54 protein-coding genes and 2 pseudogenes (2 of these 56 only partly in view) are annotated in these 55,939 nt (G+C 67.9%); 31 read left to right on the top strand and 25 right to left on the bottom strand.

What is annotated here, in order from left to right:
* The 3 genes from ABE434_RS12665 to ABE434_RS12655 all read left to right on the top strand — a co-directional run.
* Positions 1-747 carry the 3' portion of a methyltransferase gene (locus ABE434_RS12665; protein WP_241696387.1) on the top strand. It extends 63 nt beyond the left edge of the window, so the window shows 747 of its 810 coding nt (coding positions 64-810); its start codon lies beyond the left edge, outside the window; the stop codon is at positions 745-747.
* Between the two features lie 70 nt (positions 748-817).
* Complete coding sequence (locus ABE434_RS12660; RefSeq protein ID WP_346479079.1) at positions 818-1,078, top strand: hypothetical protein; 261 nt, start codon at positions 818-820, stop codon at positions 1,076-1,078.
* Positions 1,079-1,147: 69 nt separating this feature from the next.
* Positions 1,148-1,690, top strand: coding sequence for a pseudouridine synthase (locus ABE434_RS12655; RefSeq protein WP_346479083.1), 543 nt, complete (start codon positions 1,148-1,150; stop codon positions 1,688-1,690).
* Between the two features lie 56 nt (positions 1,691-1,746).
* Here ABE434_RS12655 and ABE434_RS12650 read toward each other — a convergent pair whose 3' ends face one another.
* Both ABE434_RS12650 and hrpB read right to left on the bottom strand, forming a co-directional pair.
* On the bottom strand, positions 1,747-2,136 hold the full coding sequence (locus tag ABE434_RS12650) for a hypothetical protein (RefSeq protein WP_019185464.1): 390 nt from the start codon (positions 2,134-2,136) through the stop codon (positions 1,747-1,749).
* 184 nt (positions 2,137-2,320) lie between these two features.
* Positions 2,321-4,825: an ATP-dependent helicase HrpB gene (gene hrpB / locus ABE434_RS12645; protein WP_346479078.1), complete on the bottom strand. Its 2,505-nt coding sequence runs from the start codon at positions 4,823-4,825 to the stop codon at positions 2,321-2,323.
* Positions 4,826-4,927: 102 nt separating this feature from the next.
* Here hrpB and ABE434_RS12640 point away from each other — a divergent pair, with 102 nt between their 5' ends.
* On the top strand, positions 4,928-5,725 hold the full coding sequence (locus ABE434_RS12640) for a TatD family hydrolase (RefSeq protein ID WP_179459745.1): 798 nt from the start codon (positions 4,928-4,930) through the stop codon (positions 5,723-5,725).
* A 60-nt stretch (positions 5,726-5,785) separates the two neighbouring features.
* Here the strand turns inward: ABE434_RS12640 and ABE434_RS12635 are convergent, their stop codons facing one another.
* From ABE434_RS12635 to ABE434_RS12620, 4 genes are read right to left on the bottom strand one after another with little or no spacing between them, the layout of a single operon-like run.
* Entirely contained in the window at positions 5,786-6,673 is an 888-nt protein-coding gene (locus tag ABE434_RS12635) for an epimerase (RefSeq protein ID WP_346479077.1), read from the bottom strand.
* 2 nt (positions 6,674-6,675) lie between these two features.
* On the bottom strand, positions 6,676-7,614 hold the full coding sequence (gene panE / locus ABE434_RS12630; RefSeq protein WP_346479076.1) for a 2-dehydropantoate 2-reductase: 939 nt from the start codon (positions 7,612-7,614) through the stop codon (positions 6,676-6,678).
* Positions 7,614-8,414 (bottom strand): ABC transporter permease, encoded by an 801-nt coding sequence (locus tag ABE434_RS12625; protein ID WP_019185458.1) that lies wholly within the window; start codon positions 8,412-8,414, stop codon positions 7,614-7,616. Before ABE434_RS12625 ends, panE begins: the two co-directional genes overlap by 1 nt.
* Complete coding sequence (locus ABE434_RS12620; protein ID WP_176987856.1) at positions 8,411-9,370, bottom strand: ABC transporter ATP-binding protein; 960 nt, start codon at positions 9,368-9,370, stop codon at positions 8,411-8,413. The genes ABE434_RS12625 and ABE434_RS12620 overlap by 4 nt, the downstream gene beginning before the upstream one ends.
* A gap of 104 nt (positions 9,371-9,474) precedes the next feature.
* Between ABE434_RS12620 and ABE434_RS12615 the strand changes: the two genes are divergently transcribed.
* The 5 genes from ABE434_RS12615 to ABE434_RS12595 all read left to right on the top strand — a co-directional run bounded on the left by ABE434_RS12615 (position 9,475) and on the right by ABE434_RS12595 (position 15,061).
* Positions 9,475-10,224 carry a ferredoxin--NADP reductase gene (locus ABE434_RS12615; protein ID WP_346479075.1) on the top strand — a complete coding sequence of 250 codons (750 nt, stop codon included), beginning with the start codon at positions 9,475-9,477 and terminating at the stop codon, positions 10,222-10,224.
* Between the two features lie 27 nt (positions 10,225-10,251).
* On the top strand, positions 10,252-11,514 hold the full coding sequence (locus ABE434_RS12610) for a GGDEF domain-containing protein (RefSeq protein ID WP_346479074.1): 1,263 nt from the start codon (positions 10,252-10,254) through the stop codon (positions 11,512-11,514).
* Positions 11,515-11,581: 67 nt separating this feature from the next.
* A complete protein-coding gene (locus ABE434_RS12605; protein ID WP_346479073.1) occupies positions 11,582-13,099 on the top strand; it encodes an alpha/beta hydrolase in 1,518 nt (505 codons plus the stop codon).
* A 34-nt stretch (positions 13,100-13,133) separates the two neighbouring features.
* A complete protein-coding gene (locus tag ABE434_RS12600) occupies positions 13,134-13,880 on the top strand; it encodes an ATP-binding cassette domain-containing protein (RefSeq protein ID WP_179459750.1) in 747 nt (248 codons plus the stop codon).
* Complete coding sequence (locus tag ABE434_RS12595) at positions 13,877-15,061, top strand: ABC transporter permease (protein WP_346479072.1); 1,185 nt, start codon at positions 13,877-13,879, stop codon at positions 15,059-15,061. Before ABE434_RS12600 ends, ABE434_RS12595 begins: the two co-directional genes overlap by 4 nt.
* Before the next feature lie 140 nt (positions 15,062-15,201).
* Here the strand turns inward: ABE434_RS12595 and ABE434_RS12590 are convergent, their stop codons facing one another.
* The 3 genes from ABE434_RS12590 to ABE434_RS12580 all read right to left on the bottom strand — a co-directional run bounded on the left by ABE434_RS12590 (position 15,202) and on the right by ABE434_RS12580 (position 17,921).
* Positions 15,202-15,897, bottom strand: a complete 696-nt coding sequence (locus ABE434_RS12590) for a transposase (RefSeq protein ID WP_346479071.1) — start codon at positions 15,895-15,897, stop codon at positions 15,202-15,204.
* Between the two features lie 187 nt (positions 15,898-16,084).
* Positions 16,085-17,095: an energy transducer TonB gene (locus tag ABE434_RS12585; protein ID WP_346479070.1), complete on the bottom strand. Its 1,011-nt coding sequence runs from the start codon at positions 17,093-17,095 to the stop codon at positions 16,085-16,087.
* A 187-nt stretch (positions 17,096-17,282) separates the two neighbouring features.
* Entirely contained in the window at positions 17,283-17,921 is a 639-nt protein-coding gene (locus ABE434_RS12580) for a TIGR00645 family protein (protein ID WP_319207443.1), read from the bottom strand.
* Between the two features lie 108 nt (positions 17,922-18,029).
* Here ABE434_RS12580 and ABE434_RS12575 point away from each other — a divergent pair, with 108 nt between their 5' ends.
* The 10 genes and pseudogenes from ABE434_RS12575 to ABE434_RS12530 all read left to right on the top strand — a co-directional run bounded on the left by ABE434_RS12575 (position 18,030) and on the right by ABE434_RS12530 (position 27,864).
* The gene (locus ABE434_RS12575) at positions 18,030-18,719 is read left to right on the top strand and encodes a glutathione binding-like protein (protein WP_179459754.1); all 690 of its coding nucleotides are present in this window, start codon (positions 18,030-18,032) and stop codon (positions 18,717-18,719) included.
* Positions 18,720-18,890: 171 nt separating this feature from the next.
* Positions 18,891-21,119 carry a S9 family peptidase gene (locus tag ABE434_RS12570; RefSeq protein WP_346479069.1) on the top strand — a complete coding sequence of 743 codons (2,229 nt, stop codon included), beginning with the start codon at positions 18,891-18,893 and terminating at the stop codon, positions 21,117-21,119.
* Positions 21,120-21,158: 39 nt separating this feature from the next.
* The gene (locus ABE434_RS12565; RefSeq protein WP_346479068.1) at positions 21,159-21,671 is read left to right on the top strand and encodes a cytochrome c oxidase assembly factor Coa1 family protein; all 513 of its coding nucleotides are present in this window, start codon (positions 21,159-21,161) and stop codon (positions 21,669-21,671) included.
* A 396-nt stretch (positions 21,672-22,067) separates the two neighbouring features.
* Positions 22,068-22,829, top strand: a complete 762-nt coding sequence (locus ABE434_RS12560) for a hypothetical protein (RefSeq protein ID WP_346479084.1) — start codon at positions 22,068-22,070, stop codon at positions 22,827-22,829.
* The gene (locus ABE434_RS12555) at positions 22,721-23,332 is read left to right on the top strand and encodes a M12 family metallo-peptidase (protein ID WP_346479067.1); all 612 of its coding nucleotides are present in this window, start codon (positions 22,721-22,723) and stop codon (positions 23,330-23,332) included. Before ABE434_RS12560 ends, ABE434_RS12555 begins: the two co-directional genes overlap by 109 nt.
* Positions 23,333-23,347: 15 nt before the next feature.
* A pseudogene (locus ABE434_RS12550) lies at positions 23,348-23,545 on the top strand (hypothetical protein); the annotation flags it as partial.
* A gap of 65 nt (positions 23,546-23,610) precedes the next feature.
* Positions 23,611-24,060, top strand: coding sequence for a hypothetical protein (locus ABE434_RS12545; RefSeq protein WP_346479066.1), 450 nt, complete (start codon positions 23,611-23,613; stop codon positions 24,058-24,060).
* Between the two features lie 206 nt (positions 24,061-24,266).
* Complete coding sequence (locus ABE434_RS12540) at positions 24,267-25,175, top strand: hypothetical protein (RefSeq protein WP_346479065.1); 909 nt, start codon at positions 24,267-24,269, stop codon at positions 25,173-25,175.
* 597 nt (positions 25,176-25,772) lie between these two features.
* A pseudogene (locus ABE434_RS12535) lies at positions 25,773-25,963 on the top strand (transposase); the annotation flags it as partial.
* Positions 25,964-26,052: 89 nt separating this feature from the next.
* Complete coding sequence (locus ABE434_RS12530; protein ID WP_346479064.1) at positions 26,053-27,864, top strand: DUF885 domain-containing protein; 1,812 nt, start codon at positions 26,053-26,055, stop codon at positions 27,862-27,864.
* 134 nt (positions 27,865-27,998) lie between these two features.
* On the opposite strand, the gene ABE434_RS12525 is transcribed toward ABE434_RS12530, so the two are convergent.
* The gene (locus tag ABE434_RS12525; RefSeq protein WP_176987869.1) at positions 27,999-28,457 is read right to left on the bottom strand and encodes a hypothetical protein; all 459 of its coding nucleotides are present in this window, start codon (positions 28,455-28,457) and stop codon (positions 27,999-28,001) included.
* Positions 28,458-28,638: 181 nt separating this feature from the next.
* Here ABE434_RS12525 and ABE434_RS12520 point away from each other — a divergent pair, with 181 nt between their 5' ends.
* The 4 genes from ABE434_RS12520 to ABE434_RS12505 all read left to right on the top strand — a co-directional run bounded on the left by ABE434_RS12520 (position 28,639) and on the right by ABE434_RS12505 (position 31,275).
* A complete protein-coding gene (locus ABE434_RS12520; protein ID WP_179459760.1) occupies positions 28,639-28,887 on the top strand; it encodes a hypothetical protein in 249 nt (82 codons plus the stop codon).
* Between the two features lie 137 nt (positions 28,888-29,024).
* Positions 29,025-29,942, top strand: coding sequence for a bestrophin family ion channel (locus tag ABE434_RS12515; RefSeq protein ID WP_346479063.1), 918 nt, complete (start codon positions 29,025-29,027; stop codon positions 29,940-29,942).
* 39 nt (positions 29,943-29,981) lie between these two features.
* Positions 29,982-30,971, top strand: a complete 990-nt coding sequence (gene hemB, locus ABE434_RS12510) for a porphobilinogen synthase (RefSeq protein ID WP_346479062.1) — start codon at positions 29,982-29,984, stop codon at positions 30,969-30,971.
* A gap of 43 nt (positions 30,972-31,014) precedes the next feature.
* Complete coding sequence (locus tag ABE434_RS12505; protein ID WP_346479061.1) at positions 31,015-31,275, top strand: SHOCT domain-containing protein; 261 nt, start codon at positions 31,015-31,017, stop codon at positions 31,273-31,275.
* Positions 31,276-31,341: 66 nt separating this feature from the next.
* On the opposite strand, the gene ABE434_RS12500 is transcribed toward ABE434_RS12505, so the two are convergent.
* Complete coding sequence (locus tag ABE434_RS12500) at positions 31,342-32,217, bottom strand: TolB-like protein (RefSeq protein WP_346479060.1); 876 nt, start codon at positions 32,215-32,217, stop codon at positions 31,342-31,344.
* Between the two features lie 52 nt (positions 32,218-32,269).
* Here ABE434_RS12500 and aroE point away from each other — a divergent pair, with 52 nt between their 5' ends.
* The 3 genes from aroE (at position 32,270) to dinG (ending at position 35,732) form a co-directional block, all read left to right on the top strand.
* Positions 32,270-33,115 (top strand): shikimate dehydrogenase, encoded by an 846-nt coding sequence (gene aroE, locus ABE434_RS12495; protein WP_176987875.1) that lies wholly within the window; start codon positions 32,270-32,272, stop codon positions 33,113-33,115.
* A 10-nt stretch (positions 33,116-33,125) separates the two neighbouring features.
* A complete protein-coding gene (locus ABE434_RS12490) occupies positions 33,126-33,488 on the top strand; it encodes a hypothetical protein (protein ID WP_346479059.1) in 363 nt (120 codons plus the stop codon).
* A gap of 141 nt (positions 33,489-33,629) precedes the next feature.
* Positions 33,630-35,732, top strand: coding sequence for an ATP-dependent DNA helicase DinG (dinG, locus tag ABE434_RS12485; RefSeq protein ID WP_346479058.1), 2,103 nt, complete (start codon positions 33,630-33,632; stop codon positions 35,730-35,732).
* A gap of 122 nt (positions 35,733-35,854) precedes the next feature.
* On the opposite strand, the gene ilvD is transcribed toward dinG, so the two are convergent.
* Complete coding sequence (ilvD, locus tag ABE434_RS12480) at positions 35,855-37,693, bottom strand: dihydroxy-acid dehydratase (RefSeq protein WP_346479057.1); 1,839 nt, start codon at positions 37,691-37,693, stop codon at positions 35,855-35,857.
* A gap of 204 nt (positions 37,694-37,897) precedes the next feature.
* Here ilvD and ABE434_RS12475 point away from each other — a divergent pair, with 204 nt between their 5' ends.
* Genes ABE434_RS12475 through ABE434_RS12465 form a run of 3 tightly spaced genes read left to right on the top strand, consistent with a single transcriptional unit; the run spans position 37,898 to position 40,302 of the window.
* Positions 37,898-38,461 carry a DUF1190 domain-containing protein gene (locus ABE434_RS12475; protein WP_346479056.1) on the top strand — a complete coding sequence of 188 codons (564 nt, stop codon included), beginning with the start codon at positions 37,898-37,900 and terminating at the stop codon, positions 38,459-38,461.
* Between the two features lie 3 nt (positions 38,462-38,464).
* Positions 38,465-39,643: a glutathionylspermidine synthase family protein gene (locus tag ABE434_RS12470; RefSeq protein ID WP_346479055.1), complete on the top strand. Its 1,179-nt coding sequence runs from the start codon at positions 38,465-38,467 to the stop codon at positions 39,641-39,643.
* Entirely contained in the window at positions 39,643-40,302 is a 660-nt protein-coding gene (locus ABE434_RS12465; RefSeq protein WP_346479054.1) for a hypothetical protein, read from the top strand. Before ABE434_RS12470 ends, ABE434_RS12465 begins: the two co-directional genes overlap by 1 nt.
* 24 nt (positions 40,303-40,326) lie before the next feature.
* Here ABE434_RS12465 and ABE434_RS12460 read toward each other — a convergent pair whose 3' ends face one another.
* From ABE434_RS12460 to ABE434_RS12420, 9 genes are all read right to left on the bottom strand, one after another.
* Positions 40,327-41,625, bottom strand: coding sequence for a DUF58 domain-containing protein (locus tag ABE434_RS12460; protein ID WP_346479053.1), 1,299 nt, complete (start codon positions 41,623-41,625; stop codon positions 40,327-40,329).
* Between the two features lie 31 nt (positions 41,626-41,656).
* Entirely contained in the window at positions 41,657-42,670 is a 1,014-nt protein-coding gene (locus ABE434_RS12455) for a MoxR family ATPase (protein ID WP_241696355.1), read from the bottom strand.
* Positions 42,667-43,845, bottom strand: coding sequence for a DUF4350 domain-containing protein (locus ABE434_RS12450; RefSeq protein ID WP_346479052.1), 1,179 nt, complete (start codon positions 43,843-43,845; stop codon positions 42,667-42,669). The genes ABE434_RS12455 and ABE434_RS12450 overlap by 4 nt, the downstream gene beginning before the upstream one ends.
* Positions 43,842-45,533, bottom strand: coding sequence for a DUF4129 domain-containing protein (locus tag ABE434_RS12445; protein WP_346479051.1), 1,692 nt, complete (start codon positions 45,531-45,533; stop codon positions 43,842-43,844). Before ABE434_RS12445 ends, ABE434_RS12450 begins: the two co-directional genes overlap by 4 nt.
* The gene (locus ABE434_RS12440) at positions 45,523-46,515 is read right to left on the bottom strand and encodes a stage II sporulation protein M (RefSeq protein ID WP_346479050.1); all 993 of its coding nucleotides are present in this window, start codon (positions 46,513-46,515) and stop codon (positions 45,523-45,525) included. The genes ABE434_RS12445 and ABE434_RS12440 overlap by 11 nt, the downstream gene beginning before the upstream one ends.
* The gene (locus ABE434_RS12435) at positions 46,512-47,201 is read right to left on the bottom strand and encodes an RDD family protein (RefSeq protein WP_176987885.1); all 690 of its coding nucleotides are present in this window, start codon (positions 47,199-47,201) and stop codon (positions 46,512-46,514) included. Before ABE434_RS12435 ends, ABE434_RS12440 begins: the two co-directional genes overlap by 4 nt.
* A gap of 121 nt (positions 47,202-47,322) precedes the next feature.
* The gene (locus ABE434_RS12430) at positions 47,323-47,853 is read right to left on the bottom strand and encodes a gamma carbonic anhydrase family protein (protein WP_346479049.1); all 531 of its coding nucleotides are present in this window, start codon (positions 47,851-47,853) and stop codon (positions 47,323-47,325) included.
* Between the two features lie 60 nt (positions 47,854-47,913).
* Positions 47,914-49,803, bottom strand: a complete 1,890-nt coding sequence (gene mnmG, locus ABE434_RS12425) for a tRNA uridine-5-carboxymethylaminomethyl(34) synthesis enzyme MnmG (RefSeq protein ID WP_346479048.1) — start codon at positions 49,801-49,803, stop codon at positions 47,914-47,916.
* A 491-nt stretch (positions 49,804-50,294) separates the two neighbouring features.
* Positions 50,295-50,825 carry a hypothetical protein gene (locus ABE434_RS12420; protein WP_346479047.1) on the bottom strand — a complete coding sequence of 177 codons (531 nt, stop codon included), beginning with the start codon at positions 50,823-50,825 and terminating at the stop codon, positions 50,295-50,297.
* A 147-nt stretch (positions 50,826-50,972) separates the two neighbouring features.
* Between ABE434_RS12420 and ABE434_RS12415 the strand changes: the two genes are divergently transcribed.
* Positions 50,973-51,932 (top strand): pyridoxal-phosphate dependent enzyme, encoded by a 960-nt coding sequence (locus ABE434_RS12415; protein ID WP_346479046.1) that lies wholly within the window; start codon positions 50,973-50,975, stop codon positions 51,930-51,932.
* A complete protein-coding gene (locus ABE434_RS12410) occupies positions 51,917-52,531 on the top strand; it encodes an ElyC/SanA/YdcF family protein (RefSeq protein ID WP_176987890.1) in 615 nt (204 codons plus the stop codon). Before ABE434_RS12415 ends, ABE434_RS12410 begins: the two co-directional genes overlap by 16 nt.
* A gap of 52 nt (positions 52,532-52,583) precedes the next feature.
* On the opposite strand, the gene bioC is transcribed toward ABE434_RS12410, so the two are convergent.
* The 4 genes in view from bioC to bioF are tightly spaced (at most 59 nt apart) and all read right to left on the bottom strand, a layout consistent with a single transcriptional unit that may run on beyond the window.
* Positions 52,584-53,468, bottom strand: a complete 885-nt coding sequence (gene bioC / locus ABE434_RS12405; RefSeq protein WP_346479045.1) for a malonyl-ACP O-methyltransferase BioC — start codon at positions 53,466-53,468, stop codon at positions 52,584-52,586.
* A 37-nt stretch (positions 53,469-53,505) separates the two neighbouring features.
* Entirely contained in the window at positions 53,506-54,288 is a 783-nt protein-coding gene (locus ABE434_RS12400; protein WP_176987892.1) for an SDR family oxidoreductase, read from the bottom strand.
* A 59-nt stretch (positions 54,289-54,347) separates the two neighbouring features.
* Entirely contained in the window at positions 54,348-55,109 is a 762-nt protein-coding gene (gene bioH, locus ABE434_RS12395) for a pimeloyl-ACP methyl ester esterase BioH (protein WP_346479044.1), read from the bottom strand.
* A 16-nt stretch (positions 55,110-55,125) separates the two neighbouring features.
* A protein-coding gene (bioF, locus tag ABE434_RS12390; RefSeq protein WP_346479043.1) for an 8-amino-7-oxononanoate synthase crosses the window boundary here: on the bottom strand, positions 55,126-55,939 show its 3' portion. The gene runs 398 nt beyond the window's last position; the window shows 814 of its 1,212 coding nt (coding positions 399-1,212); its start codon lies beyond the right edge, outside the window; it ends in the stop codon at positions 55,126-55,128.

The raw sequence follows: 55,939 nt of genomic DNA, 5'->3' as shown, positions 1-55,939 counted from the left end.
CCGGCCGTGCAGAAGGCCGTGCAGGACAGCCGCCGCGATCCGGCCAACGTCAAGCGCGATGCGTACCGCCATCCGGCACAGACCCTGTCGTTCTTCGGCGTTGCGCCGGGCCAGACCGTCATCGAGATCACCCCGGGCAACGGTTGGTACTCGGAGATCCTGGCGCCGCTGCTGCATGAGAAGGGCCAGTACGTAGCCGCCGTGGTCGATCCGATGGCCGTGGCGGAAGGGCGTGGCCGCGATTACCAGCAGCGCAGCCGCGAGGGACTTGAAAAGAAGTTCGCCGGTGACGCCGCGGTGTTCGGCAAGAGCCGCGTAGTCGCCTATGACCCGAAGGCCCCGGTGTTCGGCCCGGCCAACTCGGCCGATGTGGTGCTGACCTTCCGCAACGTGCACAACTGGCGCAGCAGCGGCCAGGCCGAGGGCATGTTCAAAGGCTTCTTCTCGGTGCTCAAGCCGGGCGGCGTGCTCGGCGTGGTGGAACACCGTGCCAAGGCCGACGTGCCGGCCGACGACAAGACCGGTTACGTGGGCCAGCAGCAGGTGATCGCGATGGCCAAGGCTGCCGGTTTCGAACTGGCGGGCAGCAGCGAGATCAATACCAATCCGCGCGACACCAAGGATTACCCGAACGGTGTGTGGACGCTGCCGCCGACGAACCAGCATGACGCGGCCGACGAGGCCAAGTACCAGGCGATCGGCGAAAGCGACCGCATGACGCTGCGCTTCGTGAAGCCGGGCAAGTAAGAAACCCGCGCGTGAGACACGGCACGCGGGCCATTGCCCGCGCGCTCCAGGGACGGCAAGGAATGCACCATTGAAGAAGCTGCTGTTGGTCGGTCTTGCGGCGATGACGCTGATCAAGGTCGTTGATTTCGTGTTTTACGGGCAGCACGGCTACGACCTGATGGGGGCGGCCGGCTTCGGGCTGCTGTTCACGGGCGCTGCGCTGGATGGACGCAGCGCGTTCAACGCGCCCGCCACGGGGCGCTGGGCACGTGAAGCCCGCATCGCCAATGTCTGTGGCGTGGTGCTGGTGCTCATCTACTTCCTGCTCAAGATGAACGTCATCGGCTGACGATCGGGCGGATCGCGGCGGCGCCACGGGGATGGGACAATGGGCCATCCCACCGCCGCTGTTGCCTCGATGCTGATCGCCTTCAACAAACCGTTCAACGTGCTGTGCCAGTTCACCGACCGCAGCCAGCCGCCGCGCGCGACCCTGGCCGGCTTCGGGTTGCCGCCGGCGGTGTATGCGGCCGGTCGGCTGGACTACGACAGTGAAGGCCTGCTGCTGCTCACCGATGATGGCGGCCTGGCGCACCAGTTGACCGATCCGCGCCACAAGGCCGACAAGACCTATTGGGTGCAGGTGGAAGGCACGGTGACCGATGAACAGGTGCAGGCGCTGCGCCGTGGCGTGCTGCTCAACGATGGGCCTACCTTGCCGGCGGGTGTCGAACGGTTGGAATCGCCGCCCGGGCTGTGGCCGCGCACGCCGCCGGTCCGCTTCCGCAAGACGGTGCCCGATGCCTGGCTGGCCATCACCCTGCGCGAGGGCCGCAACCGGCAGGTACGCCGCATGACCGCCGCGGTCGGACTGCCGACGCTGCGGCTGGTACGTGTCTCGATGGGCGAGCATGCGATCGGCGACCTGCAACCCGGGCAGTGGCGGGAGATCGGACACTAAAAAACCGCCGGTGGACACCGGCGGTTTCGATACGCATGCGGTGATGCGTCAGCGGATCAGGCGTCGCTGCCGATATCGCTGGTCTCATCCACCACGGTGTCGTTGCGGCGGTTGCGGGCGCTGATGCGCTGCGCCTGGCCGTTCACCACGCCACCGTTGGCAAGCTTCTTCTTCTGCTGCTTGCGGTACAGCGCGTAGCCCAGCAGGCCCACGCCGACGGCCGCGGCTGCGATGGTCACGGCCGGATTGCGGCGCACCACCTTGGCGGCCACTTTGCTGCCGGTCTTGACCGCGCCGAGTGCGGCGCCCGTCTTGATCCAGTCGGTGGCCTGTGGGCCGAAGTGGCGCAGGTTGCTGCCGGCATGCTTGAGGCCGTCACCAGCGGTGCTGGCGATGTCCAGGGCGCGCTCGAGGGCGCGGTCGGTAATCACAGTCAATCTGCTCATGGGGGGTCCTTGCCTGAGGTTCTGTTCCAGTGTGTCGCCTGGGCCGTGTACGGGGCGTCATCCGCCTGCTACGACCGCATCACGACTGTAGCCGCTCCCCACCGGTGGAGGCGGGCTTGGACGCGGCACGGTCAGGCGCCAGCCATGAATGCGCGTATCCGGTGACGGTGGCGGTGGGGCGTGCTCAGGTGCCGCGCGGTTTCGCCCGGTGGGTCGCGTTGGCCGTCCACGGGTCGTCCGGCCACGGGTGGCGCGGGTAGCGGCCCTTCATTTCCTTCTTCACTTCCGCGTAGGTGTTCGCCCAGAAATTGCGCAGGTCCTGGGTGACCTGCAGCGGGCGCCCGCCGGGGGAGAGCAGATGCAGCGTGAGCGGAATGCGGCCGTCGGCGATGCGCGGGGTATCGCTCAGGCCGAACAGTTCCTGCAGTTTGACCGCCAGCACCGGCGCCTGCGGCGTGATGCCATCGGCGTCGAGCGCGTAGTGGATCGGACGTTCCATGCCCGAAGGCACGGCAATGCGGACCGGTGCGTGGCGATCGACCAGCTGGCGTTGCGCCCAGGGCAGCGGCGACTTCAACGCTTCACCGAGGGTGGATTCATCAAGGGCATCCAGGCGCGTCTTGCCGTTGAACGCAGGCGTCAGCCACGTCGGCAGCGTCGCCACCAGGGCCGCATCGGAGGTGTCCGGCAGATCCAGTTCCGGCATCCACGCGCGCACGGCCAGCGCACGCGCCTGCCATTGGCGCAGGCCCTCCGTCCACGGCAAGGCATCCAGGCCGAGTTCGGCGACGGCGTCGGTCAGGGCTTTCGCGGCGTGGGCGGGGTCCACGCGGCCGGCCGAGCGGCTGTCCAGCACGATGCGATCGAACCGGGTCTCACGGCGGGCGACCAGCGCTCGCTTTTCACCGTCCCAACGCACCACGTCGTCCTGCGTGAAGCGCTCCGGGAAGTCACGGCGCAGGCGGTTCTCATCCACCGGCGCGGCGCGCAGCAGCAACGCGTCGCGTGCTTCGTAGCGCAGTTCCACCGCCACCAGCCACGGCTCGCCGCGCAGATCGCTGGGATCGAACAGGCGCGCGCTGCGGCCGTTGGCCAGCAGGTAGCGCAGCGGATCGGTGGGATGGCGGGCGGCGATCCGGTCCGGGAAAGCATGTGCGAGCAGGTCACCGAGTTGATGCGCTTCGACCGAGGACGGCGGCGCGGCATCACACCGCAGGCGTCGCCGCCATTGTCTGCTCGCGGCATCGATCGTGGCCAGGCCACCGCGGTTCGCGTCGTGCGGTGCGCGCCCCTGGCGGAACGCGGCCAGTGCGCGCCACCGCGCCGCGAGTGCGTCACCGCCCTGGCGCAGGGGATCGCGCGCTTCCACCAGCGCGGCCAGATCGCAGGCGAGTGCCTGTTCGACACCCTTGCCTGCCGCCATCAGCATCGCCGCCAGCCGCGGATGCGTGCCGAGGGTCAGCATGCGCCGGCCCAGCGGGGTCAGCGTGCCGCTGTCGCTGAGCGCGCCCAGGCGCTGCAGCAGCTCCCGCGCGGCGGCCAGGGCACCGGCGGGCGGTGTATCGACGAAGCGCAGGTCGTCACTGCCCCACGCAGCCAGTTCCAGCGCCAGCGAGGCCAGCTCCACCTGCGCGATCTCGGGCCGTCGCTGTGCCTCCAGCCGCTGCGACTGCGGCCACAACCGCCAGGCCCAGCCCTCTGCCACGCGTCCAGCGCGCCCGGCACGCTGATCGGCCGAGGCCTGCGCGATGTTCACCACGTCCAGGCGCGCAAAGCCGCTGTTGGGGTCGTAGCGCGGCTCGCGCGCCAGTCCCGCATCGATCACCACGCGCACGCCGGGGAGGGTCACCGAGGATTCGGCGACGTTGGTGGCCAGCACCACGCGGCGGCGACCGCCGGGATCGGGCTGCAGCACCTGCGACTGCTGGTCCACCGGCAGTTCGCCGTGCAGCGGCAGCACCTGGACGGCCGGGTCGAGCACGGTCTGCAGCGCCGTCTGCACGCGCGCGATCTCGCGCTGGCCGGGCAGGAACACCAGCACGTCGCCGGGATGCTCGGCCAGGGCCTGCTCCACCGCACGCCGCGCCTGCGGCTCCAGTGCCTCGTCGCGGCGCGCGGGGAAATGCGCGACCGTCACCGGGAAGCTGCGGCCTTCGCTGCTCAGGCGCGGCGCATCGAGGAACTGCGCCAGTCGCTCGCCATCGAGCGTGGCCGACATCACCACGATGCGCAGGTCCTCGCGCAGCTGCGACTGCACATCCAGCGCCAGCGCCAGACCGAGATCGGCTGCCAGGTGCCGCTCATGGAATTCATCGAACAGCAGCGCGCCCACGCCGTCGAGCAGCGGATCGTCCTGCAGCATCCGGGTCAGGATGCCCTCGGTGACCACTTCGATGCGGGTCCGCGCGGAGATCCTGTTCTCGAAGCGGATGCGGTAACCCACGGTCTCACCGACGCCCTCACCGAGCTGCCGCGCCATGAACTGCGCGGCGCTGCGCGCGGCTACACGACGCGGCTCCAGCATGATGATTTTCCGGCCTTCCAGCCACGGCGCATCCAGCAGGGCCAGCGGCACCTGGGTGGTCTTGCCGGCGCCGGGTGGCGCTTCCAGCACCAGCCGTGTGCCGCTCCCGAGGGTGGTCAGGATCTGCGGCAGCAGCACGGAAATCGGGAACATCGGGGTGGTCATGCGGCAAGGATACGGGGCGCAGGCGAGGGCGGCGAGACGTGCGCGCCGGGGCATCGACGGGCAGCACGGTAGAATGCGCAGGTTCACTGCCCTGTAGCCCCCATGCAACTGATCGATATCGGCGCCAACCTCACCCACGACTCCTTCGATCGCGACCGCGACGCCGTGCTGGCGCGTGCGCGCGAGGCCGGGGTAGTGCAGATGGTGATCACCGGCGCCAGCCGCGAGCATTCGCCGATGGCGCTGGATCTGGCCCGGCAGCATCCCGGCTTCCTGTACGCGACGGCTGGCGTGCACCCGCACCATGCGGTGGAATACACCGACGAATGCGATGCGGAGATGCGCGCGCTGCATGCGCATGCCGAAGTGGTCGCCGTGGGCGAGTGCGGGCTGGACTACTTCCGTGATTTCTCGCCGCGCCCGGCGCAGCACCGTGCCTTCGAGCGTCAGCTGCAGCTGGCCGCGGAGAACGGCAAGCCGCTGTTCCTGCACCAGCGCGACGCGCATGCCGATTTCATGGCGCAGATGAAGAACTTCGACGGCAAGCTCGGCCCGGCCGTGGTGCACTGTTTCACCGGCGAGCGCCAGGAGCTGTTCGACTACCTGGACCAGGACTGGTACATCGGCATCACCGGCTGGTTGTGCGATGAGCGCCGCGGCGCGCACCTGCGCGAGCTGGTCAAACACATCCCGGCCAACCGGCTGATGATCGAGACGGACGCCCCGTACCTGCTGCCGCGCACGCTCAAGCCGTTGCCCAAGGACCGCCGCAACGAGCCGATGTTCCTCTCGCACATCGTCGAGGAACTGGCGCGCGATCGTGGCGAGGACGTGGAAGCCACGGCAGCCAATGCGACGGCGGCCACGCGCGCGTTCTTCCGGTTCCCGCAGACCCGGTAGGTACCGACCGTTGGTCGGTACGCGTGTCGGTGCGCGGCACCCACGACCGACGGTCGTGGGCTACCGCCCGTCTCCATGGGCCCACGCATCGGCCAGCCCTTCGCGGTAGGTCGGGAACCGCGGCTGCCACTGCAATGCCTCGCGCGTGCCGCGACTGTCGATGCGCTTGTTGCTGCTGTAGAAACGCCGCAGCGAGGCAGGAAGGGCCGGGTCATCCCAGCCCTGAGCGACGGGCAGCGGCACGCCACTCAGTGCCGCCGCATACGCCAGCACGTCCTGCGACGGGGCGGGTTCATCGTCGGCCGGCAGATACAGCGCGTTTTCCTGCGAGCGATGCATCGCTGCCAGCGCTGCGGTGGCGAGGTCTTCGACGTGCAGCCGGTTGAACACCTGTCCCGGCCGCACGACCTGCCGCGCCGTGCCCTGCGCCAACTGCACAAGCGCGTTGCGCCCACGCCCGTACAGCGCGGGCAGCCGGAATACCGCCGAGGCGATGCCGCGCGCCTGGGCGAACGCCTGCCACTGGCCTTCGGCACGCAGGCGCTTCAGTGCGGTGTCGTCCGTGGCATCGGCCGCCGCGTGCAGGTTGATCCAGCCGCCATCACGATCGGCGTAGACGGCGGTCGAAGAGAAATAGCCCAGCCAGCGCAGCGCGGGCGCATCCTGCAGCGCTTCGCCGAGCAGGCGTAGCGCAGGATCACCCTCGGCATCGGGCGGAATGCTGCACAGGATCGTGTCGGCGCTGCGGATCGCCTTCTCCAGCGCCGCATCGATGGGGTATCCCTCGGCCAGCCGGTGGCGGATCACACCATCGTCCGGTGCGGTGGAGGGATCGCGCACGGTGCCGCTGCAGGCAATGCCCTGTGCGTGCAGCAGGGCGGCCAGGTGCCGCCCGCTGTAGCCCAAGCCCAGCACCAGCACGCGGGCCGGTGCGGTGTCGGTCGGCACGCTCAGCCCTTGCGCTGCTGCTGGTAGGCCTGCAGGTGCGCATAGGCCACGGCCAGCAGCGGTGCGGCCTGGCCGGCCGCCCGTGCCCGTACCAGCATGTCGCCGACGATGTGCTCGGCCTCGACCTGCTGGCCGGCCTCCAGATCGCGCAGCATCGAAGCCTTCAACGCCGAGCCGGTCTGGGTGGTCGCGGCCAGCGCGATCTCGCGCGCCTTGCCCGGGATCGGCTCGCCGGCCGCCTCGGCCACCGCCACGCACTCGTCATACAGGCCACGCACGATCGCCGCGCCGTCATCGGTCGCCACGATCGTGCCGACATCGGCGCGCATCAGGCAGGTCGCCGCCGCCAGCGTGGTCAGGAAGGTGTACTTGATCCACTGCTCCTGGCCGATCGCATCGGTGGCGACGTGGTCCACGCCCGCCTGCACGCAGGCCGCCGCCAGCGCCAGCACGCGCGCGCTGCTGCCGGTGTCGTCGCGCTCGCCGAAGGTCAGCTTGGCCGCCGGCGCCAGGTGCACCACCGCGCCGTCGCTGGCCTTGGTCGCGCTGATGAAGCACAGCCCGCCCAGCACTGCGTCGCGGCCGAAGCGTGCGTCGAGATCGGCGTAATGCCGCAGCCCGTTGAGGATCGGCAGCACCGTGGTGCGCGGGCCGACCGCGGGGGCGATCGCCTCGATGGAGCTGGCGAGGTCGTAGGCCTTGCAGCTCAGGATCACCAGGTCGAACGGCTCGGCCGTCGCCAGCGCGGGCAACGCGTCGGCGGTGACGTGCTTGACCGGGAAGGTTGCATCGCCCAGCGGGCTGCGGATCACCAGCCCTTCGCCCGCCAGCTGCGCCGCACGCGCCGGGCGGACGAGGAAGGTGACGTCCACGCCGGCCTGGGCCAGGCGACCACCGAAGTACCCGCCGGTCCCGCCGGCGCCGAGGATCAGGATGCGCATCAGCTGCGCATCCCCACGCCACGCTTCAGCAGCCACAGCGCCAGCGCGGTGAGCGCCACCACGAAGCCGATCATCAGCGCATACGCCACCCACAACGGCACGTCGCTGGTGCCCAGCAGGCCGTAGCGGAACGCGTTGACCATGTAGAAGATCGGGTTGGCATGGGTAGCGGCTTCGGCCCAGGTCGGCAGCAGCTTCACCGAATAGAACACACCGCCCAGGTAGGTCAGCGGGGTCAGGATGAAGGTCGGCACGATCGCCACGTCATCGAACTTCTTGGCGTACACCGCGTTGATGAAGCCGGCCAGCGAGAAGATCGTCGCGCCCAGCAGCACCGTGGTCAGCGTCACCAGCGGATGCGGGATGCGCACCGGGGTGAAGAACATGGCGATGATCAGCACGATCACGCCGACCATCAGGCCGCGCAGCACAGCACCGGACACATAGCCCCACAGGATCACCCAGTTCGGCATCGGGCTGACCAGCAGCTCTTCGACGTGGCGGCCGAACTTGGCGCCGAAGAACGAGGAGCTGATGTTGCCGTAGCTGTTCTGGATCACGCTCATCATCACCAGGCCCGGCACGATGAACTGCATGTAGCTGTAGCCGCCCATCTCGCCCACGCGCGAGCCGATCAGCCCGCCGAAGATCAGGAAGTACAGGGTCATGGTGATCGCCGGCGGCACCAGGGTCTGGCCCCAGATGCGCAGGATGCGCGCCACTTCGCGGCGCACGATGGTCATCAGGGCGATGCGGTTGCGCTGGCCGTCGGTCAGGACCGGGGTCGGGGTGCTGCTCATGCCACGTTCTCCTGGTTGCCGGTGAGGCGCACGAACAGCTCCTCCAGGCGGTTGCTCTTGGTGCGCATCGAACGCACGCGGATGCCCGCGGCGTTCAAGGCTTCAAACACCCGGTTGAGGTCCATCGCGCGCGGCATGTCCACGTCCAGCGTGTGGCTGTCGGTGGCGATCAGGATCGCGCCTTCGATCTCCGGCAGCTGGGCCGGCAGGCTGCCGTCGATGTCGAACAGGAAGCCTTCCACGTCCAGCTTCGCCAGCAGTTCGCGCATCGGGCCCTGGGTGACGATCTGGCCATGGTTGATGATGGCCAGGTTCCGGCACAGGTGCTCGGCTTCTTCCAGGTAATGCGTGGTCAGGATGATCGTGGTGCCGGCGGCGTTGATCTCCTTGAGCACGCGCCACATGTCGCGGCGGATCTCGATGTCCACGCCGGCGGTCGGTTCGTCCAGGATCAGCAGGCGCGGCCGGGTCATCATCGCGCGGGCGATCATCAGCCGGCGCTTCATGCCGCCGGACAGGGTGCGGCTCATCACCTGCGCCTTCTCCCACAGGTGGGCGCGCTTGAGCTCTTCTTCGGCCATCTTCTCGGCCTCGGCACGGGCCACGCCATAGAAGCCGGCGTAGTTGACCAGGATGTCGAAGGGCTTTTCGAACAGGTTGAAGTTGATTTCCTGCGGGACCAGGCCGATCAGGCGCATGGTGGCGCTGCGGTTGCGCACCAGGTCGCTGCCGAAGACCTCGACCTGGCCCTCGCTGAGGTTCACCAGCGAGCTGATGATGCCGATCAGGGTCGACTTGCCGGCGCCGTTGGGGCCCAGCAGGGCGAAGAAGTCGCCCGGGGCCACGTCCAGCGAGACGCCCTTCAGCGCCTGGGTGCCGTTGTCGTAGGTTTTGCGGAGGTCGCGCACCCGCAGGGCGGGCACGGCGGTGGGCGCGGGAGTGTTCTGGGAAGCCAAGCTCTTGCCTTCGCGCCTATGGGCTGGCGCTGGATAGGGGCGGGGAGGGGCTATTATAGAAGACCCCGAGGGCTTGCCCCGGCTACACACTGTCCCGAAAAGTCGTGCCTGCCCAATTCCCCCTCAAACTGGTCGACCGGCGCATGCTGGCGCCGACCGTCGGCCATTACCAGTTCCTGCGTGATGACGGCCAGCCGCTGGATTTCCAGCCCGGCCAGTTCATCCAGGTCCATTTCGAGTACGCCGACGGCACCGCCACCAAGCGCAGTTACTCGCTGGCCACCATTCACAACCACGCCCTCGGCGCGGGCGAAGCGGTCGATATCGCGGTCAGTTTCGTCCCCGGCGGCGCCGCCACGGCCCTGTTCGAGGGCCTGGATATCGGCGGCCACGTCAGCGCCAGCGGCCCGTTCGGCCGGTTCTGCCTGCAGCCGGGCGACCACAATGCCCGCTACCTGCTGATCGCCACCGGCACCGGGGTCACCCCGTACCGCTCCATGCTGCCGCTGCTGGCCACCGCCATGGCCGGGCGCGGCGTGGAGGTGGTCCTGCTGCAGGGCGCCCGCACGCCGACCGAACTGCTCTACAGCGAGGACTTCTACGCCTTCGCGGCTGCCCATCCGGGCTTCCGCTATGTGCCGTGCCTGTCCCGCGAATTGCCGGAAAACCCGCATCCGGACGTGCGCCATGGCTACGTGCAGCAGCATCTGGCCGAATTCGCCCCGGACCCGGCGACCGACATCGCTTACCTTTGTGGCAACCCGGACATGGTCGATGCCACCTTCGAGCTGCTGAAGGCGGCCGGCCTGCCCACGCCGCAGGTGCGGCGCGAGAAGTACGTCAGCAGCAAGTAACCGTGCCTAGCGGCCCTGCCATCCGGCATGGCCGCCAGCAGCGTCGGGGTGCGGGCGGCGGTAAGATGCGCCGCGCGCCGCTTCCGCCTGGCTGACACGATGCCCCTGGATTTCCCCACCATTGCCGTGCTCGGCTTCCTGCTGTGCCTGGGCATCGCCATGGGCTTCTCGCTGCTGCTGCTGGTGCTGCGGCGGCAACCGGCCCTGCGGCTGTGGACGGCCAGCCTGTGGATGCTGTCGGTCAGCCTGACCCTGGTCGCGCTGCGGCCCCATCTGCCCCAGGTGGCGGGCATCCTGGCCGGCAACGTTGCCGTAGCGCTGTCCGGCGTCCTGATGCTGTATGGCGTGGCGCGCCATCTTGGCCGTCGGCTGCCGGCGTGGCAGCCCCTGGCATTGGCGGCCACCTACCTCGGGGCGATCGCGTTCTTCCTCGTCGTCCATCCCAGCCTGGTCATCCGGCTGGATGTGTTCAGCGTGTTCGCGGTGTTGCTCAACGGCTGGATGGCGGGGTTGCTGCTGCGGCATGCACCGCCGGCGCAGCGCATCAGCTGCCGGCTGGCGGCTGCGGTATTTGCCGCGCAGGCCTTGCTGTACCTGGTCCGTCTGTTCCTGCCGGTGGCGCCCGATGCGGGCGACGACATCCTGCGCGCCGGGGCGCCGGTGTTCGCGACCTATCTGGTCGGGCTGATCCTGGAACTGGCCCGGTGCTTCGCGCTGGTGCTGCTGCTGGTGGAGCGCATGCTGGTCGACCTGCAGCGGCTGGCGCGCACCGACGTGCTGACCGGCCTGCTCAACCGGGGCGCGGTGCTCGCCGACGGTGCCACGCTGCTGCAGCTCAGCCGCCGCCCGCCGAGGCCGCTGGCGCTGCTGCTGCTGGACGTGGATCACTTCAAGCAGATCAATGACCGCTGGGGGCATCTGGCCGGCGATGCGGTGCTGCGCCACGTCGCCGACGTCCTGGCCGCGTGCGTGGCCGATCGCGAGCACCTGCTGGGCCGCTATGGCGGTGAAGAGTTCGTCCTGCTGCTGCCCGGGGCAGACCCGCACCAGGCACGCCAGTGCGCCGATCGCCTGCGCCAGGCACTGCGGGAGTCGCCCGCCCGGATCGACGGTCTTCTGGTACGGGTGACGGCCAGCATCGGCCTGGCCATCGACCAGGGAACGGGCGACCTGGCGCGCCTGCTCGGCGAGGCCGATGCGGCGCTTTACCGGGCCAAGGCCGAGGGCCGTGACCGCACCATCAGCGCGCTGGCCCCCGCGGCCTTCCCCGGCACCGGGGCAGCCGTGTAAGTTGAGTCACATCGCCCACGCCCGTGCGTCGGGGTGACATGATCTTCAACAAGGGGAAGTACGGAAGATGTCTACACACCACCTGAGGCTGGCCGTCGCGCTGGTCGCCGCCCTGTGTGCCGGCTGCGCGCCGGTACCCGACGCTGCATCCGGCACCGCGGCCGCCCAGCGCCTGTACGGCACGCTCGCGTTCCAGCCCTGCACCCTGACCAGCGCGCAGGCCAGCGCGAATGTCGAGGCGCAGTGCGCCACGCTGCAGGTGCCGGAGAACCCGGCGGCACCGGACGGTCGCAGGATCGGCTTGAACATCGCCTGGCTGGACGCCGGCAATGACGGCGCGGGCAAGGCCGACCCGGTCTTCTTCCTGGCCGGTGGCCCGGGCCAGGCCGCGACGGAGGTCGCCGCCCCGGTCAACATGGCGCTTCGGGACGTGCGCAAGCAGCGCGACATCTTCCTGATCGATCAGCGCGGCACCGGCAAGTCCAACCCGCTCACCTGCCTGGATGCACAGGGCAAGGAGCTGCCGCTGGACGAGAACGCGGCACCGAGCGCCGCGCTCATCGAAGACTACGCCCGCCGCTGCGCGCAGTCGCTGACCGGGCGCGCGGACACCCGCTTCTACACCACCACCGAGGCCATCGGTGATCTGGATACGGTGCGCAAGGCGCTGGGCGTGGACAAGGTCAACCTCGTCGGTGGTTCCTACGGCACCCGCGTGGCACAGCAGTACGCCGCGCGCTATCCGCAGCACACGCGCACGGTGGTGATCGATGGCGTGGTGCCGAACGACCTGGTGGTCGGCGGTGATTTCGCCACCACGTTCGAAGATGCGATCACCCTGCAATCGGCGCAGTGCCGCCAGGATCCGATCTGCGCCAAGCGCTTTCCGGTCGATACCCGCAGCCAGCTGCGCAACGTGATGGCCGCACTGGCCAAGGCACCGGTCGAGGTCGACTACCGCAATCCCGGCACCGGCCAGGCCGAGCGCGATGTATTGACCGCCGATTCGGTTACCGGATTGGCCTTCATGTTCTCGTACATGCCCGAGCTGTCGTCGCTGCTGCCGGTCACGCTGGATGAAGCCGCGCAGGGCCGCTATGCGCCGTTGATGTCACTGAGCAAGATGGCCAGCCGCACGCTGGGCGTGCAGATGAACCGTGGCATGCAGTGGTCGGTGCTGTGCGCCGAAGATGCCGATCGCTACAAGGAAGGCGACGCGGGCGATCGCGTGCTGGGCCCGGAAGTCGCGCGCATGTTCTTCGCGGCCTGCCCGGCCTGGAATGCCGGTTCGCGGCCGAAGGATTTCACCGCGCCGTTCGCCTCGACGCTGCCAGTGCTGTTGTTGTCGGGCCAGTTCGATCCGGTCACGCCGCCGCGCTACGCCGAGCAGGTGCTCAAGCAGCTGCCCCAGGGGCGCCACCTGCTCGCCAAGGGACAGGGTCACGGCACCATCAACGCCGGCTGCATGCCGCGCATCCTCGGCCAGTTCATCGACACCGCTGACGCGAAATCACTCGACGCCACCTGCCTGGACACCCTCAGCCCGGTGCCCGCCTTCACCTCGTTCAACGGATGGGCCCCATGAACCGTACTTCGTACCGCACCGGGGAGGTGCGCGCATGATCGTCGCCGAGCATCTGCACAAAGCGTTCAAGACCAAGACCGGCGTGATCCATGCCGTCCAGAACGTCGGCTTCCAGGCCGACAACGGGCGCATCACCGGCCTGCTCGGCCCCAACGGTGCCGGCAAGACCACCACCATGCGCATGCTGTACACGCTGATGAAGCCCGACGAGGGCCGCGTCGTGGTCGATGGCATCGACGCGGCGGTGGACCCGGTCGCGGTGCGTCGCCAGCTGGCGGTGCTGCCGGACGCGCGCGGCGTCTACAAGCGCCTCACCGCGCGCGAGAACATCGCCTATTTCGGCCAGCTGCACGGCCTGAGTGCCGCGCGAATCCGCGAGCGCACCAAGGTACTCTCGGCGGCGCTGGAGATGGAGGACATCCTCGACCGCCAGACCGAAGGGTTCTCGCAGGGACAGCGCACCAAGACCGCGATCGCCCGCGCGCTGGTGCACGATCCGCGCAACGTGATCCTCGATGAGCCGACCAACGGCCTGGACGTGATGACCACGCGCGCGCTGCGCGGCTTCCTGCGCGGACTTCGCGACGAGGGCCGCTGCGTGATCTTCTCCAGCCACATCATGCAGGAGGTGGCCGCGCTCTGCGACCACGTGGTGATCATCGCGCAGGGCACGGTGATGGCGGCCGGCAGCGCCGATGAGCTGCGCGCACAGACCGGGGAAAGCAACCTCGAAGATGCCTTCGTCAAGGCGATCGGTACCGAAGAAGGATTGCACGCATGAGTTCGTTCGCTACGCTGTTGACCGTGATGCGCAAGGAACTGCGCGACCTCTCGCGTGACCGTCGCACGCTCGCGCTGACGCTGCTGCTGGGGCCGTTGCTGTATCCGGTGCTGATCCTGGGCATGAGCAAGCTCGCCGAAAGCCGGGTGAAGACACAGATCGAGCAGCCGCTGGACATCCCGATGATCGGCGGCGAGCATGCGCCCAACCTGGTGCGCTTCCTGGCCGCGCAGGGTCTCAATGCGACCGAGGCGCCGAAGGACCTGACGGATGCGATCCGCAGCCAGCGCATCGATGTGGCGCTGCGGATCAGTCCGGCGTTCGGCAAGGACTGGAGGGAGGGCCGTCCGGCGCTGGTCGAGATCATCAAGGACAGTACCCGCCGTGCGGCCGATATCCCCAGCAGCCGGCTGGAGGCGGCGCTGGGCGGCTACAGCCAGCAGGTCGGTGCGCTGCGTCTGCTGGCACGCGGGATCGATCCGCAGGTCGCGCGACCGCTGGATGTCGCCGCGCAGGATCTGGCGACGGCTGAAGCCAAGCGCGGGATGATGCTGTCGGTGCTGTTGCCGATCCTGTTGACCATCACCTCGTTCCTGGGCGGCGCGTATCTGGTGATGGACACCACCGCGGGCGAGCGCGAGCGGCAATCGCTGGAGCCACTGCTGGCGACGCCGGCACCGCGCAGCGCGATCGTCAGCGGCAAGATCGCCGCGGCCTGCGCGGTCGGTGTGGCGTCGTTGCTGTTGACCCTGGCGGCCTTCAAGATCAGCGCGCAGCTCTCCTCCGGTGGGGTAGGCCGGCAGCTCAACATGGGCTTCCTGCCGATGCTGCAGATGCTGCTGATCATGCTGCCGATGCTGTTCATCGGCACCTCGCTGCTGACCTTCCTGTCGGCGGCGGCCAAGAGCATGAAGGAAGCCCAGAGCCACATGACCTGGCTGATGCTGCTGCCGATGCTGCCGGGCTACGCGCTGATGGTGTACCCGATCAAGAGTGAGCTCTGGCAGTTCGCGGTGCCCTTCCTGGCGCAGAACCAGATGCTGCTCAAGATCATCCGCCACGAAGCGATCAGCCCGCAGATGTGGGCGGTCTACCTCGGCGCAGGCTTCGGCCTGGCGGCCCTGTTCTGGTACGCCGCCGTGCGTCGTTACCATCAGGAACGGTTGGCGATCTCGGGTTGATGCACGAAGGGCTCCGCAAGGGGCCCTTCTTCATAACGGGGACGGAGGTAGTTAATAACAGGGACGGAGGTGGTTAATCCGAAGTGGTTAATCCGGTGGCCGTCAATTCCTTTGCGTTCGGGACGCTGACGCAGATCCGGCTAGTCGCCCTGTTCCTTGACGGGTCTTCCCGCAGGCCTGCACACCACGGACCTCTGCAATGCCCGCCCCACCATGTCCTGGAAGCGCGCGCTGCCCAACGCGCGCTCCTGAGCGATGTAGGCGACGATCCGCTCTCTTTCCTGCGGTTGGATGCCGGCCTGCAGCCATTGGCTGTAAGCCACTGCGCGGGCTTTCGGTGTAGCGCCGAGGGCGGTGTAGCCGGCGTGGGGTGTCAGCATCGGGTTGTACTCAAGCCCCAGGTACGCCCGAGCGCTGGACCATCGATAGCTCTCGGGGAGGGCCACCAGCGCGGCCCGCACCGGATTCAATTCTATGTAGCGATGGACCATCAGCAGGTAGCCATCGGAATCCACCAGGCACGACTTGAAGCGGCCCTGCAGCAGCGTTCCGCTCCGAACATGTCGCTTGTTGAAGTACTGGACGTAGTTCTGCCCGCACCTCCGCATCGCTGAAGCCAGCCCTTCGGCCACCATCGGCGTTACCAGGAGATGCACGTGGTTGCCCATCAGTACGAAGGCGTGGATCAGGACGCCATGCCTTCGGCAGGCAGAGCGCAACAGACGCAGGTAGTGGGTCCGATCATCGTCGTCGATGAACAGCGCAGCGCGATTGACGCCACGCTGGATGACATGGAGGGGAATGCCAGGCAGAACCAGACGAGGGGAGCGGGGCATGGTCGCAACCGGGATGGCGAGGCATCACTCTGCAGAACCGCACATCAAAACGCGCTAGGTCGGCGGCGCGGAACGCGGTAAGGGAAGTGCGCTTAACTACCTCCGTCCCTGTTATTAACTACCTCCGTCCCCATTAAAAAAGGCCCGGATCGCGCCGGGCCTTTCGTCATCCAATCGTGCGTTGCGATCAGCCGCCTTCAGGCGCGAACGCGAGCGTGCGGCGGGTCGTGACCGGGGCGCCGACCGGTTCAAACTTCCAGCGTTTGACCGCGTTGAGTGCTTCGCGGTCGAACACGCGGGCCGGGGTGGCGCGCAGCACGCGGGCGGCGGTCACCGAGCCGTCCGTGCCGACCGTCAGTTCGACCAGCACTTCGCCGGCGGTGCCCGAACGCAGGGCGTCGGCCGGGTAGCGCGGGGCCGGGGTACTGACCGGGCGCAGGGTCGATGCCGGCGCGGCGGCAGCCGGGGCCTGGCGGGCGGCGGCGGCCTGGGCGGCGGCGGCCTGCTGCTGGCGCTGTTCGGCCTCGCGGCGGGCGGCGGCCTGGCGCTCGGTGTCCTGGTTGTCGATGCGGGCGGCGGCTTCCTGCTGCGCGGCGATCTTTTTCGCTGCTTCGGCTTCCGTGGCCTGCTGCTGGGCCAGTTTCTGCTGTTCCACCAGCTGCTTGGCGCGGGTCTCGGCGTCCTTCTTGACCTTGTCGGTCTCTTCCTGGGTACGCTTGAGCGCGGTCTGCATGCTGCCGCTGATGCCCTGCTTCAGGCGTGGCAGCGCCGGGGCGGTCGGGTCGACCTTTTCGATCAGCGCGACCAGTCGCTGGGTCTCGGCGAAGTCCTCGCGGCCCAGGTTCTGCTCGGCGGCGATCAGGGTGTAGGGCAGCAGATCGGTCAGCGCGCTCTTGACCGAGGCGTCATCCGGGGTCTTGTCGCGCAGTGCCAGGTAATACTCGATGGCGTTGTCGCCGGCCGGGGCATACATGCGGTTCTCGCGCAGCGCCTTGCTGGCCAGTTCCCGCAGTTCCTCGGTGCCCAGCGACTGGACCTTGGCCGACACCGCCGGTGCGGCCGGGGCAGCAGTGGGGGCCGCCGGTGCCGCAGGCGTGGCCGGTGCGGTGTCGTCCTTGCCCGAGCAGGCGGACAGGGCGATCAGCAGGATCATCGGCGCGAACAGGCGCGCCGGGCCATGAGTCTTGACGTGCGACATCCAACTCCCCTTTGAAGACGACGATACGTAGGGCCTGATGCGGTCAGGCCGACCGACGGCCATGGACGTTTCCCGACGCCCATGGCGGACCCGCAGGTGTGCAATCTAGCATCACCCCGCCCGGCCCGGGGGCCAGGCGGTCAGGGCAGGGGGCATCCTCACCGATGCCGCCACTGCCGGGCAAGCCTCAGTGCGACAGCGCCTTGCTCGGCGTGCCGTTCATCAGCTTGTCGGTGTAGGCGATGCCGATCGCCGACAGGATGAAGGCGGCATGGATGATGGTCTGCCACATCACGCCGGTCGAGGTCAGCCCACTGGCGCACTTGAAGACCTCGGCCGCGGCCGGACCCTGCGCGGCCACGACGGAGGCGACCGCCTGGATGTAGGTATCGCTGTTGCACGCGGGCAGCGAGTCAAGGCTGCCCGCCGCAATGAACGTCTTCAGCAGGTGGATCGAGGAGATGCCGATGATCGACAGCGCCAGCTTCACCTTCAGCACGCTCGCGTTGACATGGCTCAGCCACTCCGGCTGGTCGGGGTGGTTCTCCAGGCGCAGGCGCGACACGAAGGTCTCGTAGCCGCCCACGATCACCATCACCAGCAGGTTGGAGATCATCACCACGTCGATCAGGCCCAGTACCAGCAGCATGATCTGCTGCTCGCCCATCTCGTTGGCCTGGTGCAGCAGGTGCCACAACTCCTTGCCGAACAGGAACACATAGACGCATTGCGCCAGGATCAGGCCCAGGTACAGCGGCAGCTGCAGCCAGCGCGAGGCGAAGATCAGGGAGGACAGGGGACTGATGGGGGTCTGGGTCGAACTCATGCTGGAATGCTGCGTTGCGGGGACGGCGCAGCGTAACGGTCCAGCTTGACCCTGCCAAGCCGAGCGACGGACTAGACTCGGGATTCCCTCTCCGCGCGAGCCCTCGCCATGATCGACCTGTACTACTGGCCTACCCCGAATGGCCACAAAGTCACGCTGATGCTGGAGGAAACCGGCCTGCCGTACCGGATCCAGCCGGTGAACATCGGTGCCGGGGACCAGTTCAAGCCCGACTTCCTGGCGATCTCGCCGAACAACAAGATGCCGGCCCTGGTCGATCACCAGCCCACCGATGGCGGGGCCGCGCAGCCCGTGTTCGAGTCCGGCGCGATCCTGCTGTACCTGGCCGAAAAGACCGGCCGCTTCCTGCCGGCCGACAGCCGTGGCCGGGTGGCGGTGCTGGAATGGCTGTTCTGGCAGATGGCCGGGCTCGGCCCGATGAGCGGCCAGATGGGGCATTTCAACGTCTACGCGCCCGACAAGATTCCCTATGCGATCGAGCGCTACGACAACGAAGTGCGCCGCCTGCACGGGGTGATGGACAAACGCCTGGCGCAGGCCGCCTACCTCGGCGGTGACGAGTACAGCATCGCCGACATGGCCAGCTACCCCTGGATCGGGGCCTACGACACGCTTCCGGTCGATTTCAGCGCCTTCCCGAACCTCAAGCGCTGGCATGACGCGATCGCAGCACGCCCGGCCACCCAGCGTGCCTATGCCCTGCGCGAGAAGGTGAACCCGCAGGCCGGCAAGCCGCTCAGCGATGAAGAGCGCAAACACCTGTTCGGCCAGCGCTGAAGCGGTGCTCACCTGCCCGGTAGTGCCGGCGGCTGGCCGGCTCCCCGCAGCGGTGGGCGCGGCCGGACGCCCGCCCGCCTCCGGCACGACCGGAACGGTTTTGGTTAGGATGAAGCGTTCCCCGTGCCGCACCCGCGGCCGGGGACTGCCCAGACGCTGCCGGAATCCTTCATGCGCCACCTGTTCGCTTCGCTCGCCCTGATGCTCGCCTCGACCTCGATCGCCCACGCTGAAAAACTCACCCTGGATGCCATCACCGGTCCGCTGCCGTTGTCCGGCCCGACCCTGATGAAGCCCAAGGTGGCCCCGGACGGCTCGCAGGTCAGCTTCCTGCGCGGCAAGGACGCCGACCGCAACCAGCTGGACCTGTGGGCGTACGACATCGCCAGCGGCCAGACCCATCTGCTGGTCGACTCCAAGGTGGTGCTGCCCGGTACGGAAACCCTGAGCGACGCCGAGAAGGCCCGCCGCGAGCGCCAGCGCATCGCCGCGATGACCGGCATCGTTGATTACCAGTGGTCGCCGGATGCACGCACCCTGCTGTTCCCGCTCGGCGGTGAGCTGTACCTGTACGACCTGAGCAGGCAGGGCAAGGCCGCGGTGCGCCAGCTCACCCATGGGGAAGGCTTCGCGACCGATGCCAAGCTGTCGCCGAAGGGCGGCTTCGTCAGCTTCGTGCGTGCCCGCAACCTGTGGGTGATCGACCTGGCCAGCGGACAGCAGATCCAGCTTACCCGCGATGGCAGCGACACGATCGGCAACGGCGTGGCCGAGTTCGTCGCCGATGAGGAAATGGACCGCCACACCGGCTACTGGTGGGCACCGGACGACTCGGCGATCGCCTTCGCCCGCATCGATGAATCGCCGGTGCCGGTGCAGAAGCGCTACGAGATGTATGCCGACCGCACCGAGATGATCGAACAGCGCTACCCGGCGGCCGGCGACCACAACGTCACCGTGAAGCTGGCCGTGATCGCGCCGCGTCAGAACGCCAAGCCGACCTGGATCGACCTGGGCCGCAACCCGGATATTTACCTGGCCCGCGTCGATTGGCGTGATCCCCAGCGCCTGACGTTCCAGCGCCAGTCGCGCGACCAGAAGACGCTTGAGCTGATCCAGACCGAGCTGGCCAGCGGCCAGCAACGCACCCTGGTGACCGAAACCTCGCCGACCTGGGTGCCGCTGCACAACAGCCTGCGCTTCCTCAAGCAGGGCGGCTTCGTGTGGTCGTCCGAGCGCAGTGGCTTCGAGCACCTGTACCGCATCTCCGATGACGGCAAGACCGTCACCGCGCTGACCGCCGGCACCTGGCCGGTGGACGAACTGCTGGCCGTCGACGAAGACGCCGGCAAGGTGTATTTCCGCGCCGGCGTGGACAGCCCGCGCGAAAGCCAGCTCTACGCCGTGTCGCTGCAGGGCGGCACGCCGCAGCGCCTGTCGCAGGCGCCGGGCATGCATACCGCCAGCTTCGCGCGTAATGCCAGCGTCTACGTGGACAGCTGGTCCAGCACCACCACGCCGCCGCAGATCGCGCTGCACCGTGCCAACGGCGAGAAGATCGCCACCCTGGTCGAGAACAACCTGGAAGATCCCGCGCATCCGTACGCGCGCTATCTCGATGCGCAGCGCCCGGTCGAGTTCGGTACGCTGACCGCCGCCGACGGCAAGACGGCACTGCACTACAGCCTGATCAAGCCGACCGGTTTCGATCCGGCCAAGCGCTACCCGGTGGTCGTGTACGTCTATGGCGGCCCGGCCTCGCAGACGGTCACCAACAGCTGGCCCGGCCGTGGCGATCATCTGTTCAACCAGTACCTCGCGCAGCAGGGCTACGTGGTGTTCTCGCTGGACAACCGCGGCACCCCGCGCCGCGGTCGTGATTTCGGCGGCGCGCTGTACGGCGTGCAGGGCACGGTCGAAGTGGCCGACCAGCTGCGCGGCGTGGCCTGGCTGAAGCAGCAGGCGTGGGTGGACCCGGCGCGCATCGGCGTGCAGGGCTGGTCCAACGGCGGCTACATGACCCTGATGCTGCTGGCCAAGGCGTCGGACAGTTACGCCTGTGGCGTGGCCGGTGCACCGGTGACCGATTGGGGCCTGTATGACACCCACTACACCGAGCGCTACATGAACCTGCCGGGCAACAACCCGAAGGGGTATGAAGAAGCGCGTGTGCTGGCGCACATCGATGGCCTGCGTTCGCGCCTGCTGCTGATCCACGGCATGGCCGACGACAACGTGCTGTTCACCAACTCCACGGTGCTGATGAGCGCCCTGCAGAAACGCGGCCAGCCGTTCGAACTGATGACCTATCCCGGCGCCAAGCATGGCCTGTCGGGCAGCAACGCGCTGCACCGCTACCGCCTGGCCGAGGACTTCCTGGGGCGCTGCCTGGCGCCCTGATTCCCCGTTCCTGCCACCGGCCTGACAAGGAGTTCGCCGATGACATTGCCGCCCGCGCTTCCTGGTTCGACCGTGCCTCCCGGCTGGTGGCGCCGCCACTGGCGCTGGGCCATGCCATTGGCGGTGGTACTGGTGCTCGGGGGCGTAGGTGGTGTGGTGACCTGGAGCGTGCTGCGCTGGAGCGAGGCAGCACGCGAGAGTCCGCCGATGCGCGAAGCGCTGCGCCGCGCCGGCTGCAGCATCGAACTGGTGGAAGCGTTCGGTGAGCCGCTGCATATCGAGTCGATTCCGCTGGGTAGCATGCAGACCGCGATCACCGGCCAGCGCGATGTCGTTCTGACCGTGGCCTTGGAAGGACCCCATGCGTATGGGCGGTTGTTCGTGAAGGGCACCCGCAACGATGACGTGTGGGACTACCCGGTGATGTACGTGCTGGGCGAAGACAGGCAGACTTTCGACCTGACCGCGCTGGATGACGATGAGGCTGCGGGGGAATGCGCGCTGCGGCAATGTCGCCAACGCGGTCAGTGCAACGAGAAACCTGCACTGTAGGGAAGCAGCCTGCCCCACGGCTGGCAAGGACCTGCCTCATTAGGCAGTCATGCGGATTGCCCGCGCTGATGGTGATCGACTGGTAGGGTGTGGATGTGTGTCGCACCGTATCTGGTGGGCGCGATAAGGCGAGGGACCGGCGACCGTACCGGCAGGATCCGAAGTCTCTGTGAGCTGCATCGATGTCGGAGTCGTCACGTGACTGAGCGCCGTTGTCTGCACCAGGTGGAGCTGTTGTGCGGCAGCACAGCGCATTCCTGAAAATTTGCGGGAAGAAACTGTCGTTGCTAGTCGCTTTTGGCGCCTGTCGTGGCCTGTGTGACAGACGTCTCCCGGTGACGCGTAGTCGGACCGTAGTGTTCGTCATGCCATGTGGCATGGACACTGGGGTGGGTCATGAAGCGTGCTCTGTTCGTTGCGGCGGTCGTGTTTTTGGCCAGTTCTCCTTCGCCTGCACAGGCCACGTCCAGGTTCGTCGAAATTCCTGCGGGAGGATGGGATCCCGGCCCAGAGCTACGCAGGCAGCACGAAGGCAGTATTGTTGACTGGGTTCGTCGTGTTGATGTTCATCCAGATGCACTTTTTGACGATTCGATTGAGGTCGATCTCTTCGACTTGAAAGTGCGCCTGCAGCGCGTTGCAGGCCACCCGCCAGGAGAGGCTTCGGATCCGGTCCACGTTCTGGCCGTCCAGAATGGCGGAGCATCATCCGAGATCATTCCCAGTCGGCTCCGTTGGGCTGGCAAAACCGCCTCGTCCTCTTCGCCGTGTACGGATGTGGAAGGGACGGTACGCGTTTCCGAGGGTTCTGACGGGCGACTGCAGGCTATCTTCGACATCGGCAGCTTCCGTTACGAACTCCGAGGTGGCGTGCTGATCCGCAAGGATCTACGCAGGCTTCCGCGAGAGGCACCGGTGCGCGATGTCAGCCCCGCAGTGCGTGGTGCCCCACTGCCGAAGCCGGGACAGGCGGAAAATCAACGGTTCGTGTCCTCTTTGGCTACGGAGCCGCTGCGCTTGGGAGTGATCGGGAAGAGGTCTTTGCCGAAATGCGGAAGGCCGTATATCTGGCCAACAAAGGATTTCTTGACAGCGGAATTCAAGTCGAACTCGAGCGTGCGGGTAACGTACTACCCGGCTACCAGGAAACAGGTGTAACCCAGACATTGGATGATCTCATGGCCGGAAGAAGGGGGACACTGGGCTTCATGCACCAGGTCCGCGATGCTGCCAAGGCGGACATTGTGCTGATGATTATCGACACAGGTTCATCACCGCTGCTCTGCGGGCAGGCGCAACGGCTGCTGGCCACGAAGGAAACAGCATTCGCGGTTGTGGAGCGGAACTGCCTGGGGGCCACGACCAGCAGCCTTGCCCACGAAATGGGACACCTGTTCGGCGCCGATCATGAGCCTGCCAATGCATCGATCAGCCCGCCTCGGTTTGACCACGGCCATGGCTATCAGGCGCCGGAGAATGCGCCCGATCGCTGGAGGACTGTAATGTCCTATGAATGCTCTGGCGTGCCATGTCGCCGAGTGAATCTTTGGTCTTCGCCTGACCTCAGTCACAACGGATTGCCTGCTGGTACGGAAGGCACCCACCACAATGCAAGGGTCCTGAACGATACCCGTCAGATGATTGCCGACTTCTATCCGTAGCCACAGAGGGGAGAAATGAGCGGGGCCAGGCAGGCCGTTATTACGGCCCCGCCGGCCCTGGCCGCCCCGGCGGCTGCCAAGCCTACCGCCTCGCCGGCCTGGGTGACCCGCAGCAACCCGCTGGCGCAAATCCTGCTCGATGCGCAGGGCCCGTTCCAGCCAGAAGAAACCGGCTTCTTCGGCGTACCCGGCTACGACGACAAGGTGGGCGACTATCGAGCTGGTCGTCGCGGCAGCTGTGGGTGGGTGAAGTGGTCGGTGGGCGTGGTGCAGGGGGCATGCCCCAGGTTGTCCCCGTCATCGAAATGGAAAATGGCGAGTTGATGACGAGCTTCACCCGAGGTCATCTTCGTTACCAGCTGTTCGGGAACCTGTTGGTGCGCAGTGATCTGCGGAGGCTGCCGAACGAGACACCCACGGTGCGCGACCCCTATCCGGTGGATCCGCTCATTCTCGACCAAGTCACTCAGTCCGTTGAGCGATCCACCCTCCGGCTCGCTGGCTATGGGAACAGATCACTGGCGGATGGCAGAGAGAAGATCTTTAGCATGATGCAAAGAGCGGTCGCACATGCGAATGAAGGATTTCGAGAGAGCGGAGTTCTCGTTGACCTGCAGCGGGCGGGACATGCGCTCCCCGGAAATGCCGAATCGACCGTGTTGCAGACGCTGGATCTAGCGTTACGCATCGAAGGTCCGCTCTGGCTCGTTCATAGGGCAATTCCCTAAAGACGAGCAGGATATTCACCTATTGTGGAAGCCGATTCAATCTTGCGACCATCGATATAGGATCTCTGCTCATCTACCGAGCAATACCACCAGGGATGGACATGGATGGACCATCCTGATCCACGTGACCAGCATCCCAACCATCACAACTTGAATTTCAGTCGATCTGGATGCTGAATTTCAGGCTGGCATTCATGGAGAATCCAATGCCGCCTCCAACCCTCAAGTACAGCATTCTCGACCAATGCGTGCGTCTATCAACGTTCGCATTCGTTGTTTGCATGTTCACTTCATGCGCAAAGAAGAATGATGATGTTCAGTCGGTTAGCGGTACGCCGGGGAATGCAGCGCCCGCTGCTGCGACGGACATTCGAAGTGTCACGCTAAAAACGGTCGCAAGTGATGCCGACCTCCAATCTGCACAGCGTTTACCAGCTGTTCCCTTGAAAGACCTGTATCCGTCGCTTCTCAACAGGGCGGAAGCAGGAGATTTAGAAGCAAAACGACAACTCTTCTTGGTCCTCAATGAGTGCCGCGTTGCAATGCAACCAGACAGGTCTCTTGATTACTCCAACAGCCAAGTCTCGCCTGAAATTCTCAAAGCCAGCGGAAGAACGCGAGAGCAGTTCCTGGTAGATCAGCAATTGCGCTCTCTCACGTACACCGAGGAAAAGCTTAAAGAATGTGAGGGAGTACCAGGTGATGCGCAAAAGGAAGCAGCCCGATGGCTGAAAGAAGCAGCGAAAGCGGGCGACACCTACGCGCGACTGGCCTACTACAACTATCTGGACCTCATTGTTGGAGATCAGCAAGAACAAGCGACCTCCCCTGAAGAAATTCAGAAATTCAATGAAGACTCATTTCGCTACATCAAGAGCGTAGCCGACACTAGCAATGCGGACGGCCTTTTCACGCTAGGAACGGCGTACGAGCGCGGCATCATTACGCCGAGGGACCCGATTCGGGCCTATGCCTACAAAAAGGCGGCAGGTGAGCTGATGCCCATCAATCGAAACGATCAGATTTTGTATGTCATGGCTCAGTCCATGACGCCGAATGAGATCAGGAAGGCCAATCAACTAGCCAGTTCGCTGACACAAAGGAGCAAAAAATGAAGGTCTGGATGACCGCGGGTATTTTGCTGGCTTCTCTAGTGGCGACGACAGCCTGCGTGTATGCCGGCGTTCCTGGCTCGAGGAAAATTGGTACTCACCCATGCCTGAGCTGTGTACTTGGCTATCCAAGAGTTGATCCGGGCACCGCGAATGAGCTTAGTCTTGCTGTATCAAGATTTAATAGGCTCGTTTCTATACAGCCTCTGTGGATAGTCCCCGGAGATATCCTGACAATGTGTAACGAAGCTGCCTGCGTTGACTACCAAGTTACGGTTGGGGGAGAAGGCTACATCGGAGTCAAATATGAAACCCAGACCAGCACTCTTCCCCCGGCAGGCGGAAATGGAAATGGAACTGGTACAGGATCAGGCAGCGGTTATGGGGACGGTCAAGGCGTCGGTAACAGTGGCGGGGCCAACCCCGGCAGCGGGTGCTATGGCAGTTGTGGCGGCGGACGAACCGGCACCGTGACTGTCGGACAACCCAAGCCAACTCGCCCGCCCACGCGTGAAAATTGAAGTTGCCGTAGGTAATCCCCCGCAGGTTGGCCGAAGCCAGAAGTGGAATTTTCTCGTCATCTACCGCCGACGAGATTCCATGAAGAAGTCACGATTCACCGACAGCCAGATCATTGCCGTTCTCAAGCACGCAGAGGCCGGCGTGCCTGTACCCGACCTTTGTCGGCAGCATGGCATCAGCTCAGCGAGGTGCTACAAGGGGCACAGCAAGTCCGGCGGCATGGTGCGTCCATGGTTTCCCAGCGCAAGGAGCTGCAGGACGAGCTCCGGGGTCCTCCCGGCGCGGCATGACCTCCGGCCAATTGCCCCCGGCCCGCCAAGTGCGTAGGGTCGCAGGCATCCTGCCCTGGAGTTCCTGCATGAAGCCGCTTGTCCTCGCTGTCGCGTTGGCCCTGTCCGTTCCCGCCGCGCTGTCGGCACCGCCGGCCCTGGCCGCCCCTGCTGCCGCCAAGCCTGCCGCCTCGCCGGCCTGGGTGACCCGCAGCAACCAGCTGGCGCAGATCCTGCTCGATGCGCAGGGTCCGTTCCAGCCGGAAGAAACCGGCTTCTTCGGCGTACCCGGCTACGACGACAAGGCGGCCGATTTCGGCCCGGACAACGGCGCCCGCTACCGTGCGGCGATGGCCAAGGCGCGCAGCGAGCTGCAGGCCAAGCTCGCCACCGAGCGTGATGCCAACGTCCGCCAGGACCTGGCGATCATGATCGCCGCCGCCGACCAGAACATCGAAGGCAGCGAGCTCAACGAGAAGTACCTGCTGCCGTGGAGCGATACCCCGCAGACGGTGTTCAGCGGCCTCAACCTGCTGCTGTCCGACCAGGTGCCGGCCGAGCGCCGGGCCAAGGCGCTGGATCGCCTGAAGGCCTACGCCGGGCTTGCCCCGGGCAGCCAGCCGGTGACCACGCTGTCGCGCCAGCGCTATGAAGAGCGCCTGGGCGACAAGGCACTGCTGCAGCCGACCAAGATCGAAGTCGAGCAGTCGCTGGCCAATGTGGACACCTACATCACCGGCATCGAGCAGCTGTTCGGCAAGTACAAGATCGCCGGCGCCGAGCAGGCGCTGCAGACCATCGCCAGCCAGCTGCGCGAGTACCGCGACTGGACCCGCCGTGAAGTGCTGCCCCAGGCCCGCACCGACGCTCGCCTGCCCGAGCCGCTGTATGCCTACCAGCTCAAGCGCGTGGGCATCGACATCGCCCCGGCGCTGCTGATGCAGCGCGCCCAGCTGGAATTCATGGAAACCCGCTCGGCGATGCGCCAGCTGGCGCCGCTGGTGGTACAGGCCAAGGGCCTGAAGGTCGCCGACAGCACTGATCCGGTGGCGGTGGTGCGGGCGCTGAAGGGCGACAAGATTCCGGACGACCAGCTCGAGCACCACTACCGTGGCGTGATCGATGCGATCGATCCGATCATCCGCAAGGAAAAGATCGTCGACGTGCCGCAGCGTCCGATGCAGATGCGCCTGGGCTCGGCCGCCGAAAGCGCCGCCTCGCCGGCACCGCATTTCCTGCCGGCGCCGCTGGTCGGCAACACCGGGCAGCAGGGCACCTTCGTGCTGCCGCTGGGCAACCCGGCCGCCGGCGACAAGGCCGCGCAGTACGACGACTTCAACTTCGGCTCGGCTGCCTGGACCCTGAGCGCGCATGAAGGCCGCCCGGGCCATGAGCTGCAGTTCACTGCGATGGTCGAGCGCGGCATCTCGCTGGCGCGCACGATGTTCGCGTTCAACTCGGTCAACGTGGAAGGCTGGGCGCTGTATGCCGAGGCGGAGATGGTGCCGTACGAGCCGCTGGACGGGCAGCTGATCGCGCTGCAGTTCCGCCTGCTGCGTGCCGCCCGCGCGATGCTGGACCCGATGCTCAACCTGGGCCAGATCGACCGTGCCAACGCCGAGCGCGTGCTGATCGACGAGGTCGGCCTGTCCAAGGCGATGGCGACCCAGGAACTGGACCGCTACATGGTGCGGATGCCCGGCCAGGCCGGCAGCTACTTCTACGGCTACACCCGCATCCTGGAACTGCGCATGCAAACCGAGCTGGCGCTCGGCGATCGCTTCGACCGCCTGGCCTTCAACAACTTCCTGCTCGACCAGGGCCTGCTGCCGCCGGACCAGCTGGCCAAGGCGGTCAATGACGTCTTCGTGCCGAAGTACAAACGCGCCACCAAGCGCTGACGCGGTTCCGGTAGGCGCGAAAGGTCTTCCAGTAGGCACCGACCGTTGGTCGGTGCGCTGTTCCAGCAGCCACGGCCAACGGTCGTGGCCTACCGCGGTTTGCGTTACCCCGATCTGCGTTACCGCAGCGCTCGTTACCGCGTCGGCGTGATCGTCTGCGTCGGCAGGCGCGGGGCCGGCGGCGGATTCGGGACCCAGATGGCCACACCGGCCGCGCGCTTCTGCGTGGTCGGGATGCCGATGCCGACGCCACCGCCCACGTGCGAGCCGTAGCTGCCCGCACCGACGGACATGCCGACCGGCGATCCGCTGGAACCCACGCCCATCAGGATCACGCCATTGGCGCCGAGTGCGGCGGCCTCACGCTTGAGCCGCATCACGGCGGCATCGGTCTGGCCCTGCGTGCCAAAACCGACTGCGCTGGCAGATTCGAGCTGGGCGATTTCCTGAGAACCGGCTGGCGGCGTGGAATAGATCTGCACCGTGGCCGGATCGACCGGCGCGCGCGCCTGGCCGAGCATGACCTTGGAGGTGCTGGCGCAGCCGGCGCTGAGCAGCGCCAGGCCCAGCAATGCAGCGCATCGGATGTTCATGGCGTTACCCCTGTGTGTGATGGCTGGGATGATCGGCGCTGGCGACTGAATCGGTCCCAACCCCTGCCAGCGCACCCTAGCACTGGCCCGGTGAGGCCCCCGCCAACGGCGTCTCGCCCGCGCTTGCGCCTGCGCCGGGAACCGCTATGGTGGGCCACGCATTCACCTCAAGGAGCCGGGTATGGGATTGATCAGTCTGTTGTGGGGCATCGTGTCGCTGCTCTGGATGATTGTGGCCCTGATCCCGCTGCTGGGGTGGGGCAACTGGTTCCTGATCCCGTTCGCCGCGGTGGGCGCGGTCATCGCCGCGATCGGCATCCTGTTCACCCACGCCAGCAAGCGCGGCCGGGCTTGGACCGGGCTGGTGCTCAACGGCATCGTGGTGGTGGTCGGCATCGTCCGGCTGGGGCTGGGCGGCGGCATCATCTGAGCCGCCGGCGTTCCCGTCGCCGGGTGCGACCGACCGTCGCAGCTCACGGCCGCCGGGTACCATCGGCGTAGAATGACCGGCTGCCGCATCCGGCTCCGCCGGCGGTCCACGCCCCTCCGGGCGCTCTCCCTGCACCGATGATCATTCGTCCTCGTCCCCACGGCTGGCAACTGCTCTACATCCTGCGCGGCTCCATCGTTCCGGCGGTGGCGCCGAAGGTCGTGGCGATCCTGCTGTTGTCGGTCGCCGTCGCCGCCCTGGCCGAGCTCTGGCACCCACCGGGCATCGAGCGCGTCTCGGTGGCACCGTTCACCCTGCTGGGCCTGGTGCTGTCGATCTTCCTCAGCTTCCGCAACAACGCCTGTTTCGAGCGCTGGTGGGAAGGCCGCAAGCTGTGGGGCCAGCTGATCTACGAATCGCGCAGCCTGGCCCGGTTGTGCCAGGCGCTGCTGGTCGACGATGCCGCGCTGCGCGACCGCGTGTGCCGGCTGTGCATCGGCTTCGCGCATGCGCTGGCCGCCCGCCTGCGCGGTCGCGACGTGGCGCTGGCCGCGCTGCCATGGGTGCCCGAGGCCGACCGTGCACGGTTCGGCCAGCGCCTCAATGCGCCGGATCAGCTGCTGGCCATGATCGCCACCGACCTGGCCCAGGCGCTGCGTGCCGGGCAGCTGGATCCTTACCTGTACACCCAGTTCGAAACGCGCCTGCATGCGCTGTCCAGCATCCAGGCCGGCTGCGAGCGCATCCTGACCACGCCGCTGCCGTTCGCCTACACGTTGCTGCTGCACCGCTGCGCCTGGCTGTTCTGCGTGCTGCTGCCGTTCGGCCTGGCCAGTTCGCTGGGCTGGGCGACGCCGGTGGTGTCGGCCGTACTGGCCTACGCGTTCTTCGGTCTGGACCAGCTCGGCGAGGAGATGGAAGAACCCTTCGGGCTGGAATCCAACGACCTGCCGCTGGATGCGATGGTGCGCATCATCGAGATCGACCTGCTCGACAGCCTGGGCGTCCAGCCGCTGCCCGAGCCGCTGCAACCGCGGCAGTACCTGCTGCAGTAGTTCCTGCACTCCTTCCTGCATTCCGTTCCGGAGTTCCTCATGGCACACCCCGACTATCGCCCCCGCCGCATGCGTCACGACGAGTTCTCGCGCCGCCTGATGCGCGAGAACTCGCTGACCACCGACGACCTGATCTACCCGGTGTTCGTGCACGAACTGGCCGGCCGCGCGGCGGTGGCCTCGATGCCGGGCGTGGAGCGGCTGTCGATCGACGAGCTGCTCAAGGTGGCGGAAGAAGCGCTGGAACTGGGCATTCCGGTAATCGACCTGTTCCCGGTGATCGATCCGGCCGGCAAGTCGCTCGATGCGGCGGCGGCATGGGACGAGAACGGCCTCGCGCAGCGTGCGATCCGCGCGCTGAAGTCGCGTTTTCCGGAACTGGGCGTGATGACCGACGTCGCGCTGGATCCGTACACCACGCACGGCCAGGACGGCATCATCGATGACAAGGGCTACGTGCTCAACGACATCACCGTCGAGGCACTGGTGAAGCAGTCGCTGTCGCATGCCGAGGCGGGCGTGGACATCATTTCGCCCTCGGACATGATGGACGGCCGCATCGGTGCGATCCGCCGCGCGCTGGATGCCGCGGGCCACGTCAACGTGCGCATCATGGCCTACTCGGCCAAGTACGCCTCGGCGTTCTACGGTCCGTTCCGCGATGCGGTCGGCAGTTCCACCGGCCTCGGCAAGGCGGACAAGAAGACCTACCAGATGGACCCGGCCAACGGTGACGAGGCCATGCGCGAGATCGCGCTGGACCTGGAAGAGGGTGCGGACATGGTGATGGTCAAGCCCGGCATGCCCTACCTGGACCTCGTGCGCCGGGTGAAGCAGCAGTTCGGCGTGCCGACCTTCGCCTACCAGGTCAGCGGCGAGTACGCGATGATGAAGGCCGCCTTCGCCAATGGCTGGCTGGACGAGCGGGCCTGCGTGATGGAGTCGCTGATCGGCTTCAAGCGTGCCGGCGCCGATGGCGTGCTGACCTATTTCGCCCCGCAGGTGGCGCGTTGGCTGCGCGAGCGCTGACAATACGCGCCCACCCCGAGACAGGACGACGATGATGCAGACGATGGGATGGCTACAGTGGGTGACCTGGAGTGCCGGTGTACTGGCCTTCGCCGTGGTCATCGGGCTGGTGATCCGTGGCGTGCGCCGTGCCGCGCGGCAGGCACCGGAGCAACCCTCCGCCGCCGCCCGCATCGCCCGTGAGGCGCAGCTGTCGCCCGCGTTGCAGGCGCAGCTGGCCGCGTTGAACCAGCGCAAGGACCACGGCGAGATCAGCGAAGCGCAGTACGAACAGCAACGCGCGGCGCTGCTGCAGGGCCAGTGACGCGGGGCGACGCCGCCTCCAGGCGTAGAGCGACGCCAAGCGTCGCTGCCCTTCGGCCCCGCAACATCACCCGCAGCCCGGACCCTGCGGCGCTGACGGCGTCTTGATCCGGTACAGATCCAGCCCGCCGGCACGCGGTGCGCGTGCCACGCCAGCCAGGACCATCTCCGACGGCTTCGAGGCGTCCACCACCGGCGCGCCGGTCTGGCCGTCGGCGGTATTGAACGACAGCGTCAGCGGCTCCGCCGCCTGGCGGTGATCGCAGCCCACCCGCCACACCTGCGAATGCCCATCGGTCGCGCGGGTGAAGGCCAGTGCGCCCTCATTGTCCAGCCAGGCGGCACCGAGTTCGTCGGCCGCCGTATTGAGCGGAGCAGGCAGGGCCTGCGCGGTGCCGAAGCCCTCGCCCTGCACGGGCGCCAGATACAGATCGAAGCCGCCCTGGGTCTGCTTGCCATTGCGTGAGAACAGAAGGGTGCGTCCATCCGGTCGCAGTGCGGGCGCACGTTCGTCATCGCGGGTGTTGAGCGATGCTGGCAGGGCCTGGACGGGGCCGAGGGTGCCATCGGCACCCACCGGGACGCGGTACAGATCGAACCCACCCCGGCCGCCGCTGCGGTCGGAGGCGAAGTACAGCCAGCGGCCATCGTGGCTGAAGTAGGGATCGCGTTCGTCGCGTGCGCTGTCGAGCGCGAGCGGGGAGGCGTCCTGCCAGCGGCCATCGCGCAGCACCGCCTGCCACAGGTCCCAGCCGCCGCTGCCTCCGGCGCGGTCGCTGGCCCAGACGATGCGCTGGCCGTCCGGCGCGATCGCGGCCTGGGCCTCATTGGCCTTGGTCGAGACCACGCCCATGCCCTCGATGCCGAATTCGGAAAGCGCCATCGCGGCGGGTGTGCAGAGTAAACTGGCGCTCAGCGCGAGCAGAGACAATGGAATGCGCATCATCGCGTCCGTTGGGGTTTGCGTTCCATTCTAGGCCCGGAGCAGGAAACCCATGACCGACCGTTACGCCGTATTCGGCCAGCCCATCGCGCACTCGCAGTCGCCGCACATCCATGCCACCTTCGGCCGGCAGGAAGGCCTGGCGCTGGATTACCGCGCGATCGAGGCATCGCCGGCCGAGTTCCTGGCGGCCCTGGAGGCCTTCGCGGCCGAGGGGGGCGTGGGCGCCAACATCACCGCGCCGCACAAGGAAGCCGCCTTCGCACTGTGCACCACGCTGACCTCGCGCGCGCGCCGCGCCGGTGCGGTCAACACGCTGCTGCGCAAGGGCGACCGCTGGCACGGTGACACCACCGATGGTATCGGCCTGGTCCGTGACCTCACCGACCGCCACGGGCTGGACCTGCGCGGCCGCCGCACCCTGCTGATCGGTGCCGGCGGCTCGGCCCGCAGCGTGGCCCCGGCCCTGCTCGATGCCGGCATCCTGGAGCTGGTGGTGGTCAACCGCACGCCGGAACGCGCCGACGCGCTGATCGATGCGATGGGCGAGCCGGGCCGCGCGATCACCCGCTACTGGGAAGACATCCGCGAGCTGGGCGATTTCGAGTTGATCATCAACGCCACCTCGGCCGGCCGCGACCGCGCCGCGGAGTTCAAGCTGCCGCTGTCGCTGGTCAACAGCATGACCACCGCAGTGGACCTCAACTACGGCGAGGCGGCCATCGCCTTCACCGCGTGGGCGCGCTCGGCCGGCTGCCGCAACATCGTCGATGGCCTGGGCATGCTGGTCGAACAGGCCGCCGAGAGCTTCCTGCAGTGGCACGCGGTGCGTCCGCAGACCGATGCGGTCTACACCGAACTGCGAACCCAACTGGCGCCGCTGGTCGGCGAGGACTGAGCCGGTGAACATGGACCTGCTGATTTCGATGCTGGGCATGGTCGGCGTACGCCTGCCCGTGCTGATCGCGCTGGCGATTGCCGTGGTCTGGGTGGTGGATACCCCGCGCGGGTCGATCCGCAGCGTGGCCCTGTGGGCCCTGGGCGTGCTGGCCCTGACCACCCTGGCAGGCCTGGTACTGAACGTGGTGCCGATGTGGCTGGTGCAGCAGGGCAACTACGAGAACCTGCAGCTGATGTCGACGCTGCTGGGTGTTGGCCACTTCGCGCTCAACCTGTTCGAGGCGCTCGCCCTGGTCCTGCTGGTCTGGGCGATGACCCGCGCGCTGCGCGGCCGCGCCGTCCAACCGCTGCCGCCGCTGCCGCCGCGCTGAGCGGGTACAGCCGTCTGTCGTGGTCCACACCTTCCGCGTGGGCCGCGTCACGGATATGAACCGGCGCGGAAAATGGCGCCGGTCACGGCCCCCGGGTCGTGAGAAAATGGGGACCGTGATCCAGTCAGGCAGTCCCCCGGCGTGACCGAAAAAGTTGAAGCCCCCCGCGCCCTGAACGACGAGCTCAAGGCCGGCATCCGCGACGCCTACGCCAAGCTGCAGGCCAATACGCCCGGCTTCAGTACCCGGCGCTCGCAGAGCCAGATGATCGGCGTGGTGTCGCGTGCGCTCTCGCACAGCGGCGGCGTCGGTGTGGTCGAAGCGCCGACCGGCGTCGGCAAGTCGCTGGGCTACCTGACCGCGGGCGTGCCGATCGCGCTGGCGACCAAGAAGAAGCTGGTGATCAGCACCGGCACCGTGGCGCTGCAGTCGCAGCTGGTCGAGCGCGACATCCCCAATTTCCTCAAGGCCACCGGCATCGAAGCGACCGTGGCGCTGGCCAAGGGCCGCACCCGTTACCTGTGCACCCGCAATGCCGCCGAAGCGCATGGCGACGGCGCGCAGGAAGGCATGTTCGAGGATGAGCAGCCGCTGTTCGATCGCCCGCTGGCACCGATTGAAATGGACCTGGCGCAATCGCTGAGCAAGGCCTTCCTCGAAGGCCGCTGGAACGGCGACCTGGACAACGCCCCGGAAACGATCAGCAACACCCTGCGCTCGCGCATCACCACGCCGGCCTCGGGCTGCGCCGGGCGCAAGTGCGCCTACTCCGCGCAGTGTGCGGTGCTGCGCTCGCGCAACACGGTGCGCGAGGCGCAGATCGTGGTGACCAATCACGCGCTGCTGTTGTCGGCGCTGTCGATCGGGGAGAGCGACAACGGCCAGCCGCTGATCGCGCCGCCGTCGGACATGCTGCTGGTGCTCGACGAAGGCCATCACATCGGCAACGTCGCCATCGACCAGGGTGCGGCCAGCCTCGCGCTGGACGAGATGGCCAAGCGTACCGGCCGCCTGCAGGTGCTGATCGCCGCGTCCTACCGCGCGGTGGACAAGGACAAGCTGGGCAACCTGCTGCCCAACGAGGCCATCGAGGCCGCCGCCAAGGTCAGCAAGCAGCTCAAGGCCTTCCGCGACGTGATCGACCGCAGCTGGCGGCCGGACCCGTCCGCGCAGGAGCCGATGTGGCGCGCCCCGAACGGTCGCCTGCCGGAGATCTGGATGCCGGATATCGAAGCCATCGCCGACGATACCCGCGCGCTGTTCAACTGGGCGCACGCCGCGCTGACGCAGGTGGCCAAGGGCAAGCCCGAGGATGCTGCGCGCGAGCGCCTGCAGCGCAACCTCGGCATGGCGCTGGAGATGATCGAGCAGCAGCACAACCTGTGGACCGGCTGGCGCCGCGAAGACAAGGACGGCCAGCCGCCGACCGCGCGCTGGATCACCCTCTCGCGCGATGGTGACCTGGTCCTGCATGGCTCGCCGGTCTCGGCCGCGAACGTGCTGCGCAAGCTGCTCTGGGATGAAGTGGATTCGGTGGTGATGACCTCGGCCACGCTCACCGGCGGCGGGGACTTCCAGGCGCTGGCGATCGACAACGGCATTCCGGCCGAGGCCGAGATGGTCTCGCTGGCGTCGCCGTTCGATCTGCCCAACCAGGCGCAGCTGATCGTGCCGGCGTTCCCGGTCACCCCGGATGACAAGGAAGGTCACCCCAAGGAAATCGCCAAGTACCTGGTCAAGGAACTGGACTGGGACAAGGGCAGCATCGTGCTGTTCACCTCGCGCTGGAAGATGGAAAAGGTGGCCGAGCTGATGCCGGCCGCGCAGCGCAAGCAGGTGCTGGTGCAGGGCGAAACCGCCAAGCAGAAGATGATCGACGAGCACCTGCGGCGTACCTCGGCCGGCGAGGGCTCGGTGCTGTTCGGGCTCAATTCCTTCGGCGAAGGCCTCGATCTGCCGGGCGAAGCCTGCACCACGGTGGTGATCACCCAGGTGCCGTTCGCGGTCCCGACCGACCCACAGACCTCCACCCTGAGCGAGTGGTTCGAAAGCCGCGGCCTGAACGCCTTCAACCTGATCGCGATCCCGCACGCGCTGCGCACGCTCACCCAGTTCTCCGGCCGGTTGATCCGCACCTCCACCGATACCGGCCGCGTGATCATCCTCGACTCGCGGCTGCTGACCCGCCGCTACGGCAAGCGGATCATCGATTCACTGCCGCCGTTCAAGCGGGTGATCGGGTAGGGGTGCATCAGACAGCCACGGGGTCGTGGCGTTCACAACGGTAGAGCCACGCCATGCGTGGCTGCGCTCCGATGAGAACGCGCCGCAGCCTGAAACTGCACGCGTCCACGCATGGCGTGGACCTACTCTTCCAGCTTCGCCAGGTCCCGCACCGCACCCTTGTCGGCACTGGTGGCCAGCAACGCATAGGCCTTCAGCGCGCCGGTGACCTTGCGCGGGCGGGCCTCGCGCGGCTTCCAGCCCAGTGCATCCTGTTCGGCGCGGCGTGCGGCCAGCGTGGCGTCATCCAGCAGCAGATCGATGCGCCGCGCGGGAATGTCGATGCGGATGCGGTCGCCATCGCGGACCAGGCCGATGGTGCCGCCCGAGGCCGCTTCCGGCGAGGCATGCCCGATCGACAGGCCCGAGGTACCGCCGGAGAAACGGCCGTCGGTGAGCAGCGCGCATTGCTTGCCCAGGCCTTTGGATTTCAGATAGCTGGTCGGGTACAGCATTTCCTGCATGCCCGGGCCGCCCTTCGGGCCTTCATAGCGGATCACCACCACGTCGCCGGCCACCACCGTGTCGGCGAGGATGCCGGCCACGGCGGCGTCCTGGCTCTCGAACACACGCGCGTTGCCTTCGAACACGTGGATGGATTCGTCCACACCGGCGGTCTTCACCACGCAGCCATCGACGGCCAGATTGCCACGCAGCACCGCCAACCCGCCCTCGGCCGAATAGGCATGCGCCACGGCGCGGATGCAGCCTTCGGCACGGTCCACGTCCAGGGTCGGCCAGCGCGTGGCCTGGCTGAAGGCGACCTGGGTCGGGATGCCGGCGGGCCCGGCGCGGAAGAAGTCGTGCACCGTTTCATCGGTGCTCACCGCGACATCCCAGCGTGTGATCGCCTCGGCCAGGGTGCGGCTGTGCACGGTCGGCACGTCGGTATGCAGCAGCCCGCCGCGCGCGAGTTCGCCGAGGATGCCGAACACGCCACCGGCACGATGCACGTCTTCCATGTGGTATTTCGGGGTATTCGGCGCGACTTTGCACAGCTGCGGCACACGGCGCGAGAGCGCATCGATGGCATGCAGGTCGAAGTCCACTTCCGCCTCCTGCGCCGCCGCCAGCAGGTGCAGGATGGTGTTGGTCGAGCCGCCCATCGCGATATCCAGCGTCATCGCGTTCTCGAACGCCGCGCGGGTCGCGATGCCACGCGGCAGGGCACCGATCTCCTCACCGCCATACCAGCGATGGCACAGCTCCACGATCAGTCGCCCGGCGCGGCGGAACAGCTGCTCGCGGTCGGCATGCGTGGCCAGGGTCGAGCCGTTGCCGGGCAGCGACAGGCCCAGCGCTTCGGTCAGGCAGTTCATCGAGTTGGCGGTGAACATGCCCGAGCACGAGCCACAGGTAGGGCAGGCGCTGCGCTCGTACTCGGCGACCTTCTCATCGCTGGCGCTTTCATCCGCGGCGATCACCATCGCATCGACCAGGTCCAGCTTGTGCTCGGACAAGCGCGTCTTGCCCGCTTCCATCGGCCCACCGGAGACGAATACCACCGGGATGTTCAGGCGCAGCGCGGCCATCAGCATGCCGGGGGTGATCTTGTCGCAGTTGGAGATGCACACCAGCGCATCGGCGCAGTGCGCGTTGACCATGTACTCCACCGAGTCCGCGATGATCTCGCGGCTGGGCAGCGAGTACAGCATGCCGTCGTGACCCATGGCGATGCCGTCATCCACCGCGATGGTGTTGAACTCCTTCGCCACCCCGCCGACCTGCTCGATCTCGCGCGCCACGAGCTGGCCCAGGTCCTTGAGGTGCACGTGGCCGGGCACGAACTGGGTGAACGAGTTGGCGACGGCGATGATCGGCTTGTGGAAGTCGCCGTCGGTCATCCCGGTGGCGCGCCACAGGGCGCGTGCGCCAGCCATGTTGCGGCCGGCGGTGGAGGTGCGGGAGCGGTATTCAGGCATGGTGGCTGGCAGGATCTGGCGGGCCGTGGGGGCGCGTTTCAGCTCGATTCTGCCGAAAAATTCCGGTTGCGTTTGCAACCACCTTCGCCGCTGCCGCGCGATCGAATCCTGAAACGCTGTTCATGTTTTGGACTTTGCCGGTTTTGGTTGTTCGCCCCGATCAGGCATGATTGGGGAGATAACCGTATTAGGGGGCATGACGCCATGAAACGTTCCAGGACCACTGCGCTGCTGCTGATGAGCGCTGCGCCGCTGCTGTTCACCGCCTGCCAGAAGAACGAGGCCGTGCAGGTGCAGGAAGGGCTCTACACCTCGGTGCAGGCCTGTACCGAAGCCACCGGCGATCCGTCCAGCTGCCGCACGGCCTTTGCCGACGCGCAGAAGCAGTCCGCCGATGCCGCCCCCAAGTACGCCTCGCGTGAAGCCTGCGAAGCCGAGTACAGCGCCGAGCAGTGCGTGGAACAGAAGACCTCCACCGGCCATTCGTTCATCGGCCCGATGATGATGGGCTTCTTCATGTCGCAGATGCTCAGCAACCGCGGCGGTGCAGGCCTGGCCCAGCAGCCGGCGGCAAGCCCGGCCTATCAGGACAAGGCCAAGGGCTGGGCACGCCCGGGTCCGTCGACCGGTGGGCTGAACACCGCCAGCGGCATTGGCGCAGGCAAGGCCGGCCTGGCCCCGGTCAGCGCCACCCCGAACCGTGCGGTCACCGCCAGCCGTGGCGGCTTCGGCAACACCAGCAGCAACCGCAGCAGCGTCGGCGGCTGATCGATGCAGCGCGTGCGTATCGCCGAGCGCAGCCAATGGCGCGCCCGGGCCGAAGAGTCGGGGTTCCGTTTCCACACCATCGATGGCCTGCCGTACTGGGATGAAACCGCGTACTACGCCTTCACCCTGCGTCAGATCGAACAGGACATCGAGGATCCCAGCGCCGAGCTGCATGCGATGGCGATGGATCTGGTCGACGAGGTGGTGGGCAGCCAGCAGTTGATGGACCAGCTGGCGATCCCGCCGCAGTTCCGCGACTGGATCGCCGACAGCTGGCGCCGCCGCGAGCCGCATCTGTATGGGCGGCTGGATTTCGCCTACGACGGCAGCGGCCCGGCCAAGCTCTACGAGCTGAATTACGACACGCCCACCTCGCTGTTCGAGGCCTCGTTCTTCCAGTGGCAGTGGCTGGAGGACCAGCGCAACCAGAACCGGTTGCCGCCGGATGCCGATCAGTTCAACGCGATCCATGAGGCGCTGGTCGAACGCTTCGGCGAACTGGCCGCGCAGTTGCCGCCGCCGCTGTATTTCAGCGCGGTCGGTGCTTCGGAAGAAGACCAGGGCACCGTCGCCTACCTGCGCGACTGTGCGGCCCAGGCCGGCCTGCGTGGCGACGCGATCGCGATCGAGGATATCGGCCTGTCCGAGGACGGGCGCTTCACCGCGCTCGACGACACCGTGATCGGCAGCCTGTTCAAGCTGTACCCGCTTGAGGACCTGATGACCGAGTCGTTCGGCCAGGCGCTGCCGGCCTCGGGCGTGCAGCTGCTGGAACCGGCCTGGAAGGCGATCCTCAGCAACAAGGGCGTCCTGCCGCTGCTGTGGCAGCGTCACCGTGGCCACCCGAACCTGCTCGCCGCCGAATTCGACGACGGCAGCGAGCTGCCGCGCGGCTGGGTGCGCAAGCCGTTGTTCTCGCGCGAGGGCGCCAACGTGGCCATGCACCTGGCCGACGGCAGCTGGCAGGAAAGCGAAGGCCCGTACACCGGCCCGGCGATCCGCCAGGCCGCGCATCCGCTCACCGCGTTCGATGGCGCTTATCCGCTGATCGGCAGTTGGATCGTGGGCGACCAGGCCTGTGGCATGGGCATCCGCGAAGACAACAGCCGGATCACCCGCGACAGCGCCCGCTTCGTTCCGCACGCGATCATCGACGAAGCGCCGACGCGTATCTTCGTCTGATGGCTGTGCAGCGCCGGCCCGGCTCGCGCGGGCGCACAACACCTGTTGCCGGCCGTCACTTCGATGACGGCCGCAGCCTGCAGGCGTTTGCCGATCGCGTGGCTGTACGCTGCCACCGCTGCGATACGCCTGGCTGGGTGCTGGCGAGCTGGGCACCGTATCGCTGGACCGCACGCTTCCGCTGCACCGGTTGCAGCGCGGCATTGGACAGCGTCGACAACCCCTGGGTGGGCCCGGTCCGCCTGGATGGGCGTCGGCCCTGTGGCCACTGCGGACATCAATGGCTGTCCGTACACCAGCACCGACCATCTGCGACCACCGGGGTGCCGGGCACGTTGCCTGCGGAGTGCGCGCAATGCGGGCGCAGCAGCGAGGTCAGCGTCACGGTACGCCCACTGCGCGCTGGGGACCCGGCCGATCCGCATTTCGGCCTACCCCTGCGCCTGGTCGAGCCGACCCGCGCCGGTCTGCTATGGGCGTACAACACAGCGCATCTGCAGGCCCTTCTGGATTACGTCAACGCGTCACTGCGCGAAAGCCGTGGCGTGCATCGTTCAATGTTCTCCCGCCTGCCGGGGTGGATGAAGCTTGCCCGCAATCGTGCGGTCGTGCAGAAGGCGATAACGCGCCTGATCGTCAGCGCCCGCATCGCTGCGTAGCTACCGACCGTTGGTCGGTACGCGTTACAACAACCCATCCCGCTTGACCGCCAGATAGCGCTCCACCAGCGCCCCGGGCAGTGCCTCGGCGGTGACATCCAGCACCATCACCCGATGGCTGCGCAGCGCGTCATGCGCGTCGCTGCGCTGCTGCAGGTAGCGGGCGATCGCACCGGCCTGGGTGGCGTCCTGCAGGGTCTCCACCGGCTGGGCCAGCGCATCGTCCAGCGCGCGCTCGCGCAGGCTGGCCACGCACACCAGGTGCTGGCGCTGCAGCAGGTGTACGGCCGCGAGCAGGTCTTCGATGTCTTCATCGCGCACGTTGGTGACCAGCATCACCAGCGAGCGCCGGCGTTGCCGCAGCGAAAGTTCGGTGGCCGCGGCGAGGTAATCAGTGGCGACCGGCTGCGCCTGCAGGTCGTAGCTGGCGCGCAGCAGAGTATCGATCGTGCCCATGCCGCGTTTCGGTGCGACCCAGCGGCTTTCGCCACCGGCGGCGAACAGGCCCACGCCGTCGCCCTGGCGCAGCGCGAGGTAGGAGACCACCAGCGCTGCGTTGAGCACATGATCGAAGTGCGACAGGCCGCCTTCGCTGGCCATCATGCGCCGGCCGGTGTCGATCATCAGCACCAGCTGCTGGTTCTTCTCGTCCTGGTACTCGCGTGAGATCAGCTTGCGCGCCCGCGCGGTCGCCTTCCAGTCGATCTGGCGCAGGCTGTCGCCGATGCGGTATTCGCGCATCTGGTGGAAATCGGTGCCTTCGCCGCGACGGCGCTTGAGGTGGGCACCGACCAGGCGCGAGGCCTGTTCGGCACTGAACAACGCAAAGCGGGTCAGCGGTGCGAAGTTGGGGTACACGCGCACCGTCATCGCCGGCGGCAGCTGCCGCCGCTGATGCCACAGCCGCCAAGCGCTGTGCACGCGCAGGTGCACGCCCTCGAACACGAAGCGGCCACGCGCGGTGGGCGTCAGCCGATACGCCACGCTGCTGCTGACCATCGGCTTGAGCGCCAGCGCACGCGGCAGGCCCTGCAGGGCCCACCCACCCGGCACCAGATCGAACACCTCCACGCGCTGGTGCCGGCTCGATTCCAGCCGCAGCGTGGCCTCGCGCTCGACGTTCAGCGCCAGCGACTCCGGCAGCGCGCGGTGCACGCTGGGCGAGGGCTGGCGGCGCAGGCGCAGCAGGTCCACCAGTGCGATCAGGCCCACGCCGGCACCGATCGCCCACCAGGCCGCGTGCGGCCAGGCACCGAGCACCACCGGCACGCCGAGCAGGCCCCAGCCGGCCAGCAGTGCCAGCAGCAGCGCGCCCGGCCTCATGCCGGTCGCCCGCGATGGACGGCGCGCGTGCTCATTTGCGTGGTGCGTCCACCTTGGCCAGCAGTGCGGTCAATGCATCGTCGGCGCTTTGTCCTTCGATCTGCAGTTCCGGTGCCAAGGCGATGCGGTGGCGCAACGCCGGCTTGGCGATGTCGCGCACGTCGTCGGGGGTGACGAAATCACGGCCGGACAGCACCGCCTGCGCACGCGCCGCACGCACCAGCGCGATGCTGCCGCGCGGGCCGGCACCGAGCGCGATACCCGGCCACTGCCGCGTGGCGGCGACGATACGCACCGCGTAGTCGATCACTTCCGGATCGACCGTGATCGCCGCGGTCGCCTGCTGCAGCGCGACCACCTCGGCCCCGTTCAGCACGCGTGGCACCTGCGAGAGATCGAAGTCGGCCGCGCTGCGGCCGGTGGTGATCGCATCGACCATGCGCTTCTCGTCGTCCAGCGTCGGGTAATCGATCAGCACCTTGAGCAGGAAGCGGTCCAGCTGCGCTTCGGGCAGCGGGTAGGTGCCTTCCTGTTCGACCGGGTTCTGCGTGGCCAGGGTCAGGAACGGCGGGGTCAGTGCGAACGCCTTGCCCTCGATCGTGACCTGGCCTTCCTGCATCACTTCCAGCAGGGCCGACTGGGTCTTGGCCGGGGCGCGGTTGATTTCATCGGCGAGCAGCAGGTTGGTGAACACCGGGCCGCGACGGATCTTGAAGCTCTCGGTCTTCGGGTCGTACACCGCGTGGCCGCTGACATCGCTGGGCATCAGGTCCGGGGTGAACTGCACGCGGCCATAGTCCAGCTCCAGCGCCTGGGCGAGGGCACGCACGAGCAGGGTCTTGCCCAGCCCGGGAACGCCTTCGATCAGCACATGGCCACCGGCCAGCAGGGCGATCAGGATCTGGTCGAGCACCTCGGGTTGGCCGATGAAAGCGCGGCCGACGGCGTCGCGCACGGCATCGACGCGCTCGGACAACGGCGACGGCGACGGCGGCGCGGTCACGGCAGGAGGGGACAGCGGCGGCGGAAGCGTCGGCTCGGTCATAGCAGGTTTCTCATCTGGATCAGCAGGCGGATGCGGTCGCGCAGGCCGGCGACGTCGTGGGCAGCGGGTGGGGTCAGGGCGGTCTGCACGCGTGCGTGCGACCACTGCAGCAGGGTGGCGATGGCGTGCACCTGGGCCTCGCCGGCCAGCGCGGCGGCCGTCGGTGACCGCCGTCGCAGGCGAGCCAGGAAGGCACGGCGGACCGCGTCGTACAACAGCGGCGCTTTGCCGAAGCGCAGCAGGTGCTCGCCGCTGGCGCGGATGTGTTCCAGCAGGGAGCGGCGTTCGGCCGGCGGCGAGGGCAGTTCGCTGCCCAGCCGCTGCGCACGCTGCCACAGCCAGCCGAGCAGGGCCAGCAGCAACGGCGCCCACACCGGCCAACCGAGGTAGAACACGCGGTTCCACAGCGAGGGCGGACGGGAGGCGTAGACCAGCCACATCGTGCCCTTGCCATGGTTCGGCGCCAGCACGTAGCGGGTCAGATCGCGGTGTGCCTTGTCGTGCAGGCCATCGACGATCGCGTTGGCAGCATTCGGGGGGACCGCCGGGTTGGGTCGGCCCTTGCCGTGCATGAAGGCCATGTCGGCCAGCACATCGATGCGGCCATGGCCGTGGCGCAGGCGGGCGAAGACCCGGCTTTCCTCATCTCCCCAGCCCCGCTCGAGCGTGATGCCGGTGGGCGGCGCGACCGCGAAGCGGCGTCCGTTGCAGAACTCGACATGCTGCGGGTCATCGCGCACGTGGAACGGCTGGCAGTCGCTTTCATGGCCTTCGCTGTCCACGCCGAGCGCTTCCAGCAGCGGCCCGTTGCGCGCCTCGTCCTTGCCGATCGGTGGCGTGCGCACGATCAGATGCCCGCCGCGTGCCACCCAGGCCATCAGGGCGGCCACCGCGGGCGCGGGGACCTCCGCACTGTCCTGCAGCAGCACGACGGTATCGCCCGGCGCCAACGGCATGCGGGTCAGGTCCAGGCGCGGCCGCGACTGCACCGTGAGGCCGTCCGCACGCAGTGCCTGGCCGAGCACATACAGCGGGTTGTAGCTCGCTTCGCCCTGCGGGGGCAGGCGTTCCACCTCGGTCACCCGCTCGTGCGTGCGCAGGAACAGGATCGCCAGCGGCACCGCGATCACCAGCAGCACGAGGCCAACCAGCAGCCAGCGCAGGCGCGCGCTCATGCGCGCCACCCGAACTGGGCCTGCAGCGTGGAGGCCAGCGAGTCGAAGTCGTCATCGGTCGGCAACTGGCCCGCATAGGCGGCGTACTGCCAGACCCGCACGATGCGCGCAAACAGGCTGCGGTCGGCCTCGACCGGCATCCGTCGCGAAGCGCGCAGGCACTGCGCTTCGGTGGCCCCCGGCGGCAGGCTGACCTGCGCGCGTTCGCTCATGGTGTCCACACTGGCGCGATACAACAGCGCCAGCGCCTGGCGGGGGCGTCCCTCCTGCCACAGCGCACGCGCACGTGCGGCGGGATCGGGCGGTGCCACGTCCGGTATCCGGATCGCGTCTTCCACGACCGCCGTCGCCGTTGCGCGACGGCGCTGGCCAGAGCCGCGCAGCCACGGCAGCCAGCGCGGCGCGGTGGCCAGCAGCAGTACCACCAGCAACCCCACGAACGCCCACAGCGTCCACTCGGCGATCTGTGCCGGCAACAACGGACCCTTGGCACCGCGTTGAGAGGTGCCCTTGGTCGCGGCCTCGCGCTTGGCCTTCTCGACATCGACTGCGTCGGTGTCCGTGCGCTTCCACTCGGTCACCTCGCGGGTCGGGCTCTGCAGCGGGTCTTCGTACGCGCGCTGCACGGCCTGGCGGAAGCCGGCCGTATCCACTGCTTCGCCGCCGAAGATGCCGACCGGTGTGTTGGCCGGATCGTTGTCGTAGGTCAGCGGTGGATCGTCTTCTTCGTCTACTTCTTCGCCGTCTTCGTCAGCGGCGTCGGCCGCGTCGGCCGCATCGGAGGCGGGCGCCAGGCCGTCCTCGAGCGACGGCGTGTCATCGGCCGGTGCCGCCACCGCGCCCTTGGCGTTCGACGGCGGCCCCTGCTGCGCGTGCAGCGCCGCGCCCGGCCAGATCAGCACCAGGGCCAGCATCAGCAACGGCGCCGCCTGCTGCATCCGTACACGCAGGCGCCGGAAGGCGATCTCCAGATCCCACGCCTCCATCTGCGTACGCCGGTCCAGGTACAGCCCGAAGCCCGCGCCCGCGTAGAACGGACCGATCACCGTGGCCGCGCCCCAGAACAGCAGGTTCACGCCCAGCTGCATCCACGCCGGCATGTCCTGCTTGGCCAGCTCCCACGCCGCGCGCCAGGATTCGGACAGCAGGTCCACCGGAATGAACAGGAATACCGCCGCGATGCCGCCGGCCACCAGCACGACCTCGAAGACCATGCACACCAGCGTGAGCAGCAGCGCATGCCCCAGTGCGCCCCCGGCGATCGCACGGCGACGCTGGCGCCGATGCGCCGGATCAGCACCTTCCAGCAGGTTGACCGGCAGCAGCACCGACCGCAGCGGGCTCAGGCGTCGCCAGCCGAGATAACCCCAGAAGCCCTGCCAGCCCCAGGAGCGCTGCGCGCGCAGGGTCTGCCGGGTCGTCGACGTATCGCCGAACACCCCGCGCGAGATCACGTACAGCGCGATGCGCTCGAACAGCGGCTTGAGCCACCACATCGCCAGCCAGGCCCAGCCGAAGCTGTCGGTCCACCACGCCACGGCGTTGAGCAGCACGAACACCGGCAGCGACACGGCCAGCCAAGGCGCCCAGACTGCGGCCGCATGGCGGCGCACCAGGGCCATGCCCAGCTCCATGGCCTCCCAGCCCGAGCGTGCCCGCAGCACGACGTTGAGCCGATCAATCTGCATCGGCCGCCCCGCGTCCACCGCGCCACAACCAGACGAACACCGTGGTCCACAGCACCGCGGCCACGCTGTATTTCCCCCAGGCCGGGATCGCCGCGATCGAGGACCAGAAGGCTTCGATGAAGGCGGCGATCAGCAGCATCGCCGCGACCCCCACGCACAGCTTGGCCCCGATCACGCCGCCCTCGACCAGCGCATCGATGCGCCGCCGCCGCCCGGGGGCAAGCAGTTTCATGCCCAGCTGCAGGCCGGCGCCGCCGGCGATCACGATCGCGGTCAGCTCGAACGCGCCATGGCCGGCCACGAAGCGCCAGAACGGATCGCCGTGGCCGATGTGCTGCAGATGGCCGGCGACCGAGCCGATGCCGACACCGTTGAACAGCATCACCAGCACCGTGCCGACGCCGGCGATCAACCCGAAGGCGAACGTGCGCAGGCCGATGCTGATGTTGTTCATGATGTAGTAGCCGAACATCGTCCAGTTGGTGCCGCTGTCGCGGCCCAGGTTCGGCGAGGCCGGATCGTACATGCGCTCGAATTCGGCGATGCGCGCGTTGTCCAGCAGCAGGTGGATCAGCTCCGGGCGCCACAGCACCAGCGCGAAACTGCCCACCAGCGGCACCACGAACAAGGCCGCGGCCACCCACATGCTGCGCGCCTGGCTGCGCACCAGCTGCGGGAAGTCGGCGAACAGGAAGGCGAGCGCGCGCTGCCACTGCGGTCGCGGCGTGCGGTAGAGCAGGGTGTGGCCCTGCTGCATCAGCTGCTGCAACCGCGCGACCAGCTGCGGGCTGTAACCGCGTCGGCGCGCCAGTGCCAGCTGCTGGCACAGGCGGCGGTAGCGCTGCGGGAAATCACCGTCGTCCAGGCCTTCGGGGGCGGCTTGCCGGCGTGCCTGCCGTGGATGCTCGCCGCGCTGGGTCAGCCACTGCTCCAGCGCCTGCCATTCGGCCTGGTAGCGGGCGACGAACTGTTCCTGTCTCATCGGCGTCCCAACAGCCAGTTGGCCATCGCATACAGGCGCAGCACGCCGACCTGGCCGCGGCTTCCGGTGAGCGGCGCGGCGATATCGGCCAGCTCCTGCTGGCGCGGGGTCGACAGCCGCGGCGCACGCTCGGCGAAGGCGACCACGGCCGCCTGCTCGGCCGGCTGCAAGGGGTGCGGTGGCACCAGCACGCTGCCGACCGGCACGCTGCCGCCCAGCGGCGGCGCACCCTGGTGGATCACCACGGTGCCGGCGACCAGATCGCCGAGGCGGCGGCCATGCGCATCGAACAGACTCGACAGCAGGCCGAGCGCGTAGCCGAACGGCAGCATGTCCACGGTGCGCAGCAGGTTGCGGGTGATCGCGCTCATCCAGCCGATCGGTCCGCCATCGCGCGCGACCACGCGCAGGCCCATGGCGCGTTTGCCCAGGGTGCGGCCCCAGCACGCTTCCTGGACGATGGTGTAGGCCCACAGCAACAGGAACATCAGGCCCAGGTAGAGGCCTTGGCCGAAGCCCCCGAGGAAGGCCAGCGGAATGCTGAGGATCATCAGCGCGCCGATGCGGATCACGAAGTCGATCGCCCAGGCCAGCGCACGCGGCAACGGACCGGCCACGGGCAGGTGCAGGGGCACGCCTTCGGGGGTGATGACCTCCCGGTAGGTGTCCAGCATGGGCGCGCTCATCGGCGGCACGTCACGGTGGATCGTACGGAAGGCCACAGGGGACGCCGGATTCCTCTCCGGTCTGCCAGCGGGGGCATGCGGGTCTCGACTGCTTCCTGGTCGGCTGAGGACTTTACCGCAATCAACCGCGGTACTGATCCTTCAGGCGCACATAGTGATCGGCCGAGTAGTGCAGCGACTCGATCTCCTTGTCGCTGAGCCTGCGCGCCAGCCGCGCCGGGTTGCCCAGCCACAGCTCGCCTTCGCCGACCACCTTGCCGGGGCCGAGCACCGCGCCCGCGCCGAGGAAACCGTGCGTCCCCACCTTGGCGCCATCGAGGATGCAGGCACCCATGCCGATCAGGCAGTAATCGCCGATGGTGCAGGCATGGATGATGGTGCCGTGGCCGACCGTCACGCCTTCACCGATCAGGGTCGGGTAGCCGCCCTTGTTGAACGGGCTGTGGTGGCTGACGTGGATGATGGTGCCGTCCTGGATGTTGCTGCGCGCGCCGATCCGCACGTGGTTCACATCGCCGCGGATCACCGTGCCCGGCCACACCGAGACGTCATCGCCCAGCACCACGTCACCGATGATCGTGCAGGCCGGGTCGATGTAGACGCGCTCGCCGAGCACGGGGAGTTTGTCGAGGAAGGGGCGGATCGGGGACATGCGGACTCCAGGCAATGACGCGCCCTGCTGGGCGCGGGGTCATGATACCGGGCGCTGTTCTTACGCGACTCTGCTGCGACGCGCGCGTTCCAGGTGCACCAGCAGCAGCGAGATCGCCGCCGGCGTCATGCCGGGGATGCGCTGGGCCTGGCCGATGGTCTGCGGCCGCACCCGTTCGAGCTTCTGCTGCACCTCGGCCGAGAGGCCGCGCACGCCGGCGTAATCGAACTCCGCGGCGATGGCGGTGTTCTCGTGGCGCTGCTGGCGCGCGATCTCATCGCGCTGGCGGTCCAGGTAACCGGCGTACTTCACCCCGATCTCGACCTGCTCGGCGACCTTGGCATCGGCCACGGCCGGCCCGAGCGAGGGCACCTGCATCAGCGTGGCGTAATCCAGTTCGGGACGCTTGATCAGGTCCAGCACGTTGGTTTCGCGGCTGACCGCCACGCCCAGGGTAGCCTCCACTTCGCGGCCGAGCGCATTGCCCGGCGTCGCCCACAGTGCACGCAGGCGCGCGGTTTCCCGTGCGACGGCATCCTGTTTGGTCTGGAACGCGCTCCAGCGACGGTCATCCACCAGGCCCAGTTCGCGGCCGAGGCCGGTCAGGCGCACGTCGGCATTGTCTTCGCGCAGCTGCAGCCGGTACTCGGCGCGGCTGGTGAACATGCGGTACGGCTCGTTGGTGCCATGGGTGATCAGGTCGTCGACCAGCACGCCCAGGTACGCCTCGTCGCGGCGCGGGCACCAGCCGGCGTCGTCGCGGGTGAAGCGGGCGGCGTTGAGGCCGGCCAGCAGGCCCTGCGCGGCGGCCTCTTCATAGCCGGTGGTGCCGTTGATCTGGCCGGCGAAGAACAGGCCGCTGACGGTCTTGGTCTCCAGCGTGTTCTTCAGCCCGCGCGGATCGAAGAAGTCGTACTCGATCGCGTAGCCCGGCCGGGTGATATGCGCGTTCTCGAAGCCGCGCATGCTGCGCACCAGCTCCAGCTGCACATCGAAGGGCAGCGAGGTGGAGATGCCGTTGGGATATATCTCGACCACGTCCAGCCCTTCGGGCTCGACGAAAATCTGGTGGCTGGCCTTCTCGGCGAAGCGCACCACCTTGTCCTCGATGGACGGGCAGTAGCGCGGGCCGATGCCTTCGATCTGCCCGCTGTACAGCGGCGAACGGTGCAGCGCGTTGCGGATGATCTCGTGGGTGCGCTCGCTGGTGTGGGTGATCCAGCAGCTGACCTGCGCCGGATGCTCGGCCACGCTGCCGAGGAAGGACATCACCGGGCGCGGGTCGTCGCCGGGCTGTTCTTCCATGAGGCTGTAGTCCAGCGAGCGGCCATCGATGCGCGGCGGCGTGCCAGTCTTGAGGCGGTCGATCACGAACGGGCGCTCGCGCAGGCGCGCGGCCAGCGTGGTCGCCGGCGGGTCGCCCATGCGGCCGGCGGCGTACTGGGTTTCACCGACGTGGATCTTGCCGGCCAGGAAGGTACCGGCGGTGAGCACCACGGCCGCCGCGCTGAAGCGCAGGCCGGTCTGGGTGATCGCACCGCGCACGGCGTCGCCTTCGATGATCAGGTCATCGACCGCCGCCTGGAACACGGTCAGGTTGGGCTGGGCCTCGACGATCTGGCGGATCGCCATGCGGTAGAGATTGCGGTCGGCCTGGCAGCGCGTGGCGCGCACGGCCGGGCCCTTGGAGGCATTGAGCGTGCGCCACTGGATGCCGGCGCGGTCGGCGGCATGCGCCATCGCGCCGCCCAGGGCATCGATCTCCTTGACCAGGTGGCCCTTGCCGATCCCGCCGATGGCCGGGTTGCAGCTCATCGCGCCGATCGTTTCCACGTTGTGGGTCAGCAGCAGGGTGCGCGCACCGCTGCGCGCGGCCGCCAGCGCGGCCTCGGTGCCGGCGTGGCCGCCGCCGATGACGATCACGTCGTAGCGGTAGAAGGAGTCAGTCATGGCGGAGGAGCTCGGGACGGGGCCGGGCGGCCCGGATCAGCCCTGGCAACAGGGCGCGGGTGGCGATTTTAGCGCCATTCGTCGGGGGCCATGAAATCAACCCTCAAGTTGGCACGTTTTCTGCAGATAACCCAATAGCACCCAGGATGGCATGCGCCTTGTGCGCAACGGACCGGAATTGGAACAGGGGCCGGTCCAAGCGCATCGTGGGGAAGCAGAGGGGCCGGCAGTCGGGGGACTGCCGGCCCTGTTTTTTTGCGGTTCCCGGCCGGGCCGGGTGGCCCAAATACAGAAGGCCCCGCCAGTAGCGGGGCCTTCTGCGTTTAAGGTGCCGACATCCGACAGGGCCGGAACAGGGGGGATCCAGATGTTCCTGGCGGATATCGACATAGAGCCGAATGTGACGCCACTTGTCGCTTTTGACACTTTGTGACCGTGGCAGTCACCGCCCGGCTAGAGTGAACCGCCGGGCGCGTGAAAATCAAGCCATCTCAGGGCTCAACTGTGCGTTGGTTCGCATTGTTGAGATTCCGCCACGGGGAGCCGTTCATCCTCGGCGCAGCCGGACGCGGGGCCTGGGCCGGGCGTGCCTGCGGCGGACGCGAGGGTCGCTGCTGCTGTTGCTGAGGCCGGCGCGGGCCACCCACCGAATCCATGTTCCGCCACGGCGAGCCGCCGTTGGTCGGACGCGGACGATCCGGCGGACGGGTCGGATGACCCCCATTGCCGTTGCCGGGACGCGGCGGCGGGCGATGATTGTGCGGCGGACGGTAGTTCGGATAGGGGCGATACACCGGGTAGCCGTAACCACCGCCATAGCCGCCGCCATAACCGTAATATCCGCCACCGCCGTAGTAGCCGCTGCCGTAGCCGTAGGGATAGCCGGCCGGGTAGCGGTACTCGACCGACGGTGCGCCGTGGTAGTAGCCACTGCCGCCACCGCCACCGCCGACATAGTCGTACGTCGCGCAGCCGGACAGGGCCAACAACAGGCCACCGGCAAGAACAAGGCGCATTTTCATGATGGGTCCCCCCAAAGGGCTGTAGGGCCAGCTTCGGCCCACGGCGTTGAATCGGCCCTTAACTCGGCCCGATCCGAATGAATGGTTGCCATGCTGACACGTTCATCAGGGCGCATGTGGCCGTGGGGCATACGTTAATCTTGCGTCATGAGCGATTCACCCTTGCCCTGTGTTGACGACGTGCTGGCGGCGGCGGCGCGCATTGCCGCGCACGCCTGCGTGACCCCGGTGCTGCGCTCGCGCACGCTGGATGCGATGACCGGCGCCACGATCTTCTTCAAGGCCGAACACCTGCAGCGCAGCGGCGCCTTCAAGTTCCGCGGCGCGTGCAATGCCGTCTGGGCGCTGGACGATGACCAGGCCCGGCGCGGGGTGGTCACCCACTCCTCGGGCAACCATGGCGCCGCCCTGGCGCTGGCCGCGCGTACCCGCGGCATCGCCTGCCATGTGATCGTGCCCGAGGGCGCCGTGGCGGCCAAGCTGGCCAACATCGGTCGCCACGGGGCCACGCTGTGGCGCTGCGATGCCTCGATCGCCGCGCGCGAAGCGATGTGCGCGCAGGTCCAGGCCGAAACCGGGGCGACCCTGGTGCATCCCTACACCGATGCCCAGGTGATCGCCGGGCAGGGCACGGCCGCGCTGGAGCTGCTGCACGCCAGTGAGGGCCTGGACATGATGGTGGTGCCGGTGGGCGGCGGGGGCCTGGCCTCGGGCACGCGGCTGGCGCTGCAGGCGGTCGCCCCGGCGGCCGGGCTGGTTCTGGCCGAACCGCTGGGGGCCGCCGATACGGCGCGCTCGCTGGCGGCCGGCGAGCGCCGCATCGATTTCACCCCCGATACCGTCTGCGATGGCCTGCGTGGCACGCTGGGCATGCCGAACTTCGCACTGCTGCACGGCGTGGCGCAGGTGATCACCGTTGCCGATGACGCCACCATCGCCGCGATGCGGCTGATCTGGCAGGTGCTCAAGCAGGTGGTCGAGCCGTCCTCGGCGATCGCGCTGGCGGCGATCCTCGCCGAACCGGCGCGCTTTGCCGGCAAACGCGTCGGTGTGGTGCTGTCGGGCGGCAACGTCGACCTGGACGCCCTGCCGTGGAGCGCGGCATGAGCCGGCGCACCGGGGTGGGGTTCTTCGGCTGGCTGTGGCGGTTGTGCATCGTGCTGGCCGTGTGGCTGCTCGGGGTCACGGCGTGGATTGTCTGGATCGGCGAGCGCGACCAGGCACAGAAGGCCGACGCGATCATCGTGCTTGGCGCGGCGGCGTATGACGCCAAGCCCTCACCGGTGTTCGAAGAGCGCATCCGGCACGGCCTGGATCTGTACCAGCAGGGCTATGCGCCGCTGCTGATCTTCACCGGTGGCTACGGCGGCACCGGCGCGCGCTTTTCCGAATCGCAGGTGGCACGTCGCTACGCGCTCAAGCAGGGCGTACCGGATGACGCGATCCTGATCGAGACGGCCTCACGCACCACCCGGCAGAACCTGATCGAGGCGCGGCGCCTGATGGATCAGCGCAAGCTGCACCGCGTGATCATCGTCAGCGATCCGCTGCACATGGCGCGCGCGCTGCGCCTGTGCCGGGAACTGGGCATCGATGCGCTGGCCTCGTCCACGCCGAGCACGCGCTTCCGCAGCTTCCACACCAGCTGGCGGTTCCTGGCGCAGGAAATCTATTTCTTCCACCGCGACCTGTTTCCGGCGTCCTAGCGCAGCGCTTCGCCGCGGTGCTGCGCCGTAACGCCGGCCCGACGCCGGCGCATCACGTCGTCCGCCGACGGATCGGGATCGCCGAGACCGGCACGGTGGCGACATCGTGGCCGCGCTCGCGGATCGGCGCGCCGCCCTCCGGTGCCCAGGCATGGGCGTAGATCACTTCCCAGCTGCTGGGCAGCTTGCCATCCTCGCGGCGCAGCGGCTCGTACGCCGCCCGCGCGGCATCGAAGCGCCCGCGCCCGGTCAGGGTGTGGCGGCGGTCCTGGCGTGCGTTGGTGGCGCCGATCGCCTGCAGCTCGCGCATCAGCGCGGTCAGGTCGTCGTAGGTCAGGGTGAACAGGTCGCGGTCCAGCACCGGATCGCGGAAGCCGGACATCATCAGCGCATCGCCGAACTGCGCGATCGGGGCGAAGCGGCTGACATGCGGCACGTCGTCGGCGGTGGCGAACGCATCGCGCAGTTCGATCAGGGTTTCCGGCCCGAACGTGGAGACCAGCAGCAGGCCACCGGGCTTGAGCGCGCGGCGGAACCCGGCGAACACCGCCGGCAGATCCTCCACCCACTGCAGGCACAGGTTGCTGAAGATCACATCCACGCTCTGGTCCAGCACCGGCAACGCCTGCGCATCGCCGCATACGCGCGAGAACGGCTTCCACCAGCCGGCCTGCTTCTTCGCCTCGCGCAGCATCGGCTGGGCCAGGTCGAGCGCGATCACCTGCGCCTTCGGCCAGCGCTTCTTCATCACGGCGCTGGCGTGGCCGGTGCCGCTGCCGACATCGAGCACCACCTGCGGCTGGCGGTTTTCCAGGTAGTCCAGCGATTCGAGCAGGCGCTTTTCCACCTCGCGCTGCAGCGCCGCGGCGGCGTCGTAACTGCTGGCGGCGCGCGAGAAGGCGCGGCGGACGTGATGGGGATCGAAGCTGGACGTCATGGGGTACTCACGGCTCAAAACGGTGGTGCGGGTGGAATCAGAAGGTGCCCGGGTAGGCGCCGCCATCGATCAGCAGGTTCTGCCCGGTGATGTAGCCGGCCTGCGCACTGCACAGGAACGCGCAGGCGGCGCCGAACTCATCGGCGGTGCCGAAGCGGCCGGCCGGGATGTGGGTGCGCTTGCGTTCGGCCAGCTGGCCGGCATCGATGCCCTGCTGCTGCGCCAGATAGGCGAAGTTGCCGCGCAGGCGATCGGTATCGAACTGGCCCGGCAGCAGATTGTTGAGGGTGACATTGTGGGCAACGGTCCTGCGTGCCAGCCCGGCCACGAAGCCGGTCAGCCCGGAGCGTGCGCCGTTGGAGAGCCCGAGGATGTCGATCGGCGCCTTCACCGAGGACGAGGTGATGTTGACCACGCGGCCGAAGCCGCGCTCGATCATGCCGTCCACGGTGGCGCGGATCAGCTCGATCGGGGCCAGCATGTTGGCATCCAGGGCGGCGATCCAGTCGTCGCGGGTGAACTGGCGGAAATCGCCCGCCGGCGGCCCCCCCGCGTTGTTGACCAGGATGTCGACCTGCGGGCAGGCGGCCAGCGCCGCGGCGCGGCCCTCCGGCGTGGTGATGTCGGCGACCACGCCGATCACCCTGCGGGCGCCCGGCAGGGCCTGCAGCTCGAGCACGGCGCGATCCAGCGCCGCTTCACCGCGCGCGGCGATCACCACGTTGACGCCTTCGCGGGCCAGCGCACGCGCACAGCCCAGCCCGAGGCCCTTGCTGGCGGCGCAGACCAGGGCCCAGCGGCCGGCGATTCCAAGATCCATGGGTCAGTCCTGTGGCAAGAGGCAGTCGTACATGATCGGCGATGCGTGGCCGGGAGAGGTCAAGACTGTGCGGCAACAAAGTGTTGCAGCTGCGCGGCGACCTCGTCGGCATGGCCGAGGAACGGGGCATGCCCGCCGTGGGCGACCACATGGACCTGCGCGGCGGGGGCCAGCGCGCCGGCCGCCTGCATGGCCCGCGCCGAGACCAGCCGGTCGCGCTGGCCGGCCAGCCACAGGCTGGGTTTGCCCAGCGGGGCCAGGGCGCCGCGGAGATCGGTGTTCTCCAGCAGGCGCAGGCCTTCCTGCAACGCACAGGGGGCCGGCTCTCCGCGCGCGACCAGCATCTCGCGCAGCGTGCGCAGTTCCTGGCGGGCGTGTTCGGACCCCATCGCGTCCAGCGCGAGGAAGCGCTCCAGCGTGCCGCGATAGTCCTGCGCGAGATCCTGGCCGAACTGGCCGAACACCGCCGGCTCGACCGCATGCGGCCAATCGTCGCCGCGCACGAATCGCGGGGTGGCGGCGATCATCGCCAGGGCGCGCACCTGCGGCAGCGTCGCGGCGGCATGCAGGGCGAACAGGCCGCCGAGCGACCAGCCGCACCAGACCGCCGGCGGCGTCGCAGCGGCGATGGCGTTGACCACATGCGGCAGGCGCAACGGGGTGGTGTCGTCGCGGCTGGCACCATGGCCGGGCAGATCGACCAGGTGCAGCTGGAGGTGCGGCGACAGCCGCTCCACCAGCGGCGCGAACACGCCGCCATGCAGGGCCCAGCCGTGGATCAGGACCAGTGCCGGGCCCTGGCCGATGACATCGATATGCATGCTCAACTCTGTGGCGTCACGCGGTCAGGGCATTCAACGCGTGCTGCTGCCCCACGGTATCGCGGGCGTGCGCGATCGCATCGATCAATGCGCGCACCTGCGCCGGCGCATGCAGTGCGGACAGCGTCACGCGCAGGCGCGCCTTGCCCTCGGGCACGGTCGGCGGACGGATCGCGCTGACCAGGAAACCCGCCGCCTCCAGCGTGGCCGACATCGCCATCACCGTCGACTCGGCGCCGCACAGCAGCGGTTGGATCGGGGTATCGGACGGCATCAGTTCCAGGCCGTGCTGGCGGGCACCGGCGCGGAAGAGGCCGATCAACTCGGTGAGCTTCTCGCGGCGCCAGTCGTCGCGGCGTGCCAGCTTCACGGCGGCCAGTGCCGCGGCGGCCTGGGCCGGCGGTACGGCGGTGGTGTAGATGTAGGGCCGCGCGGTTTCGGCCAGGTGCTGGATCATCGCCTCGTCGCCGAGCACGACCGCACCACTGCCGCCGAGTGCCTTGCCGAGCGTGGCCAGCTGCAGCGGCACATCGTCGACGCCCAGGCCTGCATCGGCCACGCAGCCGCGGCCGTGTTCGCCGACCACGCCGATACCGTGCGCGTCATCGACATACAGCAGCGCTTCCTGCATGCGCGCCACCAGCGACAACGAGCGCAGGGGGGCGATGTCGCCATCCATGCTGAAGACACCGTCGGTGGCCAGCATCGCCGCGCCGTTGGGCGCGTGCTTGAGCTGGCGCAGCGCGCCTTCGGTATCCAGGTGCGGATACCGCCGCAGCCGGCAACCGGCCAGGCGCGAGGCATCGAGCAGGCTGGCGTGGTTGAGCCGG

It is taken from the genome of Stenotrophomonas sp. TWI1183 (genome assembly GCF_039673115.1).
GTDB classification, from domain to species: domain Bacteria; phylum Pseudomonadota; class Gammaproteobacteria; order Xanthomonadales; family Xanthomonadaceae; genus Stenotrophomonas; species Stenotrophomonas maltophilia_AA.
Note: the sequence above shows the minus strand (reverse complement) of the source record. Positions and strands in the feature narration are given on the sequence as shown.

Bases quoted from the DNA above. Each gene is read 5' to 3' on its own strand.
- ABE434_RS12655 (WP_346479083.1), top strand. From the start codon at position 1,148: ATGCTGATCGCCTTCAACAAACCGTTCAACGTGCTGTGCCAGTTCACC.
- ABE434_RS12650 (WP_019185464.1), bottom strand. From the start codon at position 2,136: ATGAGCAGATTGACTGTGATTACCGACCGCGCCCTCGAGCGCGCCCTG.
- hrpB (WP_346479078.1), bottom strand. From the start codon at position 4,825: ATGACCACCCCGATGTTCCCGATTTCCGTGCTGCTGCCGCAGATCCTG.
- ABE434_RS12640 (WP_179459745.1), top strand. From the start codon at position 4,928: ATGCAACTGATCGATATCGGCGCCAACCTCACCCACGACTCCTTCGAT.
- panE (WP_346479076.1), bottom strand. From the start codon at position 7,614: ATGCGCATCCTGATCCTCGGCGCCGGCGGGACCGGCGGGTACTTCGGT.
- ABE434_RS12625 (WP_019185458.1), bottom strand. From the start codon at position 8,414: ATGAGCAGCACCCCGACCCCGGTCCTGACCGACGGCCAGCGCAACCGC.
- ABE434_RS12610 (WP_346479074.1), top strand. From the start codon at position 10,252: ATGGCCGCCAGCAGCGTCGGGGTGCGGGCGGCGGTAAGATGCGCCGCG.
- ABE434_RS12605 (WP_346479073.1), top strand. From the start codon at position 11,582: ATGTCTACACACCACCTGAGGCTGGCCGTCGCGCTGGTCGCCGCCCTG.
- ABE434_RS12600 (WP_179459750.1), top strand. From the start codon at position 13,134: ATGATCGTCGCCGAGCATCTGCACAAAGCGTTCAAGACCAAGACCGGC.
- ABE434_RS12595 (WP_346479072.1), top strand. From the start codon at position 13,877: ATGAGTTCGTTCGCTACGCTGTTGACCGTGATGCGCAAGGAACTGCGC.
- ABE434_RS12590 (WP_346479071.1), bottom strand. From the start codon at position 15,897: ATGCCCCGCTCCCCTCGTCTGGTTCTGCCTGGCATTCCCCTCCATGTC.
- ABE434_RS12585 (WP_346479070.1), bottom strand. From the start codon at position 17,095: ATGTCGCACGTCAAGACTCATGGCCCGGCGCGCCTGTTCGCGCCGATG.
- ABE434_RS12580 (WP_319207443.1), bottom strand. From the start codon at position 17,921: ATGAGTTCGACCCAGACCCCCATCAGTCCCCTGTCCTCCCTGATCTTC.
- ABE434_RS12575 (WP_179459754.1), top strand. From the start codon at position 18,030: ATGATCGACCTGTACTACTGGCCTACCCCGAATGGCCACAAAGTCACG.
- ABE434_RS12570 (WP_346479069.1), top strand. From the start codon at position 18,891: ATGCGCCACCTGTTCGCTTCGCTCGCCCTGATGCTCGCCTCGACCTCG.
- ABE434_RS12565 (WP_346479068.1), top strand. From the start codon at position 21,159: ATGACATTGCCGCCCGCGCTTCCTGGTTCGACCGTGCCTCCCGGCTGG.
- ABE434_RS12560 (WP_346479084.1), top strand. From the start codon at position 22,068: ATGAAGCGTGCTCTGTTCGTTGCGGCGGTCGTGTTTTTGGCCAGTTCT.
- ABE434_RS12555 (WP_346479067.1), top strand. From the start codon at position 22,721: ATGCGGAAGGCCGTATATCTGGCCAACAAAGGATTTCTTGACAGCGGA.
- ABE434_RS12545 (WP_346479066.1), top strand. From the start codon at position 23,611: ATGCCCCAGGTTGTCCCCGTCATCGAAATGGAAAATGGCGAGTTGATG.
- ABE434_RS12540 (WP_346479065.1), top strand. From the start codon at position 24,267: ATGCCGCCTCCAACCCTCAAGTACAGCATTCTCGACCAATGCGTGCGT.
- ABE434_RS12530 (WP_346479064.1), top strand. From the start codon at position 26,053: ATGAAGCCGCTTGTCCTCGCTGTCGCGTTGGCCCTGTCCGTTCCCGCC.
- ABE434_RS12525 (WP_176987869.1), bottom strand. From the start codon at position 28,457: ATGAACATCCGATGCGCTGCATTGCTGGGCCTGGCGCTGCTCAGCGCC.
- ABE434_RS12520 (WP_179459760.1), top strand. From the start codon at position 28,639: ATGGGATTGATCAGTCTGTTGTGGGGCATCGTGTCGCTGCTCTGGATG.
- ABE434_RS12515 (WP_346479063.1), top strand. From the start codon at position 29,025: ATGATCATTCGTCCTCGTCCCCACGGCTGGCAACTGCTCTACATCCTG.
- hemB (WP_346479062.1), top strand. From the start codon at position 29,982: ATGGCACACCCCGACTATCGCCCCCGCCGCATGCGTCACGACGAGTTC.
- ABE434_RS12505 (WP_346479061.1), top strand. From the start codon at position 31,015: ATGGGATGGCTACAGTGGGTGACCTGGAGTGCCGGTGTACTGGCCTTC.
- ABE434_RS12500 (WP_346479060.1), bottom strand. From the start codon at position 32,217: ATGCGCATTCCATTGTCTCTGCTCGCGCTGAGCGCCAGTTTACTCTGC.
- aroE (WP_176987875.1), top strand. From the start codon at position 32,270: ATGACCGACCGTTACGCCGTATTCGGCCAGCCCATCGCGCACTCGCAG.
- ABE434_RS12490 (WP_346479059.1), top strand. From the start codon at position 33,126: ATGGACCTGCTGATTTCGATGCTGGGCATGGTCGGCGTACGCCTGCCC.
- ilvD (WP_346479057.1), bottom strand. From the start codon at position 37,693: ATGCCTGAATACCGCTCCCGCACCTCCACCGCCGGCCGCAACATGGCT.
- ABE434_RS12475 (WP_346479056.1), top strand. From the start codon at position 37,898: ATGAAACGTTCCAGGACCACTGCGCTGCTGCTGATGAGCGCTGCGCCG.
- ABE434_RS12470 (WP_346479055.1), top strand. From the start codon at position 38,465: ATGCAGCGCGTGCGTATCGCCGAGCGCAGCCAATGGCGCGCCCGGGCC.
- ABE434_RS12465 (WP_346479054.1), top strand. From the start codon at position 39,643: ATGGCTGTGCAGCGCCGGCCCGGCTCGCGCGGGCGCACAACACCTGTT.
- ABE434_RS12460 (WP_346479053.1), bottom strand. From the start codon at position 41,625: ATGAGGCCGGGCGCGCTGCTGCTGGCACTGCTGGCCGGCTGGGGCCTG.
- ABE434_RS12455 (WP_241696355.1), bottom strand. From the start codon at position 42,670: ATGACCGAGCCGACGCTTCCGCCGCCGCTGTCCCCTCCTGCCGTGACC.
- ABE434_RS12450 (WP_346479052.1), bottom strand. From the start codon at position 43,845: ATGAGCGCGCGCCTGCGCTGGCTGCTGGTTGGCCTCGTGCTGCTGGTG.
- ABE434_RS12445 (WP_346479051.1), bottom strand. From the start codon at position 45,533: ATGCAGATTGATCGGCTCAACGTCGTGCTGCGGGCACGCTCGGGCTGG.
- ABE434_RS12440 (WP_346479050.1), bottom strand. From the start codon at position 46,515: ATGAGACAGGAACAGTTCGTCGCCCGCTACCAGGCCGAATGGCAGGCG.
- ABE434_RS12435 (WP_176987885.1), bottom strand. From the start codon at position 47,201: ATGAGCGCGCCCATGCTGGACACCTACCGGGAGGTCATCACCCCCGAA.
- ABE434_RS12430 (WP_346479049.1), bottom strand. From the start codon at position 47,853: ATGTCCCCGATCCGCCCCTTCCTCGACAAACTCCCCGTGCTCGGCGAG.
- mnmG (WP_346479048.1), bottom strand. From the start codon at position 49,803: ATGACTGACTCCTTCTACCGCTACGACGTGATCGTCATCGGCGGCGGC.
- ABE434_RS12420 (WP_346479047.1), bottom strand. From the start codon at position 50,825: ATGAAAATGCGCCTTGTTCTTGCCGGTGGCCTGTTGTTGGCCCTGTCC.
- ABE434_RS12415 (WP_346479046.1), top strand. From the start codon at position 50,973: ATGAGCGATTCACCCTTGCCCTGTGTTGACGACGTGCTGGCGGCGGCG.
- bioC (WP_346479045.1), bottom strand. From the start codon at position 53,468: ATGACGTCCAGCTTCGATCCCCATCACGTCCGCCGCGCCTTCTCGCGC.
- ABE434_RS12400 (WP_176987892.1), bottom strand. From the start codon at position 54,288: ATGGATCTTGGAATCGCCGGCCGCTGGGCCCTGGTCTGCGCCGCCAGC.
- bioH (WP_346479044.1), bottom strand. From the start codon at position 55,109: ATGCATATCGATGTCATCGGCCAGGGCCCGGCACTGGTCCTGATCCAC.